This is a genomic window from Sphingomonas sp. Leaf32, assembly GCF_001421765.1.
GTDB lineage: Bacteria > Pseudomonadota > Alphaproteobacteria > Sphingomonadales > Sphingomonadaceae > Sphingomonas.
In genome coordinates, this window is sequence record NZ_LMLA01000009.1 from 230,687 (window position 1) to 286,732 (window position 56,046).

Annotated in this window: 52 protein-coding genes, 1 tRNA gene and 1 riboswitch (2 of these 54 only partly in view); of the genes, 30 read left to right on the forward strand and 23 right to left on the reverse strand. The window is 67.3% G+C overall.

The annotated features are described in order from the left end of the window. The 3 genes from ASE83_RS13180 to ASE83_RS13190 all read right to left on the reverse strand — a co-directional run. Positions 1–956 carry the 5' portion of a type I secretion system permease/ATPase gene (locus ASE83_RS13180; protein WP_055790805.1) on the reverse strand. Its footprint begins 799 nt before the window's first position, so 956 of the gene's 1,755 nt are visible here — the first part of the coding sequence; it begins with the start codon at positions 954–956; its stop codon lies off the left edge, out of view. Between the two features lie 693 nt (positions 957–1,649). Continuing rightward, complete coding sequence (locus ASE83_RS13185) at positions 1,650–2,561, reverse strand: endo alpha-1,4 polygalactosaminidase (protein WP_055790808.1); 912 nt, start codon at positions 2,559–2,561, stop codon at positions 1,650–1,652. 381 nt (positions 2,562–2,942) lie between these two features. Then, positions 2,943–3,017: transfer RNA gene (locus tag ASE83_RS13190), tRNA-Gln, on the reverse strand. A gap of 137 nt (positions 3,018–3,154) precedes the next feature. On the opposite strand from ASE83_RS13190, the gene ASE83_RS13195 reads away from it, so the two are divergent. Then, positions 3,155–3,634: a pyridoxamine 5'-phosphate oxidase family protein gene (locus ASE83_RS13195; protein ID WP_055790811.1), complete on the forward strand. Its 480-nt coding sequence runs from the start codon at positions 3,155–3,157 to the stop codon at positions 3,632–3,634. Between the two features lie 63 nt (positions 3,635–3,697). Here ASE83_RS13195 and ASE83_RS13200 read toward each other — a convergent pair whose 3' ends face one another. Then, positions 3,698–4,930, reverse strand: coding sequence for a polyhydroxyalkanoate depolymerase (locus ASE83_RS13200; RefSeq protein WP_055790815.1), 1,233 nt, complete (start codon positions 4,928–4,930; stop codon positions 3,698–3,700). A 245-nt stretch (positions 4,931–5,175) separates the two neighbouring features. Here ASE83_RS13200 and ASE83_RS13205 point away from each other — a divergent pair, with 245 nt between their 5' ends. After that, positions 5,176–6,954: an ABC transporter transmembrane domain-containing protein gene (locus ASE83_RS13205; RefSeq protein WP_055790819.1), complete on the forward strand. Its 1,779-nt coding sequence runs from the start codon at positions 5,176–5,178 to the stop codon at positions 6,952–6,954. A 241-nt stretch (positions 6,955–7,195) separates the two neighbouring features. Here the strand turns inward: ASE83_RS13205 and ASE83_RS13210 are convergent, their stop codons facing one another. The 3 genes from ASE83_RS13210 to ASE83_RS13220 all read right to left on the reverse strand — a co-directional run bounded on the left by ASE83_RS13210 (position 7,196) and on the right by ASE83_RS13220 (position 12,290). After that, positions 7,196–8,464: a methyl-accepting chemotaxis protein gene (locus ASE83_RS13210; RefSeq protein ID WP_156353109.1), complete on the reverse strand. Its 1,269-nt coding sequence runs from the start codon at positions 8,462–8,464 to the stop codon at positions 7,196–7,198. Positions 8,465–8,532: 68 nt separating this feature from the next. After that, a complete protein-coding gene (locus ASE83_RS13215) occupies positions 8,533–10,059 on the reverse strand; it encodes a DUF389 domain-containing protein (RefSeq protein WP_055790826.1) in 1,527 nt (508 codons plus the stop codon). Continuing rightward, the gene (locus ASE83_RS13220) at positions 10,056–12,290 is read right to left on the reverse strand and encodes a ribonuclease R family protein (protein ID WP_055790829.1); all 2,235 of its coding nucleotides are present in this window, start codon (positions 12,288–12,290) and stop codon (positions 10,056–10,058) included. Before ASE83_RS13220 ends, ASE83_RS13215 begins: the two co-directional genes overlap by 4 nt. Positions 12,291–12,399: 109 nt before the next feature. On the opposite strand from ASE83_RS13220, the gene ASE83_RS13225 reads away from it, so the two are divergent. Further along, positions 12,400–12,855, forward strand: a complete 456-nt coding sequence (locus ASE83_RS13225) for a DUF3597 domain-containing protein (RefSeq protein ID WP_055790831.1) — start codon at positions 12,400–12,402, stop codon at positions 12,853–12,855. Between the two features lie 206 nt (positions 12,856–13,061). On the opposite strand, the gene ASE83_RS13230 is transcribed toward ASE83_RS13225, so the two are convergent. Continuing rightward, entirely contained in the window at positions 13,062–14,594 is a 1,533-nt protein-coding gene (locus ASE83_RS13230) for an aminoacyl--tRNA ligase-related protein (protein WP_055790834.1), read from the reverse strand. A 474-nt stretch (positions 14,595–15,068) separates the two neighbouring features. Here ASE83_RS13230 and ASE83_RS13235 point away from each other — a divergent pair, with 474 nt between their 5' ends. Both ASE83_RS13235 and ASE83_RS13240 read left to right on the forward strand, forming a co-directional pair. Further along, positions 15,069–15,965, forward strand: coding sequence for a DMT family transporter (locus ASE83_RS13235; protein WP_055790837.1), 897 nt, complete (start codon positions 15,069–15,071; stop codon positions 15,963–15,965). A 25-nt stretch (positions 15,966–15,990) separates the two neighbouring features. Next, positions 15,991–17,022: an acyltransferase family protein gene (locus ASE83_RS13240; RefSeq protein WP_055790840.1), complete on the forward strand. Its 1,032-nt coding sequence runs from the start codon at positions 15,991–15,993 to the stop codon at positions 17,020–17,022. Between the two features lie 40 nt (positions 17,023–17,062). On the opposite strand, the gene ASE83_RS13245 is transcribed toward ASE83_RS13240, so the two are convergent. The 6 genes from ASE83_RS13245 to ASE83_RS13270 form a co-directional block, all read right to left on the reverse strand. Next, positions 17,063–17,575 carry a CcdC protein domain-containing protein gene (locus ASE83_RS13245; protein ID WP_055790843.1) on the reverse strand — a complete coding sequence of 171 codons (513 nt, stop codon included), beginning with the start codon at positions 17,573–17,575 and terminating at the stop codon, positions 17,063–17,065. A 45-nt stretch (positions 17,576–17,620) separates the two neighbouring features. Beyond that, positions 17,621–19,195: an aminomethyl-transferring glycine dehydrogenase subunit GcvPB gene (gene gcvPB, locus ASE83_RS13250; RefSeq protein WP_055790846.1), complete on the reverse strand. Its 1,575-nt coding sequence runs from the start codon at positions 19,193–19,195 to the stop codon at positions 17,621–17,623. After that, positions 19,192–20,550, reverse strand: coding sequence for an aminomethyl-transferring glycine dehydrogenase subunit GcvPA (gene gcvPA, locus ASE83_RS13255; protein ID WP_055790849.1), 1,359 nt, complete (start codon positions 20,548–20,550; stop codon positions 19,192–19,194). The genes gcvPB and gcvPA overlap by 4 nt, the downstream gene beginning before the upstream one ends. Positions 20,551–20,712: 162 nt before the next feature. After that, a complete protein-coding gene (gene gcvH / locus ASE83_RS13260; protein ID WP_055790851.1) occupies positions 20,713–21,084 on the reverse strand; it encodes a glycine cleavage system protein GcvH in 372 nt (123 codons plus the stop codon). A 15-nt stretch (positions 21,085–21,099) separates the two neighbouring features. Continuing rightward, the gene (gene gcvT / locus ASE83_RS13265; protein WP_082443340.1) at positions 21,100–22,302 is read right to left on the reverse strand and encodes a glycine cleavage system aminomethyltransferase GcvT; all 1,203 of its coding nucleotides are present in this window, start codon (positions 22,300–22,302) and stop codon (positions 21,100–21,102) included. Between the two features lie 168 nt (positions 22,303–22,470). Then, positions 22,471–22,559: riboswitch (glycine riboswitch) on the reverse strand. Between the two features lie 281 nt (positions 22,560–22,840). Beyond that, positions 22,841–23,491, reverse strand: coding sequence for a hypothetical protein (locus ASE83_RS13270; protein ID WP_055791239.1), 651 nt, complete (start codon positions 23,489–23,491; stop codon positions 22,841–22,843). A gap of 159 nt (positions 23,492–23,650) precedes the next feature. Between ASE83_RS13270 and ispH the strand changes: the two genes are divergently transcribed. From ispH to ASE83_RS13290, 4 genes are read left to right on the forward strand one after another with little or no spacing between them, the layout of a single operon-like run. After that, positions 23,651–24,604, forward strand: coding sequence for a 4-hydroxy-3-methylbut-2-enyl diphosphate reductase (ispH, locus tag ASE83_RS13275; RefSeq protein WP_055790855.1), 954 nt, complete (start codon positions 23,651–23,653; stop codon positions 24,602–24,604). After that, positions 24,604–25,557 carry a homoserine kinase gene (gene thrB / locus ASE83_RS13280; protein WP_055790859.1) on the forward strand — a complete coding sequence of 318 codons (954 nt, stop codon included), beginning with the start codon at positions 24,604–24,606 and terminating at the stop codon, positions 25,555–25,557. Before ispH ends, thrB begins: the two co-directional genes overlap by 1 nt. Continuing rightward, positions 25,554–26,006, forward strand: coding sequence for a ribonuclease HI (gene rnhA / locus ASE83_RS13285; RefSeq protein ID WP_055790862.1), 453 nt, complete (start codon positions 25,554–25,556; stop codon positions 26,004–26,006). Before thrB ends, rnhA begins: the two co-directional genes overlap by 4 nt. Beyond that, on the forward strand, positions 26,003–26,668 hold the full coding sequence (locus ASE83_RS13290; protein WP_055790867.1) for a hypothetical protein: 666 nt from the start codon (positions 26,003–26,005) through the stop codon (positions 26,666–26,668). The genes rnhA and ASE83_RS13290 overlap by 4 nt, the downstream gene beginning before the upstream one ends. A 753-nt stretch (positions 26,669–27,421) precedes the next feature. On the opposite strand, the gene ASE83_RS18830 is transcribed toward ASE83_RS13290, so the two are convergent. The 4 genes from ASE83_RS18830 to ASE83_RS13310 form a co-directional block, all read right to left on the reverse strand. After that, positions 27,422–27,565 (reverse strand): hypothetical protein, encoded by a 144-nt coding sequence (locus ASE83_RS18830; protein ID WP_162233638.1) that lies wholly within the window; start codon positions 27,563–27,565, stop codon positions 27,422–27,424. A gap of 149 nt (positions 27,566–27,714) precedes the next feature. Continuing rightward, entirely contained in the window at positions 27,715–29,292 is a 1,578-nt protein-coding gene (locus ASE83_RS13300; protein WP_055790871.1) for an aldehyde dehydrogenase (NADP(+)), read from the reverse strand. A 73-nt stretch (positions 29,293–29,365) separates the two neighbouring features. Beyond that, the gene (locus ASE83_RS13305; RefSeq protein WP_055790875.1) at positions 29,366–30,460 is read right to left on the reverse strand and encodes an NAD(P)/FAD-dependent oxidoreductase; all 1,095 of its coding nucleotides are present in this window, start codon (positions 30,458–30,460) and stop codon (positions 29,366–29,368) included. Further along, complete coding sequence (locus ASE83_RS13310; protein ID WP_055790878.1) at positions 30,457–31,416, reverse strand: alpha/beta fold hydrolase; 960 nt, start codon at positions 31,414–31,416, stop codon at positions 30,457–30,459. The genes ASE83_RS13305 and ASE83_RS13310 overlap by 4 nt, the downstream gene beginning before the upstream one ends. 47 nt (positions 31,417–31,463) lie before the next feature. On the opposite strand from ASE83_RS13310, the gene ASE83_RS13315 reads away from it, so the two are divergent. The 8 genes from ASE83_RS13315 (at position 31,464) to ASE83_RS13350 (ending at position 39,251) form a co-directional block, all read left to right on the forward strand. Next, positions 31,464–31,937: an A24 family peptidase gene (locus ASE83_RS13315; protein ID WP_055790881.1), complete on the forward strand. Its 474-nt coding sequence runs from the start codon at positions 31,464–31,466 to the stop codon at positions 31,935–31,937. A 43-nt stretch (positions 31,938–31,980) separates the two neighbouring features. Next, positions 31,981–33,021: a Flp pilus assembly protein CpaB gene (gene cpaB / locus ASE83_RS13320; protein ID WP_055790885.1), complete on the forward strand. Its 1,041-nt coding sequence runs from the start codon at positions 31,981–31,983 to the stop codon at positions 33,019–33,021. Then, positions 33,021–34,679, forward strand: coding sequence for a type II and III secretion system protein family protein (locus ASE83_RS13325; protein WP_055790888.1), 1,659 nt, complete (start codon positions 33,021–33,023; stop codon positions 34,677–34,679). Before cpaB ends, ASE83_RS13325 begins: the two co-directional genes overlap by 1 nt. A gap of 11 nt (positions 34,680–34,690) precedes the next feature. Next, positions 34,691–35,341, forward strand: a complete 651-nt coding sequence (locus ASE83_RS13330; protein WP_055790891.1) for a CpaD family pilus assembly protein — start codon at positions 34,691–34,693, stop codon at positions 35,339–35,341. Beyond that, entirely contained in the window at positions 35,341–36,633 is a 1,293-nt protein-coding gene (locus ASE83_RS13335) for an AAA family ATPase (protein ID WP_055790894.1), read from the forward strand. Before ASE83_RS13330 ends, ASE83_RS13335 begins: the two co-directional genes overlap by 1 nt. A gap of 17 nt (positions 36,634–36,650) precedes the next feature. Further along, the gene (locus ASE83_RS13340) at positions 36,651–37,628 is read left to right on the forward strand and encodes a type II secretion system F family protein (RefSeq protein WP_055790899.1); all 978 of its coding nucleotides are present in this window, start codon (positions 36,651–36,653) and stop codon (positions 37,626–37,628) included. A gap of 4 nt (positions 37,629–37,632) precedes the next feature. Continuing rightward, positions 37,633–38,625, forward strand: coding sequence for a type II secretion system F family protein (locus ASE83_RS13345; RefSeq protein ID WP_055790902.1), 993 nt, complete (start codon positions 37,633–37,635; stop codon positions 38,623–38,625). 86 nt (positions 38,626–38,711) lie between these two features. Further along, complete coding sequence (locus tag ASE83_RS13350; RefSeq protein WP_055790906.1) at positions 38,712–39,251, forward strand: hypothetical protein; 540 nt, start codon at positions 38,712–38,714, stop codon at positions 39,249–39,251. Between the two features lie 209 nt (positions 39,252–39,460). Here the strand turns inward: ASE83_RS13350 and ASE83_RS13355 are convergent, their stop codons facing one another. Next, positions 39,461–39,895: a winged helix-turn-helix transcriptional regulator gene (locus tag ASE83_RS13355; RefSeq protein WP_055791243.1), complete on the reverse strand. Its 435-nt coding sequence runs from the start codon at positions 39,893–39,895 to the stop codon at positions 39,461–39,463. A 53-nt stretch (positions 39,896–39,948) separates the two neighbouring features. On the opposite strand from ASE83_RS13355, the gene ASE83_RS13360 reads away from it, so the two are divergent. Beyond that, positions 39,949–40,557, forward strand: a complete 609-nt coding sequence (locus ASE83_RS13360) for an NAD(P)-dependent oxidoreductase (RefSeq protein WP_055790909.1) — start codon at positions 39,949–39,951, stop codon at positions 40,555–40,557. A gap of 188 nt (positions 40,558–40,745) precedes the next feature. Here ASE83_RS13360 and ASE83_RS13365 read toward each other — a convergent pair whose 3' ends face one another. The 4 genes from ASE83_RS13365 to ASE83_RS13380 all read right to left on the reverse strand — a co-directional run bounded on the left by ASE83_RS13365 (position 40,746) and on the right by ASE83_RS13380 (position 46,902). Further along, the gene (locus ASE83_RS13365) at positions 40,746–40,952 is read right to left on the reverse strand and encodes a hypothetical protein (protein ID WP_055790912.1); all 207 of its coding nucleotides are present in this window, start codon (positions 40,950–40,952) and stop codon (positions 40,746–40,748) included. Then, the gene (gene ppdK, locus ASE83_RS13370) at positions 40,949–43,609 is read right to left on the reverse strand and encodes a pyruvate, phosphate dikinase (RefSeq protein ID WP_055790915.1); all 2,661 of its coding nucleotides are present in this window, start codon (positions 43,607–43,609) and stop codon (positions 40,949–40,951) included. Before ppdK ends, ASE83_RS13365 begins: the two co-directional genes overlap by 4 nt. Before the next feature lie 105 nt (positions 43,610–43,714). Further along, on the reverse strand, positions 43,715–46,039 hold the full coding sequence (glyS, locus tag ASE83_RS13375) for a glycine--tRNA ligase subunit beta (RefSeq protein WP_055790917.1): 2,325 nt from the start codon (positions 46,037–46,039) through the stop codon (positions 43,715–43,717). Then, entirely contained in the window at positions 46,036–46,902 is an 867-nt protein-coding gene (locus ASE83_RS13380) for a glycine--tRNA ligase subunit alpha (protein ID WP_055791246.1), read from the reverse strand. Before ASE83_RS13380 ends, glyS begins: the two co-directional genes overlap by 4 nt. A gap of 214 nt (positions 46,903–47,116) precedes the next feature. On the opposite strand from ASE83_RS13380, the gene ASE83_RS13385 reads away from it, so the two are divergent. The 12 genes from ASE83_RS13385 to ychF form a co-directional block, all read left to right on the forward strand. Next, positions 47,117–47,299 (forward strand): hypothetical protein, encoded by a 183-nt coding sequence (locus ASE83_RS13385; protein ID WP_055790920.1) that lies wholly within the window; start codon positions 47,117–47,119, stop codon positions 47,297–47,299. Positions 47,300–47,313: 14 nt separating this feature from the next. After that, entirely contained in the window at positions 47,314–47,739 is a 426-nt protein-coding gene (locus tag ASE83_RS13390; protein ID WP_055790923.1) for a hypothetical protein, read from the forward strand. Continuing rightward, positions 47,736–47,936, forward strand: coding sequence for a helix-turn-helix transcriptional regulator (locus tag ASE83_RS13395; protein ID WP_055790927.1), 201 nt, complete (start codon positions 47,736–47,738; stop codon positions 47,934–47,936). The genes ASE83_RS13390 and ASE83_RS13395 overlap by 4 nt, the downstream gene beginning before the upstream one ends. Beyond that, positions 47,929–48,366, forward strand: coding sequence for a hypothetical protein (locus ASE83_RS13400; protein WP_235515990.1), 438 nt, complete (start codon positions 47,929–47,931; stop codon positions 48,364–48,366). The genes ASE83_RS13395 and ASE83_RS13400 overlap by 8 nt, the downstream gene beginning before the upstream one ends. Then, positions 48,363–49,220 carry a TraB/GumN family protein gene (locus tag ASE83_RS13405; RefSeq protein ID WP_055790933.1) on the forward strand — a complete coding sequence of 286 codons (858 nt, stop codon included), beginning with the start codon at positions 48,363–48,365 and terminating at the stop codon, positions 49,218–49,220. Before ASE83_RS13400 ends, ASE83_RS13405 begins: the two co-directional genes overlap by 4 nt. 272 nt (positions 49,221–49,492) lie before the next feature. Further along, positions 49,493–50,176: a 50S ribosomal protein L25/general stress protein Ctc gene (locus tag ASE83_RS13410; protein WP_055791250.1), complete on the forward strand. Its 684-nt coding sequence runs from the start codon at positions 49,493–49,495 to the stop codon at positions 50,174–50,176. Positions 50,177–50,521: 345 nt separating this feature from the next. Continuing rightward, positions 50,522–51,088 (forward strand): aminoacyl-tRNA hydrolase, encoded by a 567-nt coding sequence (pth, locus tag ASE83_RS13415; RefSeq protein ID WP_055790937.1) that lies wholly within the window; start codon positions 50,522–50,524, stop codon positions 51,086–51,088. Positions 51,089–51,328: 240 nt separating this feature from the next. Further along, positions 51,329–52,192, forward strand: coding sequence for an AraC family transcriptional regulator (locus tag ASE83_RS13420; protein WP_055790940.1), 864 nt, complete (start codon positions 51,329–51,331; stop codon positions 52,190–52,192). Positions 52,193–52,269: 77 nt separating this feature from the next. Continuing rightward, positions 52,270–54,081, forward strand: coding sequence for a sensor domain-containing diguanylate cyclase (locus ASE83_RS13425; protein WP_082443341.1), 1,812 nt, complete (start codon positions 52,270–52,272; stop codon positions 54,079–54,081). Between the two features lie 198 nt (positions 54,082–54,279). Beyond that, on the forward strand, positions 54,280–55,170 hold the full coding sequence (locus ASE83_RS13430) for an alpha/beta hydrolase family esterase (protein ID WP_055790945.1): 891 nt from the start codon (positions 54,280–54,282) through the stop codon (positions 55,168–55,170). A 38-nt stretch (positions 55,171–55,208) separates the two neighbouring features. Next, complete coding sequence (locus ASE83_RS13435) at positions 55,209–55,793, forward strand: TIGR02466 family protein (RefSeq protein WP_055790948.1); 585 nt, start codon at positions 55,209–55,211, stop codon at positions 55,791–55,793. A gap of 65 nt (positions 55,794–55,858) precedes the next feature. Beyond that, positions 55,859–56,046 carry the 5' end (the start) of a redox-regulated ATPase YchF gene (gene ychF, locus ASE83_RS13440; protein ID WP_055790952.1) on the forward strand. The gene runs 913 nt beyond the window's last position, so 188 of the gene's 1,101 nt are visible here — the first part of the coding sequence; it begins with the start codon at positions 55,859–55,861; the stop codon falls past the right edge of the window.

Here is a 56,046-nt window from a genome sequence, read left to right on the forward strand (position 1 = left end):
GGTTCGGGCAATGCGCAAAAGGCGGTGAGGTTGCCCCATGCCTGTCGCGCGCTCGCCAGCGGCTTCAGCGCACCCAGTATCTGTTCGACCGGTTGCAGCGCGCGGCCGAGCAGCAGCGAGGCGGCAAAGATCGCGCCGCCCGAAATCTCCTGCCGGATCGCGAGCAGCGCCCCCAGCGCCAGCGCCAGCGATTGCAGCAACAGGCGCAGGAACTTGGTGATGCCGAGGAAGCGCGATTGCGTCGCGGCGATCCCGGCCTGCCGCCGGACCAGATCGGCGCGTTCCAGCAGGTGACGCGTGACCAGCGCGTTACGCATTCCCAGGACGCGTGCGACCTCCGCCATCCGGATCGAAAAATCCTGTTCGCGGTTGGCAAGCGTCGCGCGGGCATTGGCATCGCGCATCGCCGTGGCGGTCGTCCGGTCCCCGGCCCAGGCGAGGGCGGCGAGCAGCAACGAACTGCATAGCGCGAGCACGCCGATCCAGGGATGCAGCAGGAACGAGATCAGGATGTAGATCGGGGCCCACGGCGCATCGAACAGCGCGATCATGATCGGCCCGGCCATCGTTCCGCGCAACGTATCGAAATCGCGCAGCGCCTGCAGTTGCGCGCCGGTGCTGCCGACGTCGCTGCCCATGATGCGCATCAGAATGCCGGGGGCCGCACACCGTTCCAGTCGCATCGACGCGCGCAGCAACAGCCGCATCCGCACCGCATCCAGCACCGCGAACACCACCAGCGATATGCCGAGAATCAGCGTCAGCAGCAGCAGCGTCGCCTCGCCCCGCGTTGGCACCACCCGGTCATAGACCTGCAGCATGAAGATCGACGGGACGAGGTAGAGGATATTCACCAGTCCGGAAAACAGCCCCGCCGCCCATAGATGGCGACGGCAACGCCGCAGCGTGTCGGACAGCAGATTGCCGGAGGCGGACGGCGAAACGGTAAGCGGCATGGGCGGCGTTATGGCGGTGAAAGGTTAAAAGCTGACTTGCGTGGCAAGCATCGGTGCCGGACGAACTGCTCGTCGCCGACGTCGAGGCTTCATTCTGTCCGTCCCGTCAAGGGCCGTCTTCTCGTTCCAGTACTTGAAGAGGCGGGGTCACGTCAGCGCCTTCCACCTGCTCGACAAGGGTGGAGAACCGCTTACAGACGCCGGGAAGGCGATCGAGGCAATTCTCGATCGGCACCGGTCCGGCGATTGGCGGTCAATGCTGCGGCGGGACAGCTTCAGTCTCACAGGATAGGCGGCAGTGGACAGGCAGGAGCTTTCGTTCCTGGTCCAGATCGGATCGACATTCGGCCGCTCCCGGTGTCGTTCCTGATCGCCGCCTCCGGCCCCTTCGTCACCCCGGACTTGTTCCGGGGTCCACGGCGCGGCGAGCGGTGCAGCCAGCGCTTCTCGGGACAGCGTGAGCGGCGAAGTGGACCCCAAAACAAGTCCGGGGTGACGAAGAGATTATACGTCGCTCAGCGATAACCCTTGGATTTGCTGAATGTCGACCGGTCCTAGGGAACCAAGACCCCAGCGCTCAGAAGATGAAGAGCAGGACATCTTGCACCGGGTCCTGCCGACGACGGGAGCGACAGTATGCAAACGCCGGCATCGATCCAATCCATCTGCATCGGAGCGGCAGAGTCCCCGTACCTATCCCTCGACATCGCACGCGAAGCGGAAACTATTGTCGAGCGCCTCGGCCAGCACCAGCGTGTGAAGCCCTGCCGCGCGTGAGGCGGCACACAGCCGGTCGCGCGCGCCGCCGCTGTTGTTGCGATAGTCGGCCTTGTATTCGGCGACGAATACCGACTTGGCAGCGGAAACGAACGGCTTGAGCTTTCCGCATTCGTCGAATTCATGACATTGTTCGTTGACCGCGAAGTCGAACACGCCCTCCAGCGCCGCGACCTGATCCAGATCGTTCTTCAACCCGATCGCAAGCCCGCGTGCATGGGCCTCACGCGCGAGGAAGCGGTTATAGTCGAGTTGTTGTGCAGCGGTGATGCCAAGGCCGTTGCGGTTCGCATAGCCATCGACATTATCGGGTTCGACGGCATCGCACCCCTTGGACCGGGCAAGGTCGAGCCGATCCTGCATCACGGCACGCACCGTAGCCGATGTGACGGATAGCCAGCGTTCGCCGACCCAACCGTCCAGCGCCGATCCCCGGTCGGACGCGACGAACTTGCCGTCGTCGCTGCGCCAGTTTTCGGACGACCCGGCCGAGAAATAACAGATCACCCGCCGCTTCGACAGGTGCAGCTGCGCGATGGTGGCGGCCGGCGTATCGAACAGGTCGATGTCATAGGCGTCGACAGCATAACGGGTATCGACGGTACCACTGAGCTGCCACTGCCACGTCGTCGTCGCGACGGGACGCCACCAGTTGCCGGTGGATGGCGTGGTTGGGGATGCGGTCGCAGTAGGCACCGGAACGGGCGAAGCCGTCGGGGGCGTCGTCACGATGCCGTCGCCGTCATCCCCCCCGCCGCCGCCACATCCCGACATAGCCAGCGCGACCACCATGCCCAGCACAGTCCGCCATCCGGTTCCCGATCGCATCGTTCATCCCCTGAAGTCGCGACGCCGCTACGGTACGGGTTGCAGTATCGCAATCGATTCGGGCGTCATCGCGCGCATGTTGCGCATGATTTCCCGGAGGATCAGCGGATCGAGCGCGATCGGTTCGAACTGGCGCGGTGGAAACCTCAGCTCAGCTTCCTCGAGCATTGCCTTGAGTTTACGCCAGGTAGTGCCACGATCTCCCAGGACACATGCTTTCAATAGGGTCGACCAATAGGGTCGACGCCCGACCATGGAACGCGGCCAACACCGCGCCCGGTTCCGCGCCTGTAGCCGGTCGAGAGTCCAGAGCGACAGGCGAACGCCGATAGGGCATTCGGACTGGAGTTAGCCAGTTCGACCGATCGCTTAGCTGTGACTTGGCTGGGGCGGCAGGATTCGAACCTACGAATGCCGGTACCAAAAACCGGTGCCTTACCGCTTGGCGACGCCCCAGCAGCCGCGACGTGCGCGGTGGAGGGACGCACTAGGGGGATATGCCGGGATTCGCAATGGGGTTTGCACGGGCGGCGCGTGGGAAACCTGACGCCCTTGGGTCGTTGGGGGGAGGCATTGTCCAGAAGGAAAAATCCATGTCGACCAAGAGCCCAGCCGAAATCCGCGACGCCATGTGGAAGGCGATGGCGGCCAGCCCCTATGTGATGCTGGGCCTGACCGGTAAGCAGCAGCATAGCGAACCGATGTACGCCGTGTTGGACGAGGACGCGCACAGCGAGTTCTGGTTCTACACGAAGCGCGACAACCGCGCCGCATCCGGTGGTGCGGCAATGGTGCAGTTCGTCGCCAAGGGGCACGACCTGTTCGCGTGCATCAGCGGCAACCTGACCGAGGAAACCGATCCGGCGGTCATCGACAAATATTGGTCGAAGCCGGTCGAGGCATGGTACGAACAGGGACGGCAGGACCCGTCGCTGCTGATGCTGCGCTTCGACCTCGACAGTGCCGAGGTGTGGGAAACCGACCAGTCGCTGCTCGGCAAGCTCAAGATGTTCACCGGCCAGACCATCAAGAGCAGCGACGAAGCCGGCAGCCACGCCGTCGTCGACGTCTGAATGCGAAAAGGGCGGGGGTTCGCGCCCCCGCCCTTTCCTCAATGCCCCGTGGCGATCGGGCGATCAGCCATTGTGGGTAGCGATCCACTGCTCCAGCACCGGCGCGATGCGGGTGCGCCATTTCGACCCGTTGAATATACCGTAATGGCCAACTTCTGGAGCCATGTGATATTGCTTCATGGCATCGGGCAACGCGGTTGCCAGCGTCAGCGCGGCGCGGGTCTGGCCCAGGCCCGAAATGTCGTCCCGCTCGCCTTCGATCGCCAGGACCGCCGTATCGGTGATCGCGCCCGGATCGACCGCACGCCCGCGATGCTTCATCGTGCCTTCGGGCAGGGCATGGGTCTGGAACACGATGTCGATCGTCTGGAGATAGAATTCGGCGGTCATGTCGCACACCGCGCGATATTCCTCGTAGAAGCGCTGGGTCGTGCCCGCCCCCTCGCCATCGCCCTGCACGAGATGCTTGAACATCTCATAGTGCGAGATCATGTGGCTGCCGAGATTCATGCTCATGAAGCCGGCAAGCTGCAGGAAGCCCGGATAGACGCGGCGGCCGGCACCCGGATAGGTCATCGGGACGGTCGCGATGACATTCTGTTCAAACCATGCGTGCGGGCGTTCAGTCGCCAGCGTGTTGACCGCCGTCGGCGCCTGACGCGTGTCGATCGGCCCGCCCATCATGGTCAGCGTGCGCGGACGATTGGGATGCTTGTCCGCCCCCATCAGCGCGGTCGCGGCATAGACCGGGACTGACGGCTGGCACACCGCCAGCACATGCGCCCGGGCATCGCCCGTCTCGCCGATCTTTTCGAGGAAGGCGACGACGTAATCGATATAATCGTCGAGGTCGAAACGGCCATCGGCCACCGGCACCAGCTTCGCATCGCGCCAGTCGGTGATGTAGACGTCGGCACCGGGCAGCATCCGTTCCACGGTACCGCGCAGCAGTGTCGCATAATGACCGCTCATCGGCGCGACGATCAGCAGCTTGGGGCCGCCCTCCACCCCTTCGCGGACGAAGCGCTTGAGCTGTCCGAACGGACGGCGCAGCACGACTTCCTCGCGCACCGCCACCGGCTTGCCGTCGATCATGGTGCTGGTGAGGCCGAAGGCCGGCTTGCCGCGCGGGGCGGCGGCATGGGCAAAGACCTGCAGCGCCGATCCCAGCACCGGGCCGCCACCGAAATAGGCGAACGGGTTGCTGGGGTTCTGCAACAGCCCCGCACCGAAATTGGCCATCGCGCTGGCCCCGGCCAGCAGCGAGCGTTGCCATTCATAAGCGTCGTACAACATGGGCATCCCCGAACCTTCTCTGACGGGAACTACCCGTACCAGTGAAAATATAGCGATTCGTTGCCATCGGCAACGCTTCGAACGTCGTACGCCGAACCTGTCCCTGCGCTGAAAGCACAGACCTGTCCCGCGCGCCGGCGGCACGGGGGCGGACACCATTCCAGCGTCCTTCGATACGTTCAAGCAACGAACAGGGTCGGAGGTTCCCTTTGCGATGGGCGGTCGCAGGCGCTAGGCAGCGCGTCATGGCCGACACGCCCCCTGCCCCCGATCGCGCAAAGATGCTGCCGGCGCTCCGGCTCGTCTGGCGTTTCACCTTCCGCTACAAGCTGCAATTGATCGGCGCGCTGGTGTCGCTCATCACCGCGGCGGTCGCGACGCTGTGGATTCCGCGCACCTTTCAGAAGGTCGTCGACAACGGCTTTGCCGAAGGGGCGAGCGTCGACGGGATCGCGGTCTATTTCGAAGGACTGCTGGGCGTCGTCGTCGTGCTGGCGATCGCGACGGCCGGGCGGTTCTATTTCGTGTCGTGGCTGGGCGAACGCACCGTCGCCGACCTGCGCATGGCGGTGCATCGCAACCTGCTGACGCTGTCGCCCGGCTGGTTCGAGGAGAACCGCCCGTCCGAAATCGCGTCGCGCCTGACCGCCGATACCGCGATCGTCGAGGGGATCGTCAGCACCACCGTATCGGTCGCGCTGCGCAACCTGCTGGTCGGGGTCGGCGGGGTAATCTACCTGTTCAGCCTGCAACCGAAGCTGACGCTCTATCTGATCGTCGGCATTCCGGTGATCGTGTTCCCGATCATGTGGCTGGGCGGACGGGTGCGCAAATTGTCGCGGTCGAGCCAGGACCGGATCGCCGACATCGGATCGGTCGCGTCGGAAACGTTGGGTGCGATGAAGATCGTGCAGGCATTCGGGCAGGAACGCCGCGAAGGCGACCGGTTCGAGGCCGCCGTCGATCGCGGCTTCGCCACCGCCAAGAAACGGTTCGCGACGCGGGCGATCATGACCGCGTTCGTCATCGGCATGTTGTTCGCCGCGATCACGCTCATCATGTGGGACGCGGTGAGCGACGTGGCGGCGGGGCGGACGACCGGCGGCGCGATCACCGCCTTCGTCCTGACCGCCGCGCTGGTCACCGGATCGTTCGGCGCGCTGACCGAAGTCTATGGCGACCTGCTGCGCGCATCGGGGGCCGCCGCCCGGCTGGCCGACCTGTTGGCGGAACGCCCGGTCATCGCCGCGCCTGCGAACCCGGTCGCGCTGCCCGAACCGGCGCGCGGTGCGGTGGCGTTCGACGGGGTGACCTTCCATTACCCCACCCGCCCCGAAATCGCCGCGCTGTCCGATTTCACGCTGGACGTGACGCCGGGCGAGACGGTGGCGGTGGTGGGGCCATCGGGTGCCGGCAAGTCGACGTTGTTCCAGCTGATCCAGCGCTTCTACGACCCCGCAGCCGGCCGTGTCGCGGTCGACGGGGTCGATATTCGCGACGCCGATCCGGGCGCGGTCCGCGCGCGCATCGCGATGGTGCCGCAGGAAACGGTGATCTTCGCTGCGTCGGCCCGCGACAATCTGCGCTATGGCCGCTGGGACGCGAGCGACGCGCAGCTATGGGCGGCGGCGGACGCCGCCAATGCCAGCAGCTTCCTGCGCGAATTGCCGCAGGGACTGGACACCTATCTAGGCGAAGGCGGCGCGCGGCTGTCCGGTGGACAGCGGCAGCGGGTGGCGATCGCGCGCGCGCTGCTGCGCGATGCGCCGATCCTGCTGCTGGACGAAGCGACCTCGGCGCTGGATGCGGAGAGCGAGCGGCTGGTGCAGGACGCACTCGACCGGCTGATGGCGAACCGCACGACCCTGGTCATCGCGCATCGGCTGGCCACGGTGCGCGCGGCGTCGCGGATCATCGTGATGGAGCAGGGGCGGATCGTCGAGAGCGGGCGCCATGCGGAATTGATCGCGCAGGGCGGGCTGTATGCGCGGCTGGCGAATTTGCAGTTTCACGAGGGCGGTTGAGGGCGACCAACCGAGTCCCGCCGATTATCGGGTGGCAACAGTCGAGAAGAAGCGGGACCCCGGATCAAGTCCGGGGTGACGGTGGATTTTAGGCGGCGCGCCGCCCTTGCCCGTTCGGTTCGAGCAGCTTCGAGCTTGTCGAGAAGGGTCTGTCGAGAACTTGGTCGTTTGGGGCAACCCTTCTCGACTTCGGTTCTCGACAGGCTCGAAGCAAACGGGGTGGACTGGAGGAGCCCCCCCCTCACGCCACCGCCGACACCAGTTCGCTCGCCCGCCCTTGCAATTGCCGGCTGAGCGTCGACAGCCCGTCGACCAGCCGCGCGAGCATTCCCGCCCGGTCGCCGATGCCGTCCGCCGCCGTGGCGATCGCCCCGACGCGGGCGTCGATGTCGGCACCGGCGCCGCGTGCTTCTTCGACCCGTTCGGCGATGGCCTGCGTCGTATCGCGTTCGGCGGCGACCGCCGTGCCGATGGTCGTCGTGATCTGCCCGATCGCGGCGATGGCGCTCTGCACCGCGCGCTGTCCCTGGCCGACATCGCCCAGCAGCGCGTGAACCGCGTCGACCCGGCGGGCGATGTCCCCCGCCGCCGTTTCGGTCTGGCGCGCCAGCGACTTCACCTCGCCGGCCACGACCGCGAAGCCGCTGCCCGCCGGTCCCGCCCGCGCCGCCTCGATCCCGGCGTTCAGCGCCAGCAGGTTGGTCTGCCTGGCAAGACCCCGGATCAGCGCCAGCATCGCCTCGATCGTCGTCGCGACTTCGGAAAGCGACTGGACCTGCGTACCGGTCCGCTCCACCGCCGCGCTCGCCTGTTCGCGCAGGCGCAGCGCTTCGCCCGCGTCACGGGTGATGCGTTCGATCGACAGCGCCAGCGCACGGCCGCGCTGCTCGAGGTCGACCATGCCGACCGCCGTCTGGTGCGCGGCGGCGGCGACCGATGCGGCGCTGCCATGGGTGGCGTTGGCCCGCTGGTCCAGTTCCGCCGCGACCCCGCCGATCGCTGCGCAGGCGGTGCCGATGTCGGCCGCCAGCGCCTTGATCCCCGCTTCGAATGCGTTGGCGGCGGTGTGGACGCGCTGCGACCGGGCCTGGGCCAGCGCCGACGCGTCGCCGTGCCACCGGCTGGCCATGCGCAACAGTTGCACCGGATCGAGCAGCGCGAAGAACACGCCGTGCTGCACCAGCACCACGCCATTGTCGCCATGCATCGCCAGCAGATCGGGCAACGGCGTTTCATGATCGGTGACGGTGGCCGGGCGGATGAGCTGCGCCATGCCGTCGCCGAAGCTGGGATTGCGCAACAGGGCGTGGCCGAAAGGGTTGAACAACAGGTCGCGTACATCGACCTCCCGCAGCACGCCGACCGGTTGTCGCCGGTCGTCCAGTACCGCCAGCAGACGCAGGTCATGATGCCGCCGGAACCGGTCGACGACCTGCGTCAGCGTCGCATCCTGCCGGATCGTCAGGTGATCGGCCATCACGGCGGGGTCGAGGCGAGGGTAGTGAGCCATCGGGCGCGAGAGTTAGGGCCGGAGGGTAAACCAGCGACTAACCGGGCGTGACAGGGCGATGACAGTGTTCATTTTGTTGGCGCAACGACCTTCGTCCCGTCGCTTTCCACCGGCTGCCACGCCAGCGCCAATGTCCCGGTCGTCGCTCCGGCGACTGCCCGGCCACCCCGCATGCCGATCCCGTCGATCAGCGCGCCGCGCTGCGCCGCCGTCCCGCCGCCGACCACGACTCCCCGGTCAAGCCGCGCCGACAACCATGCCACATCATCCAGCGCGCGGGCGTCGGCGACCCCGTCGCGATAGGCGATCTGCGGCGGTGCGTCGCCCGCGACGGGCGGCACGACATCGACCTGCCAGCCGGGTGCCGCCGCCCGCGCGCGCGCCTCGATCGTACGATAGCCGCGCGGGGGCAGGCCCGGCAGTTCCGCCGCAACCGCGCGCACGCTGCGGCTGGCATCGTCGACCTGCATCGTATCGACCGCCGCGCCGGTAACCAGCGTCACCTGTGCCATGATCCGTTCGCGCACCGGGCCGAAGGTCGCGCCGGGGCGTTCGTTGACCTTCGCGATCTGCTGCGCCTCGGTCGCCTGCTGGTCCATCGAACTGCGGATCTGGTCGACATGCAGGTCCAGCCGCCGCCCCAGCCTTTTCCCCAGCTGCGCGGCAAGGACGCTGTCCGCCTGACGGTCCAGCTTCGGTGTCAGCACCACCGCGCGGACCCGCACGGCGCTGCGATCATAAGTGATCTCGAGCTGGCTGAGCCGCGCCTCGTCGGGAAAGCGCGACAGGATCGCGCTGCGCACCTGTCGCTGCGCCACCGATTCGAACGCGATCTGGCGCAGCGCCGCGCCCAGCGGCACCGCCAGCGCCAGCATCGCGCCGACGAACAGCACGATCTGGAACGTCGTGTTGCGCGGGGTCAGGTGCCGGCCGAAGCCATAGATACGCGCCATCGCCGCCGCCGTCAGCGCGATGGTGATGAGATTGGTGAAGAACAGCAGCAGCGCTCCGCCGGCTACGGTCGCGTTATGCGTGGCGATACCGAAGCCGACCACGCACAAGGGCGGCATCAGCGCGATGGCGATGGCGACGCCGACGACGGTCGCCCCCCGCCCCCGGATCAGCGCATAGCCGCCGGCGATCGCCGACAGGAATGCGACCAGCAGGTCGAACAGGGTCGGGCGGGTCCGCCCGGCAATCTCGGTCGTGATCGTCTGGATCGGCGACAGCGCCACCAGCACTGCCGACAGCCCGACCGCCAGCCCCGCCCCGATCGCCAGCGCGATCAGCGACTTGCGAATATCGGCCACGTCGAGCACCGCGATACCGAAGCCGAGGCCAATGATCGGCATCATCAGCGGAGAGATCAGCATCGCGCCGATCAGCACGGCGACCGACGGCATCAGCAGCCCCAGCAGTGACAGCGCCATCGACAGCACGATCATCAGGCCATAGCGCGGCGACCAGCCGGACTCCTCGGCGACCTGACGCAACACCGCGTCGTGATCGACCGATCCGATGACGTTGATCCGCCACCAGCGACGGAACCGTCCGCGGCGGTGGCGTGGGCCTGCGTCCCGGAGCGCGACGTTCATCGCTTGCGACCGTTGTGGCGGATGTTCGCCGGACGACCGCGTCGTTTCAGCACCCGCTGCGGCGGCCCCTTGCGCCGGTCGCTGCCCGCCGATCCCTTGCCATCGGGCAGTTCGAACCGCAGCGCGCCCGATACCGGGTTCGCTTCTGCCAGCCGCAGTTGCAGGCGTTGCCCCGCCGCAAAAGTCTCCCCGCTCTGGTCACCGATCAGCGATTGCGAGCTTTCGTCGAAGCGGAAATATTCGGTGCCCAGGTCGCGCGCGGGGACGAGGCCGTCGCCGCCCACCCCGTCGACCGTCGCGAAGAAGCCGAAGCTGGCGACGCCGGTGATCCGTGCGTCCATCACCGTGCCGACATGCTCGGCCAGATAGGCGGCGACATAGCGGTCCACGGTTTCGCGCTCCGCCTCCATCGCGCGCCGTTCGAGGCCGCTGATCGCTTCCCCCACCCGCTCCATGTTCGCCGCATCGTCGGCGGGCAGCGCGCCTTCGCCCAGACCATAGCTGCCGACGAGTGAGCGGTGGACGATCAGGTCGGCATAGCGGCGGATCGGCGAGGTGAAGTGGGCGTAGCTGCCCAGCCCCAGCCCGAAATGGCCGTGATTCTGCGGACCGTAGAATGCCTGCGTCTGGGTACGGAGGATCTGCTCCATCACCTGCGGCCGGAAATCCGCCTCGCCGATGCGTTCCAGCACATGGTTGAAGGTCGCCGGGCGGATCACCTGCCCCAGCGCGAACGGCACGTCGAAGGTTTCGAGATAGTCTTTCAGCGCCACCAGCTTTTCGCGCGTCGGCGGTTCGTGGACGCGGTACATGACCGGGGCCTTCTTCGCCTCCAGCGCCTTGGCCGCCGCGACGTTGGCGGCGATCATGTAATCCTCGATCAGCCGCATCGAATCCAGCCGTTCTCGCGGGGCGACCGACAGGATGCGGCCCTTGTCGTCCAGCACGATCCGCCGTTCGGGCAGGTCGAGGTCGAGCGGCTCGCGCTTTGCCCGCGCCTTCGCCAGCGCCGCCCAGCACGACCAGAGCGGTTTCAGCGCCCCGTCGATCAGTTCGGCCGACACCGGCGCGTCCGCCACGCCATCGATCGCCGCCTGCGCATGTTCATAGGCGATGTTCGCCGCCACGCGGATCACGGCGCGGGTGAAGCGCCATTTCTTCAGCGTCCCGTCCCTGGCGATGGTCAGGTGACAGACCAGGGCGGCCCGGTCCTGCCCGGCTTTCAGCGAGCAGACGTCCGCCGACAGGATTTCGGGCAGCATCGGCACCACCCGATCGGGGAAATAGACGCTGTTGCCGCGCGAACGCGCCGATTTGTCGAGTTCGGAGCCGGGGCGGACATAGAAGGACACGTCGGCGATGGCGACGATCGCCTGCCAGCCGCCGGCGTTGTCCTCGCTGTCATCCGCTGTCGCCCAGACCGCATCGTCATGGTCGCGCGCGTCGATCGGGTCGATCGCGACGATCGGCAGGTGGCGCAGGTCCTCGCGACCCCCGACCGGATAGGCGGCGACCTTGCGCGCTTCGGCCAGCACTTCTTCCGAAAATACATCGGGAATGCCGTGCTTGTGGATCGCGATCAGCGAGAAGCTGCGCGCCTCGAACGGATCGCCCAGCCGTTCGACGACCCGCGCGGTGATGCGCGGCGGGCGGCCGGCCATCTCGGCCAGCACCAGATCGCCGGGCGCGGCGCCGCCGGCATCGGACACCGGCACCTCGCGGCGTTCCTTCTTGTCGACGCCCTGCAACCATAATTTGTCGCCCTCGGCGCGCAACACGCCCAGCACCGCTTCGGCGGCGCGGTCGAGCTTCTTCATCGGATAGGCGGCCCAGCCCGCTCCGGCCTCCTCGGTCCGCGCAAGGATGCGGTCGCCAATGCCCAGCGCGCTGCGCCGGCCACGTTCGCGCACCCGGACGCGCGGTGGCGGCGTATCCGCCTCCCAGCGTTCGGGCACCGCCCAGACATTGCCGCCATCATCGACATCGGCCACGCGCAGCACCGTCACCTTGGGCAGGCCGCCCATCTTGTGAAAGGCGCGGCCGGGGGCGCTGTCGATCAGCCCCTCATCGGCCATGTCCTTCAGCAGCGCCTTCAGCGAAATCTTCTGCTGGGCCGACAAGGCGAAGGCGCGGGCGATCTCGCGCTTGCCTGCCGGAGTCTCCGACGTCTGGATAAAATCGAGGATCTGCTCGCGGGTGGGCAGGCCGGGCGGCGTTTTGGTGCGTACCATCGGCCATGACATAGAGTGCCCCGCCCGTCAGACCAATGGCGTATCGTCGACGGACCCGATCGGCGGCCGGCCCGTTGGAACGATCGATCCCTTTCGAACGGAGACGACCATGGGCATTTTCGAACGCATCAAGACGCAGATCTTCGGCAAGGACGGCGGCCCGTTCGGCGACAATTATTTCGGGCAGAAGAAGGACGCCACCGCGCCACAACCGACGCCCGCACCGGCCCCGGCGCAGCAGGCTCCCGCGCCTGCGCCTGCCGCCCCTGCACCCGCTGCGCCTGCTGCGCCCGCCCAGCCGCAGCCGGTCGACCCGATGACCGCGATCGAGCGCATCGCTGAGCAAAAGGGCAATCCGCCGCTCAACTGGCGGACGTCGATCGTCGACCTGATGAAGCTGCTCGACCTCGATTCCAGCCTCGACAATCGCAGGGAACTGGCGACCGAGCTGGGCTATACCGGTGCGAACGACGGCAGCGCGGAGATGAACATCTGGCTCCACCGCGCGGTGTTGCAGGAACTGGGCAAGGCCGGCGGGCAGGTGCCGGGCAATTTGAAGGATTGAGGGGAAGCCCCGTTACGCCCCAACCACATCCCGGCGCACCCGTACCCCGGCCTTCGCCGGGGTACGGGTAACAAAGTAGATGACCGTGCCGATCGCTTAACCTTCGTCATCCCGGGTTCAACCAGGAGTCCTGCTATCTTTCCAGCGGTCGAGAAGAAGCGGGACCCCGGATCAAGTCCGGGGTGACGGCAGGGATGATGCGTGGGTTAGTAGGCCCGTCCGACCAGCACCCGCTCCACCGCCGGTTCCCCGGTAAACACGCACGGGCCGTCATCGCACCCGGCCTGCCCCAGCGGCGCGTTGCGGATCGTGAGCTTCAGTGCCTTCAACCGCTGCACCACGGCTTCCAGCGCCGCGCCGGTCGGTTTCGACCAGCGGACATCGACCCAGCCGGGGTTCTTCACGCCGGACGCGAAATGCGTCTCGACGCCGGCCCAGTCGTCGACCGGCACGATCTGCGCCCGCAGCCGCTCGGTCGACTGCGCGAGCAGCGTCGCCTGGACATCCGCCAGCACATCGCCGACCTGCCCCACGAAATCGTCCTTAGCGACCACCGCGCTGTCGAGCTTGCCATCGGCACGATACAGCCGGTCGCGCCGCACGACCGAAACGTTGCCGCCGGCCATGTCGCGCCCACCGACCTCGATGATGACCGGCGCGCCCTTCTTGACCCAGCCCCAGCGCTTGTTGGCCGCCTTGGCGGGCTTCAGGTCGAGCAGCGCGCGGACCGGTTCGCCCAGCGCGCTCTGCTTCGCCAGCGCCGCCTGCAACTCGCGGCAATAGGCGATCAGCGGTTCGTCCTCGGGCGCATCGCGCAGCATCGGCACGATCACCACCTGCCACGGCGCGATCGCGGGCGGCACGCGCAGCCCGTCATCGTCGCCATGGACCATGATGACGCCGCCGATCATCCGCGTCGACACGCCCCAGCTGGTCGTGTTGGCGTGTTCGAACTGCCCCTCGGCATTCTGGAACCGGATATTCTGCGCATGCGCGAAATTGGTGCCGAGGAAGTGCGAGGTGCCCGCCTGCAACGCCTTGCCGTCCTGCATCATCGCTTCGATGCTGTAGGTCGCGACCGCGCCGGGGAAGCGTTCATTCTCCGGCTTCTCGCCCGCGATCACGTGCAGGCCGAGACAGGTCTCGGCGAACTCGCGATAGACTTCGAGCATCTTGAGCGTCTCGTCCCGCGCCTCTTGCGCGGTGGCATGGGCGGTATGCCCTTCCTGCCACAGGAATTCGGCGGTGCGCAGGAACATGCGGGTGCGCATTTCCCAGCGGACGACATTCGCCCACTGGTTGATGAGCACCGGCAGGTCGCGCCACGACTGGACCCAGCGCGAAAAGGCGGTGCCGATCACCGTCTCGCTGGTCGGGCGCACGACCAGCGGCTCCTCCAGCTTCGCTTCGGGATCGGGGATCAGCCCGCCCTTGCCGTCCGCCACCAGCCGGTGGTGGGTGACGACCGCCATCTCCTTGGCGAAGCCGTCGACATGCTCGGCCTCCTTCTCGAAATAGGAGAGCGGGATGAAGAGCGGGAAATAGCAATTCTCATGCCCCGTCGCCTTGATCCGGTCGTCGAGCAGCCGCTGAATGCGTTCCCAGATGCCATAGCCCCATGGCCGGATGACCATGCACCCGCGCACCCCGGATTCCTCGGCCAGATCGGCTTCGGTGATGACGGCTTGATACCAGGCGGCGAAATCCTGTTCGCGCGTGACGTTGAGAGCGTGCTTCATGGCCAGCGCGATAGCGGGAAACGGGGCGGTTCGCCAAGCGGGGATCGGCAGGTCAGTCGCGGAGCAGCGTCACGGCAAAGAATATCATCCACGGGACGACGGCGAAGGCCATCCAGAACAGGATTGTCGCGCGGGGACGCAACCGCGGCGGACCCGCCCGACGCCTGATCCGATCGCGGGGAATGAGTTCTCCATCCGCCAGATGGTGAATGTTCTTGTGTTTCATGCGGCTTTCACGACCATTCAATCTATCCTGTTGAGATATCGATATTTTCCTTGCCGCTCTACCTACAGGCGCGTTCGACGAAATCCGCAACGGTCGCAACGTTCGATCGTGGACGGCGGGTGTCCGCCGCCCTGCAACACCAACATGGTTAGCGATGTCTGACAGTTCTTCCCCACCTGGGCCGCGCAATCTTTGCAGTGTCGCGCACGGGGTGGCGTCGGCGCGTCGCAGCCTGTAGGTGCCCCGTCATGCCCGGCGACCGTATTCTCACGGGGTTGGCGCTCCGCCTGCTCGCGATCTTCTTCCTGTCCACCATGTCGGCACTGGTGAAGCTGGCCGAGACCCGCGGGGCGTCGCTGCCCGAAACCATGTTCTATCGCCAACTCTGCGCGCTGCCGGTGGTGCTGGGCTTCGTCGCGGCCGGGCCGGGCCTGCGGTCGCTGCGTACGACGCGGATCAGGGGACATCTGACCCGGTCGATGATCGGGCTGGTCGGCATGGTCTTTACCTTCGGCGCGGTGCTGCTGCTGCCGCTGGCGGAGGCGACGACGTTCCAGTTCACCGTGCCGATCTTCGCCACGCTGCTCGGCGCGCTGGTGCTGCGCGAACGGACCGGGTGGCAACGGTGGAGCGCGGTGCTGGTCGGGTTCGTCGGCGTGCTGGTCGTGGCACAGCCGGGCAGTTCGCACGTGCCGCTGTTCGGCGCGTTCGTCGGGCTGATGGCAGCACTGTTCGTCGCGCTGGTCGCGATCGCGCTGCGCCAGTTGCGCGAAGAACCGGCGGGGACGACCGTGTTCTGGTTCTCGACGCTCACCCTGCCGTTCATCGTCACCGCCTATGCCTTCGACATCCGCGCGCACGACTGGCTGACCTGGCTGAACCTGATCGCAGTCGGCGTGGTCGGCGGCATGGGACAGATCGCGCTGACCGCCGCATCGCGCGCCGCGCCGGTCGCGGTGGTGGTGCCGATGGACTATTCGGGACTGATCTGGGCGACCGTCTATGGGTGGCTGCTGTTCGGGGTGTTGCCGACGTCGATGACCTGGGTCGGCGCGCCGATCATCATCGCCAGCGGGCTGTTCATCGTGTGGCGCGAACATCGCCTGGGCCGGCAGAAGGTGCGATCGATGGTCGAGGAAGATTGAGGCGTTAACGCCGCCTTGACTGCGCATGGGCGAAAGACGGCAGGTGGAACCCGACCGCATCGCCCCCGTCCACCCACGCCGCCTGCGCGAGCTGGACGCCTTGCGCGGATTGTCGGCGCTGGCGGTCGCGCTCTACCATTACAGCTATTTCATCGGCTTCGTCCTGCCCGGCACCGCCCTGCCCGACTGGCAGGTGCGGTGGGGCGATGCCGGGGTGAAGCTGTTCTTCGCGATTTCGGGCTTCGCCATGCTGGCGACGCTGGAGCGGACGAGCGGTCTGGCCGCGTTCGCCCGCGCGCGGGGACGGCGGTTGCTGCCCGAATATTGGACCGCGATGGTCCTGACCGGGGCGGTCGCATGGGCGCTGGGACCGGAGCGGCTGCGGGTCGGGCCGCTCGACTGGCTGGCGAACCTGCCGCTGTTGCAGGCATGGACCGGCGTACCGATGGTCGATGGCGTCTATTGGACGTTGAATGTCGAAATCCTGTTCTACGCGTGGATCGCGCTGCTGTGTCGGATCGGCGCGACCCGGCGGATCGACCGGCTGGTCCTTGGCTGGATGGCGCTGCGGCTGGGCTGCTGGTTGCTGCCGGTTCCCGCGTGGGTGCAGCAACTGTTGCTGATCGACCACGCTGCGTGGTTCGCGATCGGGCTGATCGCCTGGCCGATCTGGCGCGGCACGGCATCGACGCGGGAGCAGGTGCCGCTGTTCGGCGCCATCGTCGCCATCGCCGCGCTGACCGCCGACCATGCCGCCGCTGTGCTGGCCGGGGGGCTGGCGCTGCTGTTCCTCGCGGTGGCGAGCGGGCGGATGCGCTGGCTGGCACGACCGGCGCTGCTGTGGCTCGGTGGCGTTTCCTACCCCTTCTACCTGCTCCATGCCGTGATCGGCTATGCCATCATCGTTCGGCTACAGGCGACCGGAATTAGCGCGAACGTCGCGCCGTTCCTTGCGCTGGCGGCGACGCTGGCGCTGGCGGCGGTCACCGCCCGGCTGTGCGAGGCATGGCGCAATCGGCCGCGCGGATCGGTCCGCGTGGTCGCCGTCGCGACCTAGGGGCGATCGACACCGGAAGTAGCTGAATGTCGATCCGGCCCTAGACCGCCCGGGCGCTCGCCAGCAGCCGGCGGGCGCGGACGAACATTTCCACCCGCTGTGCGACGACGATGCCCCAGGCAAGCGCGACGAACGCGTCGGTCACGGTCGCTGCGTTGAGATTCAGCAAGGTCGCGCCGCCATACGCCATCGCCTGCTTCAGCGCCGTCCTGACCAGCAGCAGTGCGACGATGAACAGCAAGGCGGCGGGGGACGGGCGGTGGTTCAGCCGATGCGTCGCCGGATCGACCTCGATCCGCATCAACCGCCCGCGCTGCCAACCGAGCACCAGTCCCGCGCCGGCCGCGACGGCACACACCATCCAGCCCCAACCCGACGGCGGAAAACTGTAGAACAGGCCGCCGGCGACGATGGTGAGGATCGCGGGCATCACCCACAATGTCTCCAGCCGCAGCGGGCGCATCTTCTGCCCGCGCCACCAGCGGATCGCAACCACCAGCGCCACGATGGCGACCGGCATCAACGTCGGCAGCCAGCCCGTTTGTCCGTTCATCGAAAATCCCCCGCCCCGCCCGCCGATCGGACGGGGCGGGAGCCGTTATTCGGCGGCTTCCGCCACCGGCGCAACGCTTTCCTTCCACGCCAGCACCGGCTTGCGCGCCGCCAGCGTCTCGTCGAGGCGGCGGCGCGGCGCGAAGTGCGGCGCGGACTTCAGCGCCTGATCGCCGGCCTTGGCGCGTTCACCGACCGACTTCAGCGCGCCGATGAACTGGTCGAGCGCCGCCTTGCTCTCCGTCTCGGTCGGTTCGACCAGCATCGCACCGTGGACGACCAGCGGGAAATACACCGTCATCGGGTGATAGCCCTCGTCGATCAGGCCCTTCGCCACGTCGAGCGTCGAGAAGCCTTCCGCCAGGTTGGCATCGCTGAACAATGCCTCGTGCATACACGGCCCGCTCTTGCCGAACGGCGCGTCGAGCGTGTCGTCCAGGCTGCGCAAGACATAATTGGCGTTGAGCACCGCATCTTCCGCGACCTGCTTCAACCCGTCGGCGCCGTGGCTGAGGATGTAGCTCAGCGCGCGGGTGAACATGCCCATCTGGCCGTGGAACGCGACCATCCGGCCGAAGCTGTCGGCGTGATGCTCGCCCGCCGTTTCCTCTTCGACCAGCACGAACCGGCCGTCCTGCTTCTCAACGAACGGCAGCGGTGCGAAGGGGGTCAGCGCCTTGGAAAACACCACCGGACCCGACCCCGGACCGCCGCCGCCGTGGGGCGTCGAGAAGGTCTTGTGCAGGTTGATGTGCATCGCATCGACGCCCAGGTCACCCGGCCGCACCCGGCCGACGATCGCGTTGAAGTTCGCGCCGTCGCAATAGACGTAGCCACCCGCCGCGTGCACCGCGTCGGAGATTTCCTTCAGGTCGCGCTCGAACAGCCCGCAGGTGTTCGGGTTCGTAATCATCACGCCCGCGACGTCGGGACCCAGCCGGTCCTTCAGCGCCTGCGTATCGATCCGCCCCTCGGCGGTGGCGGGAATGGCCTTCACGGTGAAGCCCGCGAACGCCGCCGTCGCCGGGTTGGTGCCGTGCGCCGATTCCGGCACCAGGATCGTCTTGCGATGGCCCTCGCCGCGCTTCTCCAGCGCCGCCTTGATCGCGAGGATGCCGCACAGCTCGCCATGCGCGCCGGCCTTCGGCGACATCGCGACCGAATCCATGTTGGTCAGCGTGACCAGCCAGTGCGCAAGCTGATGGATCACCTCCAGCGCGCCCTGCACCGTGTCGATCGGCCCCAGCGGATGGAGGTCGGCAAAGCCGGGCAGTCGCGCCATCCGCTCGTTGAGGCGCGGATTATGCTTCATCGTGCACGATCCCAGCGGGAACAGGCCGAGGTCGATGGCATAATTCTGCCGCGACAGGCGGGTATAGTGGCGGACCGCCTCCGGCTCCGACAGGCCGGGCAGGCCGATCGCGCCCTTGCGGGCATGGCCGCCGAGGCGCGAGGCAATCTTCGGCGCTTCGTCGATGTCGACGCCGGTGGTCTCGTTCGATCCGATTTCGAAGATCAGCGCCTCTTCCAGCATCAGCGCGCGATTGCCGGTGAAGGTCGCCTGCTGCTGCGTCGAAGCCTCGCCCATTTCTGGACGCCAGCCGCTCTGGTTCACGCTCATGCCAGTATCTCCGTCAGCGCCGTCGCCAGCGCCTCGATATCTTCCTCGGTCACGGTTTCGGTGACCGCCACGACCAGCCCGTTGGCCAGCGCATCCTCGCCCGGATACAGCCGGCCGAGCGACACGCCCGCCAGCACGCCGCGATCGGCCAGTTCGCGCACGACCGGCCGCGCCTCGACCGGCAGCTTCAGGGTGAATTCATTGAAGAAGCTGTCGTTGACCAGCTCGACGCCCGGCACCTGCGCCAGCCGGTCGGCGGCGGCACATGCCTTGGCGTGATTGACCTCAGCCAGTTGCCTCAACCCCTTTTCGCCGAGCAGCGTCAGGTGGATCGAGAAGGCGAGCGCGCACAGCCCCGAATTGGTGCAAATGTTCGACGTCGCCTTTTCGCGGCGGATATGCTGTTCGCGGGTCGACAGCGTCAGCACGAAGCCGCGCTTGCCCTCGGCATCGACCGTCTCGCCGCACAGCCGGCCCGGCATCTGCCGCACCAGCTTTTCCGAACAGGCGAACAGCCCGACATAGGGACCGCCGAATTGCAGCCCGACGCCCAGCGACTGGCCTTCGCCGACCACGATGTCGGCGCCCAGATTGCCCGGCGCCTCGATCGCGCCCAGCGCGACCGGCTCGGTCACCACCGCGATCAGCAACGCCTTGGCGGCGTGCGCGGCATCGGCGATCCGCCGCAGGTCGGGAATGCGGCCGAGAATGTCGGGATACTGTACGACCACGCACGAGGTGTCGGCGTCGATTCCCGCGATCACCGCGTCGTCGTCGGTGGCGGCGTCCAGCACCGGCAGCGCCGTCGCCAGCACGTCGCCGGTATATTTCGCCATGGTCTTCGCGACCGAGACATAGTGCGGATGCACCCCGCCCGAAAACACCGCCTTGGCCTTGCGCGTGACACGACGCGCCATCGTCACCGCTTCCCAGCAGGCGGTCGAGCCGTCGTACATCGACGCATTCGCCACGTCGCAGCCCAGCAGCCGGGCGACCTGGCTCTGGAACTCGAACAGCATCTGCAACGTGCCCTGCGCGATTTCGGGCTGATAGGGCGTGTAGGCCGTCAGATACTCGCCGCGCTGGATCAGGTGATCGACGCTGGCGGGCACATGGTGACGATACGCGCCGCAGCCGAGGAAGAACGGCACCGACCCGGCCGCGACATTCTTCGCCGCCAGCGCCGACAAATGCCGTTCGACCGCCAGCTCGCTGGCATGGTTCGGCAGGCCGGGCACCGGCCCGTCGAGCCGGGCGGATTCGGGAACGTCGACGAACAGGTCATCGATGCTGTCAGCACCGATCACGGACAGCATGTCCGCGCGGTCGGTCGGGGTCAGGGGAAGATAGCGCATGATGGTCCTTGTTGGTCCGCCGGGGGAGCGGCCTCATTCGTCATTCCGGCGCCAAGCCGGAATCCACGGATACGGGCGTCATCGATTCAGAACGCGCCGGCCCGTGACCATGGATCCCGGCCTCCGCCGGGATGACGGGAGGCCGGGGGACAGACGGTTCGCTTACAGCCGCGCAACGTAGGCGGCGTATTTCTCTTCATCCATCAGCTCGCCCAGCTCACTGTCATCGCGCAGCGTCAGCTTGAAGAACCAGCCATCACCTTCCGGGTCCTCGTTCACCAGCGCCGGGTTGTCGGTCAACGCGGGATTGCCCTCGATCACGATGCCCGATGCCGGAGTGTAGACGTCGGACGCGGCCTTCACCGATTCGACCACGGCGGCATCGTCGCCCTTGGTCAGTTCGCGGCCGTCGGCGGGGACGTCGACGAACACGATGTCGCCCAGCTGCCCGGCGGCATATTCGGTGATGCCGACCGTCGCGACTTCACCGTCGACTTCGATCCACTCATGTTCCTGCGTGAAAAAACGGCTCATCGGGGCAACTCCCTCTTAACGGACGTAACGATGGGGGACGAACGGCATCGGGACGACCCGCGCCGTGTGCAGCTTGCCGCGCTGGCGCAGGGTGATCGCCCCGCTTTCCGCCAGCGCCGGCGGGCAATAGGCCATGGCGATCGGCGCCTGGACGCTGGGCGCGAACCCGCCCGAGGTGACGTGGCCGACGACGGTTCCGTCCGCATCGATCACCTCGGCACCCTCGCGCACCGGCTGGCGACCCTCGACGATCACGCCGATGCGCTTGAGCGCGGGACCGGCGGCGCGTTCGGCGAGGATGCGCTCGGCACCGGGGAAGCCGCCCTCTTCACGGCGACGCTTCGACAGCGCGAAGCCCAGATCGGCGGCGACCGGCGTCGTGTCGGGCGAAAGGTCATGGCCGTAGAGCGGCAACCCGGCTTCGAGGCGCAGCGAGTCGCGCGCGCCCAGACCGATCGGCTTTACCTCCGGTTCGGCGCAGATCGCGTCGGCAAAGGCAGTGGCGGCATCCTCGGGCAGCGAAATCTCATAGCCGTCCTCACCGGTATAGCCCGAACGGCTGACCCACAGGCCATGACCCTGCCAGTCGAACGGCCCAGCCGTCATGAACGTCAACGCGGCGACACCCGGCAGGATGCGGTCCAGCGCATCGACCGCCTTCGGCCCCTGCACCGCCAGCAGCGCGCGGTCGTCGAGGTGGTTCAGCGTGATCTCATCGGCGAGATGCTCGCGCAGGTGGCCGATATCGTCGTACTTGGTCGCACCGTTGACGACCGTGTAGAAGGCGTCGTCGCCCTCGGCAGCATCCATCGGGAACGGAATGCCCGGCTCCGCCGCATCCAGCCGCGTGACCATCAGGTCGTCGAGGATACCGCCATTGTCGTCCAGCAGCAGCGAATAGCGGATCTTGGCGGGCTTCAGGATGCGCAGGTCGCCCGGCAGCAACGCCTCCAGCGCGGCGGTGGCATCGGGTCCGTGGATCAGCAACTGGCCCATATGGCTGACGTCGAACAGCCCGGCGCTCTCACGCGTCCACAGATGCTCCGCCATGATGCCTTCATACTGGACCGGCATCGTATAGCCCGCGAACGGGACCATACGCCCGCCCCTCGCGCGGTGCCACGCGTCGAGCGGGAGGGCCTGCGGCGGCAGTTCCTCGACCGGATCGGTGCCGTCGGCGCGCAGTTCGTGGGCGGGTTCGGGGGCAATGTCGCTCATGGGCCACGTCCTTCGTGATAGGGGCAATCGACGGACGCACGGGCGCACCGCGCCTGACGACCATCGCCCCCTCTGTCACGGAACCTGAGAGCTTTCGCGAGGGGCTATGCCCTGCTTACCCCTTCGGTGGCCCGACCGTTTCGGCCGCGGCGCTTTCCAGAGTATCATATGCCCCGCGCGGTCCCTGTTGCCTGAGAGATTCCGGGGCGGTTGCTCCTTCGGCGGCGGATCACTCCGCACTCTCCCGCGCGTGGCGTCGGCTGCAAGCCTGTCGATCCGCGAAGCTCTGGCTCGGGCGTCGGGATTAGTCAATCGGGAAAGCGGGGTTGGTGGCGGACGGAGGGGCAACGCGACGACGTTCGTCATCCCGGCGCAGGCCGGGATAGCGGGTGCCAGAAACCATTCTCCTCGTCATTCCCGCGAAGGCGGGAATCCATACACGCTGACCTTCGAGCAGGACTCGCTGCCGCTGCGTCTATAGATTCCCGCCTTCGCGGGAATGACGATGTGTATGAACCGCCGCGCGCCCGGCCCGGCCTTACCGCGTAACGTTGTACCGCAGCTGCGCGTCGGTCAGCTGGAACCCGACCAGCGCCTCGAACGTGGCGGCCAACACGGCCTGACGCACCGCCGGATCGGACAGCGGATCGATCGCGGCGTCCTGATCCCCGGCCTTGCGGCGGCGGTTGATCTGGTTGCGGGTTTCCTGCGGCAGCGTCGCGGCGGCGCGGTCGACGACCGCCGTCCCCCGCGCCTGTGCGGAGGCGCGTGCCTCGCCCGCCGCGAAGTTCAGCGTGACCTGCCCCACCCGCTTCGACACGACCTGCGTGCCGCCGCGTACCACCGACACGAAATAGGGCAGCGTCACTGTCCGCGCGGCATCGGTGCGGTTGCGCCGGGCCTGCACGTCGAAGCTGATCGTGCTGTTGATCGTGTCGGTGCCCTCGACGCAGTTCGCGCGGACGTTGGTCAGCGTCGCCACGACGTCGATCGCCGTCGCATCGGTGCTGGCGGGCGGATCGAACAGCGTGATGTCGCCGGTCCCGGCGGGCACGCCCGCCACCGGGCAAGCGGACCGCACCGCCGAAATGCCGACGCCCTGCGTCACGTCCAGCTCGCCGGTGCGCTTGCACCCCGACAAGGCGACAACAGCGAGCGTGGCGACGGCAACGGTTTTGCGGAGGGTCACGGAAATCTGTACCTTATGCACGGGTGCGGCGATGCCGCGCCTCCTGATAGCCACGCTTCATAGGAACCGGCTTTCGCGCGTGCAAGCAATCGCGTGTTTGGGGCGATACCGTCCGGCTTGACTTGGCGTGCCACCAAACAAGCTGTAAGCGCTGGGGCCATGACCGAACCCCAGCGCCCCGCCATCGAACTGCTGATCGCCGCCCCGCGCGGTTTCTGCGCCGGGGTCGACCGCGCCATCCAGATCGTCGAGCTGGCGATCCAGAAGCACGGCGCGCCGGTCTATGTCCGGCACGAGATTGTCCATAACAAGTTCGTGGTCGACTCGCTGCGCGCGAAGGGCGCGATCTTTGTCGAGGAACTGGACCAGGTGCCCGACGGCGTGCCGGTCGTGTTCTCGGCGCATGGCGTGCCGAAATCGGTGCCGGCGGCGGCGAGCGAGCGGGGCCTCGAATATCTCGACGCCACCTGCCCGCTCGTGTCGAAGGTCCACCGCCAGGCCGAACGGCTGGTAGCATCCGGCCGCCACATCCTGTTCGTCGGCCATGCCGGCCATCCGGAGGTCATCGGCACTTTCGGGCAGGTGCCTCAGGGGCAAATGACGCTGATCGAAACGGTCGAGGACGTCGCGAACCTGACCCCCGCCGACCCCGACAACCTCGCCTTCCTGACGCAGACGACGCTGTCGGTCGACGACACGCGCGCCATCGTCGAGGCGACGATCGCCCGCTTCCCGACCATCGTCGCACCCAAGGCCGACGACATCTGCTATGCCACGTCCAACCGGCAGAATGCGGTGAAGGCGATCGCGCAAAGCTGCGACATGATGCTGGTGATCGGCGCGCCCAATTCGTCCAACTCGGTCCGGCTGGTAGAAGTGGCGGAGCGTGAAGGCATCTCGGCCAGACTGATCCAGCGCGCCGCCGAACTCGACTTCGCGTGGCTGGAGGGGGTCGGCACGCTCGGCATCACCGCCGGCGCCTCGGCGCCCGAAGTGCTGGTGCGCGAACTGGTCGACCGCATCGCCACCCGCTTCACGGTGACCGAGCGCGAGGTCGAGATGACGCGCGAGACGATCGCGTTCAAGCTGCCGCGCGGCCTCGAAGCCGCCTGATGGCCGTCTATACGCAGGTGTCGGCGGAGGCGCTCGCCCGCTTCCTGTCGGGCTATGACCATGGCGACCTCGTGTCGGCCAAGGGGATCGCCGAGGGGGTGGAGAACAGCAACTATCTGGTCGACACCACGACCGGGCGGTTCATCCTGACGCTGTATGAAAAGCGCGTCGATCTGGCCGACCTGCCCTTTTTCTTCGCGATGACCGATGCGTTGGCCGATGCCGGCAACCCGGTGCCGCGCGCGCTGCCCGACCGGGCGGGACAGGTGATCCAGACGCTGGAGGGTCGCCCCGCCTGCCTGATCGAGTTCCTGTCGGGCGTGTCGGTCAGCCACCCCACGATCGAACAGGCCCATGCGGCGGGCGCGGCGCTGGGCGCGCTGCATCGTACCTTGAGCGATTTCGTGCCGACCCGCGCCAATTCGATGGGCATGGCGGCATGGCCCAAACTCCATGCCGACTGCGCCGACCAGCTCGATTCGATCCGGCCGGGCCTGCGCGCGCGGGTGGGCGGGGCGCTGGACGCCGTGCTGGCGGACTGGCCCGCCGACCTGCCGACCGGAGCGATCCATGCCGATCTCTTTCCCGACAACGTCCTGATGCTGGGCGACCGGGTGACCGGGCTGATCGACTTCTATTTCGCCTGCACCGACATCATCGCCTATGACGTCGCGATCACCCACTCGGCATGGAGCTTCGACGCGAAGGGTTTGCCCCTCGACCCGGCGATCGGGCAGGCGCTGCTCGCCGGCTATCGCACGGAAGCGTCGCTGTCGGATGCCGAAGTCGCCGCACTCCCGCTGCTGGCGAAGGGCGCGTGCATCCGCTTCCTGCTCACCCGCGCCTGGGACTGGATCAACACGCCGCCCGATGCGCTGGTGACGCGCAAGGACCCGCTCGCCTATCTGCGCCGGCTCGACTGGTACGACACGAACCCGACCGCCTTCGCATGACCGACGCCCCCGAACTCCCCCGCGTGGAAATCGCGACCGATGGCGCGTGCAAGGGCAATCCGGGGCGCGGCGGCTGGGGCGCGGTGCTGCGCGCCGCCGATGGCCGCGAACGCGAATTGTCGGGCGGCGAGCGTGAGACGACCAACAACCGCATGGAACTGATGGCCGCGATCGAGGGGCTGCGGGCGCTCAAGCGCCCGTGCCGCGTGATCCTGTCTACCGACAGCCGCTATGTGATGGATGGCCTGACCAAGTGGATCAAGGGCTGGCAGAAGAACGGGTGGAAGACCGCCGCGCGCCAGCCGGTCAAGAATGCCGAGCTATGGCAGGACCTGCTCGCCGCCGCCAAGCCGCACCGTATCGAATGGCAATGGGTCAAGGGCCATGCCGGTCATCCCGATAACGAGCGCGCCGACAAGCTCGCCAGCGATGCGGCGATCCGCCAGTGATCCCCCGTATCCTGATCGATACAGCCCAGGTGCCCGGCGACAGCGTCGAGCTGCGCCTCGTCCAGCGCGGCGACGATTTCATGATCGTCCTCGACCGCAACGAACTGATGAGCAGCCGCATGTCGGCGTCGGAAGAGGCGCTGGCCGATCTCGGCTGTGCGCATCTGACGGGACGCAAGGGCGTGCGGGTCCTGATCGGCGGCCTCGGCATGGGCTTCACCCTGCGCCGTGCGCTGAAGATCCTGCCCGCAGATGCCGAGGTGGTGGTTGCCGAACTGGTGCCCAAGATCGTCGAATGGGCGCGCGGACCGTTGGCGCATATCTTCGATGGCTGTCTCGACGACCCACGCGTGCGGATCGCGGTGGGCGACGTGGCGTGGGCGATCGAGGAGGGCGGCTGGGACGCGGTACTGCTCGATGTCGACAATGGCCCGGATGGCCTCACCCATGCCGGCAACGACAAGCTGTATTCGCCGCGCGGTCTGCAAGTGACGCAGCGCGCGTTGCGGTCGGGCGGGGTGCTGGCGATCTGGTCGGCCTATGCCGATGCGGCGTTCACCAGGCGGCTGAAGGATTGCGGCTATCTGGTCGACGAACAGGTGGTGCGGGCGCGCGGGACCAAGGGCGCGCGGCATGTGATCTGGTTGGCTGGGCGGCGGTAGGGGCACTTCACCCCTGCCTCCTCCGTCGTTCCATCTGGTTCGAACCGCGCCCCTCCCGTTTAGTTCGAGCTTGTCGAGAACGGGGTTCCGCAAGGATGCCGCTGAAGGCGGACAAACCGCCCCTACCTTCGTTCAGTTCGAGCTTGTCGAGAACCCGCCAGCCCTAGGCAACCCGTTCTTGACGGACGCTTCTCGACAAGCTCGAAGCTGCTCGAACCAAACGGATTGGGTGGAGAACCATTTCTCACCACCGTTCATGCTGAGTAGGGACTGAGCGAAGTCGAAGGCCCGTATCGAAGCACCTGCCGCAGTACTTCTATACACTCTCTCAACACCGCCGAGGCCCCGAAGCCAACGACCGATCAACGCGAACAGGTGGTCAGATCGGTCCGGCATCGGCTGCACCGCTTTGCAGGCCACGGCACGCTGATAAGGCCGCGCATAAACACGGACTTGCCGCAGCGGGGGCAGCGAATCAGGAGGGAGCGTATGCCGCCGATCAGTACCCAAGCGATTCCGAGCGGAATTAAAACCACCGCCGTCCAATCCGCACGCAAACCAACCGTCATAAGAACAAACGGAATCCCCCAAACGATCGTGAACATCGCCACCATCGTCCAAAGCATGTGCCGGACTCCGACATCATAAACGCTGTTAGATGGCTTGTCGCTCATACCGATCGTATAGCGTACACCGAGCGCAGCTCACAGTCGATTTGCTACCGGGTCAGGATCACGCGCCTAAGGCCGGCAATCACTCATCCGTCCGCATCTTCACCTTGTTCGGCAGATCCTTGCCCTTCGTCCGCCGCGACGGCAGCTGCACCGGGTTCTTCTTCTTCCAATCCCCCCACCGCTTGGGTCCTTCGGGGGTGTCGATGATCGTATCGTCGTCCATGTCCTGTATCCAAACGTAAAAGGGCGGCGGATCAACGACCCGCCGCCCCCTTGTCTCCGTCACGCGCTGTTCGGCATGGCCGAACCGGCGTGGTGCCGACCCGCTCCCTCAGGTCGGCACCGCCTGCGCGTGCGCGGATCACAAGCCGATCAGCCGAGCGTCCACGCCCCGTCGATGCGCGCCAGCGCACCCTGCTGGTTCCCTTCGCGCAGCGCGTCGGGCAACAACGCTTCCGGGAAATCCTGATACGATACCGGCCGCAGGAAGCGGTCGATGGCGAGCGTCCCGACCGAAGTCGTGCGCCCGTCCGAGGTGGCGGGGAACGGGCCGCCATGGACCATGGCATGGCCAACTTCCACACCGGTCGGCCAGCCGTTGCACAGGATGCGGCCGACGGTGCGTTCCAGCACCGGGACCAGCTTGCGCGCATCCTCATAATCGCCTTCGTCGATCTGGAGCGTCGCGGTCAGCTGACCTTCGAGCTTGCTCAGCACCTCGACCAGTTCGTCGGCATCGGCGCACTTCACCACGACCGACGTCATGCCGAACACTTCGTGCGCATGGGCCGGATCGGCAAGGAAGTCCGTGCCCGACACCGCGAAGATCGCCGCGCGGCCACGGGTCGGGCCTTCGGGCACCTGGCCTTCGCCGACCAGTGTCACCGCCGGGCTGGAGGCCAGCTTGGCGCGGCCTTCCTCGAACGCCTTGTGGATGCCGTCGGTCAGCATGACCTGCGCCGGCGTGCCGAGCAACGCGTCGCCCGCCGTGTCGAGGAACGCGTCGAGTTCCGGCCCGGCAATGCCGAGGACGAGGCCTGGATTGGTGCAGAACTGCCCCGCCCCCATGCTCAGCGACCCGACATAGGCCTTGGCCAGCGCCTCGCCCCGGTTCTTCAGCGCCTCGGGCATCAGTACGACCGGATTGATCGACGACATTTCGGCATAGACCGGGATCGGCTGCGCCCGGTCCTGCGCCACCTTCATCAGCGCGGTGCCACCGGCTCGCGACCCGGTGAAGCCGACCGCCTGGATGCGCGGATCGGCGACCAGCGCGGTGCCGATCGTCTGGCCGGCACCCGACACCATCGAGAACACGCCGTCCGGCATCCCGGTCCTTTCCGCCGCCTTGATGATCGCCGATGCGACCAGTTCGGCGGTGCCCGGATGCGCCTGATGCGCCTTCACGATCACGGTGCAGCCTGCCGCCAGCGCCGACGCGGTGTCGCCACCGGCGGTCGAGAAGGCGAGCGGGAAGTTCGATGCGCCGAACACGACGACCGGGCCGACCGGAATGGTCCGCAGCCGCAGGTCAGGCTTGGGCACCGGCGCGCGGGCGGGATCGGCATGATCGATGCGCAGCTGCTGCCACGCGCCGTCACGCACTTCCTTGGCGAACAGGCGCAGCTGGCCACAGGTGCGGCCGCGTTCACCGGTCAGGCGCGCGGTCGGCAGGCCGGTTTCGCGGCTGCCGCGTTCGATCAGTTCGTCGCCCAGCGCCTCGATCTCGTCGGCGATCGCGTCGAGGAAGCCGGCCCGCCGTTCGAGCGGCAGCGCGGCATAGATCGGGAAAGCGGCGGCGGCGCGGTCGCACGCTTCGGTCGCGTCTTCCTTCGTACCCTTCGAAAAACCTTCGCCGAACAGCGCGCCGGTTGCGGGGTCATAGGCTTGGAACTGGTCGTCGCGGGCGACGCGCTTCGAACCCAGGAACAGTTCGCCGGTGATCGTCATGTGCATCCTCTTTGCGCAAAGTGTTGGCGCTCAGATAGGAACTGATAGCGCTAACGTAAATGGGTGACGCGAATTACTCCGACAATCTATGCGGCGAATAGACGCGCGCGTCGACCCCCGACGGCACGTCCCCCGCCCCCAGCAGCGCGGCGCACAGCCGCGCGGCGGCCGGCGCGGTCTGGATACCGAAGCCACCCTGCCCCGCGCACCAGAAGAAACCGGGCACGGTCGGGTCGAAGCCATAGACCGGCAACCGGTCGGGCGCGAAGCTGCGCAGGCCGGCCCAGCGCCGCTCGACCGCCTCGACCCGCCAGTCGACCGCCGCCTCGAACCGATCGATCGCCAGCGCGACGTCGATCTCCTCCGCCGCGACGTCGTGCGGCCGGTCGGGCGTCTCGTCATGCGGAGTCAGCCAGAGCCGCCCGCCCGGCTCCGGCTTGAAATAGAAACCGCCCGCCGCGTCCATCACCAGCGGGAGGTCGGGCGATGCCGGTGGATCGACCCGCACCTGCACGACCGTCCGCCGATAGGGCCGGATGCCCTGCGGCGCGGCCCCCAGCATCGCGGCCACCGCATCGGCCCACGCCCCGGCGGCGTTCACGACGACATCGGCGACGATCGTGTCGCCCGCTACGGTGGTCAGCGCCCACCGGCCGGCATCGTGCCGCCCGCCGGTCAGCCGTGCATCGCAGTGCAACGCCACACCGCCCCGCCGCGCCTTGGCAAGATAGGCGGCGTGGAGCGCCCCCACATCGATGTCGGCGCAGCCCGGCGACCACAGCGCGTGCCACTGCCCCCGCAGGCCGTCGACCATGCCATGCGGATCGCGCCACGCGATCGGCACCCCGGTGGCGGCAAAATCGGTCGCCATCGCCTCCAGCACCGTACGATCACGGGCCAGCAGCAACTCGCCGCGCGTGCGCAGGAACCCCCGCGCCGCGAAATCGGGCGGCGGTGCCTGGAGGAACGGTCCCGAGGCGGTCGTCAGCGGCTGGACCAGCGGCCCGCCATAGGTTTCCGACCAGAAGGCCGCCGACCGCCCGGTGGCGTGGAAGCCCGGCTGTGCCTCCGCTTCGAGCAGGATGACGTCGTCGGTCGCGGCCAGTTCGGCGGCAAGGCTCGCCCCTGCCATCCCCGCGCCGACAATCGCCACCCGCCTGCGCGTCATGCGTGGGTCCGGTGCGGCGCGGGGGCGCGGGCGTCGAGAAACGCGTCGATCGCCGCGATCGCGCGCGCGCGCACCGGATCGGCCTCCCGCAAGATCTCATGCGCCGATTCCGCGCCGAAGCGCAGCAGCTCGACATCGCGCAACCGCCCTGCAACCTCGACAGCGGCGCGCGGATCGACCAGCGCATCGGCATCGGCCACCAGCATCTGGATCGGCACCGACACCTGATCCAGCGCCGGATCGGCCCGCAGTTCGCGGGTCGAACGAAAGGCGTCGATCACCCAGCGCCAGCTCGGCGGCCCGGTGCGCAGCGCCGCGTCGGTCCCCTGCCACCACAGTTCATCGGAATAGCGCGCGGGGTCGTGGGTCAGCAGCGCCTCTCGCGGACGGACGGTGTGCGGGCGCTCGTTCCCCTTCCATGCGGCACGCAGCGGGCTGCCCATCGCGCTCAGCACCCGCGCCATGCGTTCGCCGAACCGCGGGCCGATCGGCGACCGCAGCCCCAGCATCGGCGCGACCAGCACGCACGCCGCCGGATCGACCCGCCGCTCGACGACACCCCGCAGCGCCAGATGCCCGCCCATCGAATGGCCGATCAGGACGCGCGGTCCTACGCCGGTCCACTGGCTCCAGAAGGCGGCAAGATCGTCGAGATAGGTTTCGAACCGGTCGATGTCGCCGCAATCCCCCGCTGGCGTGCAGCGCCCGGACCCGCCCTGCCCGCGCCAGTCGAACGCGGTGATGTTCCAGCCGCGCACATGCCAATGGGCGAACGCTTCCAGATATTTCTCGAACATGTCGCCGCGCCCGGTCTGGAACAACAGGCTGCCGCGCGGGCGGACATTGGCGGGGGCGGCCCAGTCGAACCGGCGATGCGACCAGTTATCGGGCGCGTGCCACCGGGTGATGGTGGCGGCGGCGGGAATCGCGCGGCGGTATAGGGCGTGGGCGGCCATGGGTCCGGTTACGGTTTCGAAACCCCTTACGTCTAGGGATTAACGACATGGGGGGTATCGTCGTTCCTTGGCTGGCGCTTGCGCTGCTGCTGCTGCTGGCCATCGCGGGAATCGAGGACGCACGGACCCGCGAAATCGCCAACTGGAAAAATGCCGCCATCGCGCTGCTGGCGCTGCCGTGGTGGTGGGCCAACGGCCTGTCGGGGGTCGACATGGCGTGGCAGCTGGGCGTGGCGGGAATCGTCTTCGCGCTGTTCTTCGCCGCGTTCGTCGCCGGGCAGATGGGTGGCGGCGACGTCAAGATGATCGCCGCGCTCGCGCTGTGGCTGCCGCCGGGCGCGGTCCTGTCGATGCTGATGGTGATGTCGGTGCTGGGCGGCGTGCTGACGCTGCTGTTCCTCGCCGATCGCTGGCGGCGGCGGGCAAGCCAAGTCGCGGAGATTCCCTATGGGATCGCCATCGCCATCGCCGGGATGCTCGCCATCGCGAACCCGTTCTTAACCCATTTCGGTGATGCTTAACGGCGAATCAACCGGCCAGACGAATTGAAAGGCCATCGACGTCATGGAATCTCGCAAACTGTTCCTGCTGCTTGGGGCGCTGATGGTGGCGGGCCTGACCGCGTTCATGGCGCGCAATCTAATGGCCGGGGCATCGGCACCGATGGCGACCGCCGCGCCGATGGCCGCCCCGATCGACGGCCCGCGCGTGCTGGTCGCGACGAAGGCGCTGCCGGTCGGCACCATCATCGACGCCACCACGCTGCGGTTCCAGCCATGGCCGAAGGAGCTGGTCGAGAACGCCTATTTCCTCGAATCCATGCCGGAATCGCGTAATCTGGTCGGCACCGTCGTTCGCTTCGCCATTCCGGCGGGCCAGCCGATCACGCAGGGCGCATTGGTGAAGCCGGGCGACCGGGGCTTCCTTGCCGCCGCCCTCGGGCCGGGGATGCGGGCGGTCACCGTGCCGGTATCGGCGCAGAGCGCGGTCGCGGGCTTCGTCTTTCCGGGCGACCGCGTCGACCTGGTGCTGACGCAGAACGTGCCGGGCGGCGGCGATGGCGCCCCGCTCAAGGCGGCGGAAACCTTCCTGCGCAACCTGCGCGTGCTGGCGACCGACCAGCGGACCGACAAGAATACCGATGACCAGGGCAAGACGCTGGTGTCGACCTATTCGACCGTGACGGTCGAGGCGACGCCGCGCATCGCCGAAAAGATCGCGGTCGCACAGACCGTCGGCACGCTGTCGCTGTCGCTGCGCTCGATCGCGGACAATGGCACCGAACTGGAGGAGGCGATCGCCAGCGGCGATGTCCAGCTGCCCGCCAATGGCGACCCGAAGGCGGAAAAGGCGGCGCTGGCCCGCGTCGCCGCCCGTCCGCTCGACAGCGGATCGACCTTCTCGACCGGCGCCGACGTGTCGCGGTTCCAGCGCAGCTCGGTACCCGGCAAGGCCAGCATGATGGCCGGATCGACGAACGCCGGGCCGCCGCCCGGGACGATGACGCCCGCCGGGCCGACGACGCCCGCCGCACCGGCCGGACCGGTCGTGCGGATCACCCGCGGCAATGACGTGACCGCCGTGCCGGTCGGAGGAACCAACTAATGTCTGGCATGAACCTGATCCATCGGTCGCTGGCCGCGACCCTGTCGGTCGCGCTGGTCGCCGCCCCGGTGGTGCCGACCGCCGCTGTCGCTGCGCCCGGCACCACCACCGTCCGCGCCGCACGCGTCGGCACGCCGCCCGCCGGCACGATGCGCCCGACGACCGACGTCATGCTGTCGATCGGCCAGGGTGAGCTGGTGACGCTGCCATCCAACGTCGCCGATGTCTGGGTATCGAACCCGGGGGTCGCCGATGTCTATGTCGGCAATCCGCGTCAGATCCATCTGTTCGGCAAGACCGACGGCGAAGCCACCATCTTCGCTACCAGCGCCAGCGGCGCGGTCGTCTATTCGGCGAATGTCCGAGTGGGGCAGAACCTCACCTCGCTCGACCGGATGCTGAAGGCGGCGATGCCCGAAGCGGACATCCGCGTGACGACGGTCGGCCAGATCGCGGTCATCAACGGCACCATCGCCTCCCCCGCCGACAGCGCGCAGGCCGAACGGCTGGTCGCGTCGCTGCTCAATCCCGGTGTCGCGGTGGGCGATCCCAATGTCGCGCTGAAGGTCGGCGTGGTGAACCGGCTTAAGCTGGCCACCCCGCTCCAGGTCAACCTCCAGGTCCGCATCGCCGAGGTCAGCCGCAACTTCGTCAAGAATATCGGCGTCAACCTGACGTCGCGCGACGTGTCGAGCGGCGTTCTGTTCGGCGTCGCGCAGGGGCGGCAGGGTACGATCACCACCATCCCCGGCTCGCCGACCGACACGAACTTCCTCGTCAATGGCGGCCGCCCCGGCGGCACGCTGTTCGGTTTCCCGACCAAGGGGACCAACGGCACGACGCTGAACCTCGCGGGCAAGCTGCTCGGCCTCGAACTGCTCGGCGCGCTCGACCTGGGTGAGCGGATCGGACAGGTGACGACGCTCGCCAATCCGAACCTGACCGCGCTGTCGGGCGAGACGGGATCGTTCCTGGCCGGCGGCGAAATCCCGATCCCCGTCAGCCAGGGGTTCGGCGCGGTATCGGTGCAGTACAAGCAATATGGCGTCAGCCTCGCCTATACCCCGACCGTGCTGGCCGATGGCCGCATCTCGCTGCGTGTCCGCCCGGAAGTGTCGCAGCTGTCGGCGGCGGGCGCGGTGCAGATCGACGGCACCACCATTCCCGCGCTCACCACCCGCCGCGCCGAAACCACGGTCGAACTGGGGTCGGGGCAGAGCATGATGATCGGCGGGCTGTTGTCGAACAGCCATGACAATTCGATCGACAAGGCACCGGGCCTGGGCGACCTGCCGGTGCTGGGTTCGCTGTTCCGCTCGAACGCGTTCACCCGCAACGAAACCGAACTGGTGATCGTCATCACCCCGTATCTGGTGAAGCCGGTCGACAGCCAGTCGCGCATCGCCCTGCCGACCGACGCCTATTCCACCCCGGGCGACGTCGAACGCGTGCTGATGGGGCAGTTGTCGGGCCAGCGCAAACCCGATCCCCGTCCGGTGCCGACCATGGCGCCGCAGTTGCCCGCGCGGCCGACCATCGGGCTGACCGCACCGGCCCCGGTCGAACCGCAGGCCGCCGATCCCGCCCCGGCCGCAGCGCCCCCGCGCAAGGGCGGTCGCGGCACCGCGCCCGTCGCCCCCGGTTTCAGCATTCAGTGAGGCAAGCCCCGATGACCCTTTTCCGTATCCTCGCGCTCGGCACGACGATCGCGGTCGCCGGTTGCACCGGCACCCCCAATCGCGGCGTCGAATCGGTGCACCAGCCGGTCGTCAGCCGCTCCGCCTATTCCTTCGACCTGTCGACCGGTTCCGCCGGGCTGGCGCCGGGCGAACGCGCGCGGCTGGCCGGCTGGCTGGAGGCGATGCACCTGCGCTATGGCGACGAGATCGGCGTCGACGATGCCGGCACCGGTGACGAAGCCGTACGGGGCGACATCGCCGCCGAAGCCGCGCGGGTCGGCCTGCTGCTGGCCGATGCCGTGCCGCCGACGCCCGGCACCCTCGCCCCCGGCACGGTCCGCGTCGTCGTGTCGCGCATGGTGGCCAGCGTACCGGGATGCCCCGATAACTCGCGCACCTATCAGCCCAATTTCGGGGCGCACACCTCGTCCGACTTCGGCTGCGCGATCAATTCGAACCTGGCGGCGATGGTCGCCCGCCCCGGTGACATGGTGCTGGGCCGCGGCAACGCCGACACGACCGACACCATGGTCAATAGCAAGGCGGTCGGCGCGCTGCGCCGCGCCGCGCCCAGCGGCAATGGCGGACAGGTCACCAATTCCACCGGCGGCGCCGGCGGCAGCGGGGGGAGCAGCAAGTAATGAACGCCCCCTTCAACCTCGCCAAATCCGCGCAGCGCGACGCGTTCATCGCGTTCGTCTGCGACGAGAATTCGGCCGAGACGCTGCGCGGCGTCGCCAGCGATCATGGCTGGCCGGTCGAAAAGATCATGAAGGGCGGCCTGCGCAACGCGGTGCAGACGCTGTCCGTATCGGCCAGCCCGCACGTGCTGTTCGTTGACCTGTCGGAATCGGGCGATCCGCTGAACGACATCAACGGCCTTGCCGAAGTGTGCGAGCCGGGCACGGTCGTGATCGCCATGGGCCAGGTCAACGACGTGCGCCTGTACCGCGACCTGCTGTCCAGCGGAATCCACGACTATCTGCTCAAGCCGCTCAACCCCGATATGGTGCGCGAATCGATCGCGCAGGCCCATGCCCTGCTCCACGCGCCCAAGGCGGCGGAAGCGAGCGAGGAACGGCCGCATTGCGCGGTCGCGATCATCGGCACGCGCGGCGGCGCCGGGGCATCGACCATCGCCACCTCACTGGCGTGGCTGAGCGGCGAACAGGAAAAGCGCAGCACCGCGCTGCTCGACCTCGACGTGCATTTCGGCACCGGCGCCCTCGGCCTCGACCTCGAACCCGGTCGCGGGCTGACCGACGCGATCGAAAACCCCAGCCGCATCGACGGGCTGTTCATCGAACGCGCCATGGTCCGCGCCGGCGAACGGCTGTCGGTCCTGTCGGCCGAAGCGCCGATCAACGCGCCGATCCAGACCGACGGCGCCGCCTTCTACCAGTTGCAGGAGGAGATGCGCGCCGCGTTCGAATGCACCATCGTCGACCTGCCGCGCAACATGCTCGTCAACTATCCGCATCTGGTCGAGGAAGTGCAGACGGCGGTGATCGTCACCGAACTGACGCTGGCCGCCGCGCGCGACACGATCCGGTTGCTGTCGTGGTTCCGCTCCAATGCCTCGCACGTCACCGTCGTGCTGGTCGGCAACAAGGTGCAGCCGGCCGCCAACCAGGAAATCAGCCGCAAGGATTTCGAAGGATCGATCGAACGCAAGCTCGACTTCATGATCCCGTGGGACGGCAAGCTGGCGGCACAGGCGGCCAAGCTGGGCAAGCCGCTGGCGGAAGCGGGCAAGGGCAACCGCGCGCTCAGCCCCCTGATCGACCTGTCGCGGCATCTGTGCCGGCTGCACGATGCCGGCGACGATGACGCCGCGCCGGCAGCGGGCAAGGGCAAAGGCAAGGGCGGAACGTCGCTTATGGGCAAGCTCGCCGGTCTGCGCGCACGCCTGCCCGCCCGGGCCAAGAAGTAAGCGCGGACGGCACGGCGATGGACCTGCTCCCCATCCTTATGCTGGCGGCCGGCGCGGCGATGACGCTGGTGCTGCTGGTCCTTGCCCTGTCGCCCCCATCGGGCGAGCGCGCGCGCGGCCGTCGCCTGCTCGCGGTACGCGAACGCCATGCCTCCGCCGCCAGCACGACGGCGATGGAAGCGCAGATGCGCCGCATCGGCAACCGCAACACGACCAAGGCGGATCGTGCCGCCGCGCGGTTCCTGCCCAATGTCGAACAGCTCAAGCTGCGCCTGCAGAAGACCGGCCGCAGCTGGACCCTCGCCCAATATGGCAAGGTGTCGCTGGGGCTTCTCGTCGGCGTCACCGCCCTGCTGATGCTGCGCGGGTTCCCGATGATCCTCGCGCTGTTGCTGGGGCTGGTCGCGGGCATGGGCCTGCCCCATTTCGCGGTCGGCTATGTCATCAAGCGGCGCATCGCCCGCTTCACCGCCAAATTTCCCGACGCGATCGAACTGCTGGTGCGCGGCCTGCGGTCGGGTCTGCCGATCACCGAGACGATGAACGTCGTCGGACAGGAAGTCGACGGGCCGGTCGGCGAGGAATTCCGCCTGGTCAGCGACCGGATGAAGATCGGCCGCTCGCTCGACGCCGCGTTGCAGGAAACCGGCGACCGGCTCGGCACGCCCGAATTCCAGTTCTTCATCATCACCATCGCCATCCAGCGCGAAACCGGCGGCAACCTAGCCGAAACGCTCGCCAATCTGGCCGATGTGCTGCGCAAGCGGTCGCAGATGAAGCTGAAGATCAAGGCGATGTCGTCGGAATCCAAGGCTTCGGCCTATATTGTCGGATCGCTGCCCTTCATCGTGTTCGGCATGATCTGGGCGATCAACGACACCTATATGCAGAATTTCTTCGTCGACCCGCGGCTGATGATCGCGGGCCTCGGCGGCGCGCTGTGGATGGGCATCGGCGCCTTCATCATGGCCAAGATGGTCAATTTCGAGATCTGATGCGATGGTAACCGCCCCCCACCCCACGCTGCTCGGGTTCGACGTCGTCAATGTCGCGACGATCCTGTCGGGCATCGCCGTCCTGTCGGTCATGCTGGCGATCTATGTCGCCACGTCCACGCGCGACCCGATGACCCGGCGCGTGAAGGCGCTGAACGACCGCCGCGAACAGTTGAAGGCCGGCATCACCGCCTCGACCAGCAAACGCCGTGCGAAGCTGGTGCAGAAGAACGACGCGACCGATCGCATCCGCGACCTGCTGTCCTCGCTGAAGGTGTTGCAGGATTCGCAGCTCAAGGTCGCGCAGCTCAAGCTGATGCAGGCGGGCATCCGGTCGAAGGACTGGGCGGTCGCGGTCATCTTCGGGCGGCTGGTGCTGCCGATCGTGCTCGGCCTGCCGATGCTCTACATCGTCTACGGCACCGACACCTTTGCCGACTGGTCGCCACTGAAGGCGTACGGCCTGGTCGCGGGCACCTTCATCCTCAGCTATAAAGCGCCCGACATCTATCTGAAGAACAAGATCACCAAACGGTCGGACGCGATCCGCAAGGGCCTGCCCGATGCGCTCGACCTGCTGGTGATCTGCGCCGAGGCCGGCCTGACCGTCGACGCCGCCTTCACCCGCGTCGCGCGCGAACTGGGCCGGGCCTATCCCGAACTGGGCGAGGAATTCTCACTGACCGCGATCGAGCTGGGCTTCCTGACCGAACGGCGTCAGGCGTTCGAAAACCTCGCCATGCGCATCAATCTCGACGCAGTGAAGGGCGTGGTGACGACCATGATCCAGACCGAGAAATACGGCACGCCGCTCGCGTCCGCCCTGCGCGTGCTGTCCGCCGAATTCCGCAATGAACGTATGATGCGCGCGGAGGAAAAGGCCGCGCGCCTGCCGGCGATCATGACGGTGCCGTTGATCCTCTTCATCCTGCCGACCCTGTTCGTCGTCATCCTGGGTCCGGCCGCCTGCAGCATCAGCGACGCGTTCGGCAAATAGCTGGAACGCCCGACCGGGGCGGGTGCGGAACGCCGCCCTGCCCCGACCGTTATAGCCCCGTAATCAACTGCCAGGGGGTTAGCCCGATGCTGTTCCAGACGCCGACCCAGTTCGCGGTCCTCGCCCTCGTCCTGTTTGCCGGTTGGCTGTTCGGGCTGGCATCGTCGTCGGGCGGCAAGAAGTGGAAGCAGCGCTATCGTGACGAGGAAGCGGCGCATAAGGCGTATCGCGCCGAAGTCGCCGCCGACCTGAAGACCCGCGACGAACGCCTGCGCGAGGTCGAGGCCGAGCGCGACCGGTCCGCCACCGAACGCGGTACGGCGACGACCACCGCCGCTGCCACCGCGACCGGCGCGGCGGCGAGCAACAGTGGCGGCGGCTTCTTTGGCTGGGGCGGCGACAACCTGTCGCGTATCCGTGGCATCGACGCCGACCTCGAACATGCGCTCGGCCAGCGCGGGATCAAGACCTATCGCGCGATCGAGGGGTTGAGCGAAGCCGACGAACGCGCGCTGGAGGACGATCTGCGCCTGCGTCCCGGCACGATCGACGAGGAACGCTGGCGCGAACAGGCAGCGATGCTCCGCGCCGGCCACGACGACGACCATCGCAGCCGCTGGGGCTAAGTTTTCCGGGCGCTAGAGCCGATCGAGATGCAGCTACGCCCGGTATCGTTCCTGATCGACGCCGCCAGCCTCCCCGTAACCCCGGACTTGTTCCGGGGTCCACGGCGCGGCAATCGGCACGGTGTTGGTCTCTATCAACCGCGATGGCGGCTCGGTAGGTTCCGGAACAAGTCCGGGGTGACGCAATAAAATGTGAATGTCGATACGACCTAGGGACGGCGCACCGCGCCCGGTTCGTCACATCGGGCATCGAACCGGGCCTGGGCCTGCGCCACCGCCGGCATCCGCTGCTCAGCCCAGCGCATCATCATCGTCAACGCATCGATCAGTTCGCTACCCATCGAAGTGATGCTATAGGTCACCTCGACCGGCATCGTCGGGGTGACCACCCGATCGACCAGTCCGTCGCGCTCCAGCGACCGCAGCGTCTGGCTGAGCATTTTCTGCGATACCCCAGCGATACGCCGCCGCATTGCGTTGAACCGCATCGACTCCTCGCCCAGCAGCAGCAGAATTAACACGCTCCATTTGTCGCCGACCCGATCGAGCAGTTGCCGCGTCGGACAATCGGCGGCGTAGACATCGCCCTGTCGGCAGGCGGTTTCGTAGACGAAACCGGGTATCGGAAAAGTGCCGTCTTGCATCATGGGTATCGCCATAGCACCTGGTATCCGTCGGAAACCAGCGGAGACGTTGCATGATCGTTGCGGTACTTGGCGCCAGTGGCAATGCCGGTTCGGAAATCACCCAGGAGCTTGCCCGCCGGGGCCATGCCGTTCGCGCGATCGCTCGGCATCCCGACAAGATTCCGACCGGTGAAGGCATCACCCCGGTTGCGGGCGATGCCCATGATCCGGCGGCGCTGGCCGACCGGCTGAGCGGTGGCGATGCGGTCATCAGCGCGCTGCATTTCGACGTCACCGCCGATATGCTGTTGACGGCACTGCGCACGGCTGGCGTCGGGCGGTTGCTGGTGACCGGCGGCGCGGCCAGCCTGGAGGTGGCACCGGGGCAGCGGCTGATCGATTCGCCCGACTTTCCGGCGGAATGGCGTGAGTTCGCGATGGGCGGCATCGCATTTCTCGATGCGCTGCGCGGGGTCGACGACATCGACTGGACGTTCTTTTCCCCCGCCGCAATGATCGAGCCCGGCTCGCGCACCGGCCAGTACCGCCTCGGCACGGACACCCTCGTCACCGATGATGCCGGCGTCAGCCGGATCAGTTTTGCCGACTATGCCATCGCGATGGTCGACGAACTGGAAGCCCACCGCCACTCCCGCGCACGCTTCACCGCTGCCTATTGACCAGGCGCCGCCTGCATTGATGCGGGCGGCCCCTGTATTACCGGTTCAGGACGGGTCGACATTCAGCGATAGGCATAGGAGCCGACGGAACCGATACCCTATCCCGTCACCCCGGACTTGATCCGGGGTGACGACCATAAGGCGGCTCTTCCGATACCGAACCGGGAATAGATGAATGTCGATCCGGCCTAGAACGTCACCCATTCGGTTCCGCCGGGGAACACCACGTCCTCGACCTTGTCACCGATCTTGGTCACCGCCAGCAGCAGCGCGACGATCACGATCAGGTCGATCACGATCACCGCGCCCCACACGAATGCCGGGTGGAACGGCCCGATCCGATCATACCCATCGCGGGTCACGCGCGGGCGGTCGCTGAACGGCGCGGCGTTCATTTGGCGAGCGCCGCCTGCGCCGCCGCCAGCCGCGCGATCGGCACGCGGTACGGGCTGGCCGAGACGTAATCCAGCCCGACCTTCTCGCAGAAGGCGATCGACGCCGGGTCACCGCCATGTTCGCCGCAGATGCCCAGCTTGATGTCGGGACGCGTCTTGCGCCCGCGCTCGGCGGCCAGTTCGATCAGTTCACCCACGCCTTCGACATCGATCGAGACGAACGGGTCGCGGGCATAGATGCCCTTTTCGACATAGACGCCCAAGAAGCGGCTGGCATCGTCGCGGCTGACGCCCAGCGTCGTCTGCGTCAGGTCATTGGTCCCGAACGAGAAGAACTGCCCGGCCTCGGCAATCTCGCCGGCCTTGAGCGCGGCGCGCGGCAGTTCGATCATCGTGCCGACCAGATATTCGATCCGGCGGCCCTTGTCGGCGAACACGGCTTCCGCCGCCTTGTCGACCACCGTCTTCATCAATTCCAGCTCGCGCTTGGTGCCGACCAGCGGGATCATGACCTCCGGAATCGGCGCCTCGCCCGACTTCTCGGCGACGATCACCGCCGCCTCGAAGATCGCGCGCGCCTGCATCTCGTAGATTTCGGGATAGGTCACGCCGAGGCGACAGCCGCGATGGCCCAGCATCGGATTGAACTCGTGCAGTTCCGCCGCGCGGCGCTTGAGCTGGTCGACGGCGATGCCGGCCGCCTGCGCCACTTCGGCGAACTCGGCTTCCTGATGCGGCAGGAATTCGTGCAGCGGCGGGTCAAGCAGACGGATGGTGCAGGGTAGCCCGACCATCACCTCGAAAATCTCGACGAAATCACTGCGCTGTTCGGGCAGCAACCGCTCCAGCGCCGCGCGCCGCCCGGCCTCGTCCTCCGCCAGGATCATCTGGCGCACGGCGGTGATGCGCGACTGTTCGAAGAACATATGCTCGGTGCGACACAGCCCGATGCCCTCCGCGCCGAAATCGCGCGCGGTGCGGCAATCGAGCGGGGTTTCGGCGTTGGTCCGCACCTTCAGGCGGCGGACGCCATCGGCCCATTCCATCAGCGTGCCGAAATCACCGGCGAGTTCGGGCTGCACGGTCGCGACCGCGCCCGCCATCACCTCACCGGTCGCGCCGTCGATCGTCACGATGTCGCCCTCGCGAATCTCGCGGCCGGCGACCTTCATCACGCCCGCCTTCGCATCGATCGCGATGCTGCCGGCCCCCGACACGCACGGCCGACCCATGCCGCGCGCCACGACCGCTGCGTGGCTGGTCATGCCGCCGCGTGCGGTCAGGATGCCGCGCGCCGCGTGCATCCCGTGAATATCCTCCGGCGAGGTTTCGGTGCGGATCAGGATCACCGCGTCGCCGGCATTGGCGCGACGCTCGGCGGTGTCGCTGTCGAATACCGCGATACCGCTGGCGGCACCGGGCGACGCCGGCAGCCCCTTGGTCAGCACGTCGCGCTTCGCCTGCGGGTCCAGCGTCGGGTGGAGCAGCTGGTCCAGCGCCTGCGGATCGACGCGCAGGATCGCTTCCTCGCGGGTGATGAGGCCCTCTTCGGCCATGTCGACCGCGATCTTCAGCGCGGCCTTGGCGGTGCGCTTGCCCGAGCGGGTCTGCAGCATCCACAGCTTGCCCTGCTGCACCGTGAATTCGATGTCCTGCATGTCGCGGTAATGCCGCTCCAGCCGGTCGAACACGGCGGCCAGTTCGCCATAGGCGTCGGGCATCGCCTCCTCCATCGACAGCGGCTTGGCGTTCGCCGCCGCGCGCGCCGCGGTCGTCAGATATTGCGGCGTGCGGATGCCCGCAACCACGTCCTCGCCCTGCGCGTTGATGAGGAATTCGCCATAATAGGCGTTCGCGCCGGTCGACGGATCGCGGGTGAAGGCGACGCCGGTCGCCGACGTGTCGCCCATATTGCCGAACACCATCGCCTGCACGTTGACCGCCGTGCCCCAGTCGCCCGGAATGTCGTTCAACCGGCGATAGACCTTGGCCCGGTCCGCCTGCCACGACCCGAACACCGCGCCGATCGCGCCCCAGAGCTGGTCGTGCACGTCCTGCGGGAACGGCTTGCCCCACAGTTCGACGACGATGTCCTTGTACTGGGCGACCAGCGCGCGCCAGTCGTCGGCGGTCAGGTCGGTGTCGAGATAATAGCCGCGATCTTCCTTCGCGATCTCCAGCGCTTCCTCGAACCGGCCATGGTCGAGTTCGAGCACGACGTCCGAATACATCTGGATGAAGCGGCGATAGCTGTCCCACGCGAACCGCGCGTCGTCCGACACGCTCGCCAGCCCCTCGACCGTCCGGTCGTTGAGGCCGAGGTTCAGCACCGTGTCCATCATCCCCGGCATCGACACCCGCGCGCCCGAGCGAACCGACACCAGCAGCGGGTCGGCGTCATCGCCGAAGCGCTTGCCGGTGATCCCCTCGATATGCGCGATCCCGGTCGCCACTTCATCGCGCAGGCTGTCGGGAAAGCGCTCGCCCTCCTCGTAATAGCGCGTGCACATCGTCGTCGCGATGGTGAAGCCCGGCGGCACCGGCAGGCCGATCGACGCCATTTCCGCCAGGTTCGCGCCCTTGCCGCCCAGCAGCGTCTTGTCGCCCGACCCTCCGTCCGAAACCCCGCCGCCGAACCGATAGACATACTGCGTCATAGTCGTTCCCTTGTTTCCGGGGCCATCGGGGCCACGGGGTTGGTATCGGCGGGCGACGAATCACCTTGCCGTCGCCGCCCCCGTTAAACGGGTTAAACCGACAGGTCAGCCCTCGATTTTAGAAAAATCGGCTACCCGGTGTACCGCATCGCGGACCCGTGCCAGCAATGCCAGCCGCGCGGTGCGCTTGTGCGGGTCGGCATCGTTGACCGTGACGTCGGTGAAAAAGGCGTCGATCGGCGCGCGCAAGGTGGCGAGCGCGGCCATCGCCCCGGCGAAATCCTCCGCCGCGATGGCCTGTTCCGCCTGCGGCTCGGCCGCGTCGAGCGCCGCGATCAACGCCGCCTCGGCCGGCTCGCGATCATAGTCGTTCGCTTCCCGCTCGGCCCGCGCCAGTTCGGCGACGACGGGCGCGAAGTCGGGGTCCTCGACCATCGACAGCGGGTCTTCCTCGCCGGTTTCGGCGATGTGCCTGCTGGTGCCCGGCGCTTCCTTCTTCAGGATATTCGCCGCGCGCTTGTACCCCGCGAGCAGGTTCGCGCCGTCCTCGGTCGTGACGAAGGCTTGGAGCGCATGGACGCGGGCGAGCAGGCGGACGAGATCGTCCTCGCCGCCCAGTGCGAACACCGCGTCGATCAGGTCGTGGCGGACGCCGGCTTCGCGTTGCTGGACTTTGAGGCGGTCGGCGAAGAAGTCGGGAAGCGTATTCTTCGTCCGTTCAGTAGCTTCTATTAGGTTTTCGATACCAAGCTCGAACAACTTTTGTCGCACTAAAGCGTTGTGACGCTTTTCAAAGAACGCATCTATGGCAAAACGAACCTTTTGCCGCCTGACAAGTGAAGGGTTGTCTGATCTAAAGACTGCTTGGGCGTTAAGCGTCATCGAAATGACAAACACTTCCGCCAAGGTCAAACGTAAATGGTTCGACGTGATTAGCCGAAGAACACCAAGCGCCGCGCGACGTAACGCAAATGGATCGCGCGATCCGGAAGGCATTTCGTTCGCTAGAAAAAATCCGACAAGCGTATCCAGTTTGTCCGCCAACGCCACGGCCACCGTCACCGGCGCATTGGGAACATCATCCCCCTGCCCGACCGGCTTGTAATGATCGCGCACCGCCTCGGCGACTTCCACCGGCTCGCCCTGCGAAGCGGCATAATAGCCGCCCATCAGCCCTTGCAATTCGGGGAACTCGCCGACCATGCCGGTGACCAGATCGGCCTTGGCCAGCCGCGCAGCGCGTTCGGCGTGGGCCGGATCGGCGTTCTTGACGACACCACTCTCCACCAGCCACCGCGCGAGCTTCGCCACCCGATCGACCTTATCGGCGACGGTGCCCAGCTTCTCGTGGAACACGATCTTTTCGAGCTTCGGCAGTTGGTCATCCAAACGCTTACGGGTAGTACGTCGGCGTTCAGTCCCAAGTCCCTCGTGGTTCCACTGATCCTCTTCCCAGAAGTGCTGGGCATCCGACAGCCGCGCCGCCAGCACCTTGGCATTGCCCGCGACGATCCGCTCGCCGCCGTCCGCCGCGTCGATATTGGCGGTGCAGACGAACGCATTGGCCAACTGCCCCGCGCCGTCGCGGCACACGAAGTACTTCTGGTTCACCCGCGCGGTGAGCTGAATCACCTCGGGCGGCACGGCGAGGAACGCTTCGTCGAACCGGCCGAGCAGCGGCACCGGCCATTCGGTCAGGCCGGCATTCTCCGCCAGCAGCCCCTCATCCTCGACCAGCACCAGCCCCGCGCCCTGCGCCGCCATCTTCGCGCCCACCGCGATGATCGCCGCGCGCTCATTCTGGTCGACGATGACATGGGCGTCGCGCAGCGTCTCGACATAGCTGTCCGCCGACGTGATCGTCACCGGGCCGTCGTGATGGAACCGATGCCCCATCGTCTCCGCGCCGCTGGTCACGCCAGCCACTTCGCACGGCACCACAGCGTCCCCGAACAACGCGACGATCCCCTGCAACGGCCGCACCCAGCGCGGGGACTCCGGGCTGAGCGACGCCGCGCCCCAGCGCATCGACTTGGGCCACGGGAAGGCGCGCACGATGGCGGGGATCGCGGTGGCGAGAACCGTCGCCGTCTCGCGTCCCGGCACCTCGGTCACCGCGAACAACACGCCATCGCGCTCGGTCAGCGCCTCGCGGGTCAGGCCGGTCTTGCGCAGGAACCCCTCCAGCGCCTGTGGCGGGGCGGAGGCACGCGGCCCCTTCACCTCTTCGCGCACCGGCTTGGTCGCTTCCGGCAGATCATGCGCGATCAGCGTCAGGCGGCGCGGCGTCGCATAGGTGGCGATGCGCGGCGCGGCGATGCCGGCCTTGCCCAGTTCGGCGACGAACAGCTTTTGCAGGTCCTCTCTAGCCTTGGCCTGCATTCGCGCGGGAATTTCCTCGCTGCGCAGTTCGAGCAGAAAATCGGTCATGCCACCCACCCCGGAAACTTCGCCTGCCATCTGGGCGTCTGCGTCTCGATAAACTTCGCGCAACTGGCCTTCGCCAGATCGCGCACGCGGCCTATATAGGCCTGCCGCTCCGCGACGGAGATCACGCCGCGCGCGTTGAGCAGGTTGAACACATGGCTCGCCTCGATCGCCTGTTCGTACGCCGCGATCGGCACGTCATGGGCCAACGCATTCTCGCACTCCGCCGCCGCCTTTTTGAACAGATCGAACAGGCCGTCGGTATCGGCGACCTCGAAATTCCATTTCGACATCTGCCGCTCGTTTTCGAGGAACACGTCGCCATAGGTCACGCCGGCATCGTTGAACGCCAGGTCGTACACGCTGTCCTTGTCCTGGATATACATCGCCAGGCGTTCGAGGCCGTAGGTCAGCTCGCCCGCGACCGGCTTGCAGTCGAACCCGCCCATCTGCTGGAAATAGGTGAACTGGGTGACTTCCATCCCGTCGCACCACACTTCCCAGCCCAGGCCCCATGCGCCCAGCGTCGGCGATTCCCAGTCGTCCTCGACGAAGCGGATGTCGTGCTGGGTAAAGTCGATGCCGATCGCCGCCAGCGACCCCAGATACAGTTCCTGCAAATTCGGCGGGCTGGGTTTCAGGATCACCTGATACTGGTAATAATGCTGCAGGCGGTTGGGGTTCTCGCCATAACGCCCGTCGGTCGGCCGACGCGACGGCTGGACGAACGCGGCGTTCCACGGCTCCGGCCCCAGCGCCTTCAGCGTCGTCGCCGGGTGGAACGTCCCCGCCCCCATGCGCATGTCATAGGGTTGCAGGATGACGCAGCCCTTGTCGCTCCAATAGTCGTGGAGCGTCAGGATCATTTTCTGGAAGCTGAGCGGGGCGGACATGGTTTCGCCTTTGAATGCGGAGATGCCCCGCGCCTAGCCGCATCGTCGAGCGCCGGTCAAGCGAACCGCATGTCAGGTCTAAGCGACATCATGTCAGGTAGTATTGACACAAAGCGCAAATCAGCGGATACATAGTCAGGTAAACACGACACATTGTCGTCCATAATTGACATGGAAGGCCCAAGCGATGCTCTGTCCCGACACCCGTCGCCACGCGCTGTTCGTCGTCGCGCTGTGCGCCGCCGTCGCCGCCATGGCGGCCGACCGCCCCGAACGGGCCGCGCCGGTCGCCGCACCGATCGCCACGACCGGCGGTGTCGCCTTTGCCGCGCAGCTAGGCGATGCGGCGGTCTCGCTGTCGTGGCGTTGAGGGCGGAGGGAAACATGCCGCAGGACCGTTGGGGCGAAAACCGTGCGGCCACCCGCGCGCGCCGTCGGATGATGTGGATCGCGGGGACGGGAGCATTGCTGGCCGCCCTGCCCTTCGCGCTGCATTTCGGTGCGCGGCATTACGCCGCTGCGGGTGGCGCGATGCCGGAAGGGCGCTTCCCGATCTGGATACCTGTCGCCTTCTGGATCACGGCGATTGCCGTCGCGATCGTCGGCGCACTCCGCCTGTACCGGTTGAGCGACGAGTTCGAACGGCAACGAATGGTCGAGAGCATCGCGGGTGCCGGCGCGGTGCTGCTCCTGCTGGTTCCCCCGACCATTTTCCTCGACCTGCTGAAGGGCGGCGCGGCGCTCCTGGTCTGGCTGCTGGCGGTCGCCACCGGTTTGACGATGTTCGCCCGGCGACGTCTGGACGCATGAAGAACCGGCTGAAGATCCTGCGCGCGGAACGCGACTGGAGCCAGGCCGAACTGGCCGGGCGGCTCGATGTGTCGCGACAGGCGGTGAACGCGATCGAAACCGGCAAGCACGACCCGTCGCTACCGCTCGCCTTCCGCATGAGCCGGTTGTTCGACCTGCCGATCGAGCAGATTTTCGAGGATGACGTCGATGGTTGAGGATTGGGGCACCGCACGCGAACGGCAACGCCGGTGGCGGCGATGGAAATGGGTCGCGGCGGCTATCGCAGTGGTCGCGCTTGCGCCGCTGGTCACGACGTTCGTACTGGGCATCGTCGAGGGGTATAGCGAGGTCGCCGATCCCGCGCGGACGGTCCACACCCGCGATCATGCCGGCTATATCGCCATCGCCATCGCGATGCTGGGCGCACTGGTGTTCAACCTGCGCATCTGGCGCAACGCCGATGAGGTCGAACGGCAACAGATGACCGACGCGGCGGCGATCACCGGGGTCGTCGCGCTGATCGCACTGCCGGTGCTGTCACTGGCGGCAAAGCCGCTGGCATTGTCCAATCCGGCGATGATCGGCTGGAGCCTCGCCATCGCCGCGCTGGTCGTCACCCGCATCGTCCAGCGCCTGCGCAGATGATCGTCCGGGTCGCCGCCGCGCTGTTCGGTTGGCTGTCGCTCGCCAGCCCGGTCGCGGCGCCGGCGGCGCTGGCCCCGGCGCTGTGGGTCGCGCGCGACGCCGACACGACGGTCTGGCTGTTCGGCACGGTGCATCAGTTGCGTCCCGGTACGCCGTGGCTGACCGGAGCGGTCGCGCGGGCCTTTGCCGACAGCGACACGCTGACGCTCGAAATCGCCCCGACCACGCCCGACGCGATGACCAGTGCGCTGGTCAAGGCCACGCCTGCCAAGCCGGCCCCGCTGCCCCCCGACCTCGACCGACGCCTGCGTAAGCGTGCGCATGAACTGGGCTTTCCGGCCAATGCCTTCGACGCGACCGACCCGTGGTTCGCGGCGACGACGCTCGCCGCGCAACCGCTCGCCCGTGCCGGCTACAGCCCCGCCCCCGCGCCCGAAACGCTGCTCGCGACGCTGGCCGGGCGCAGCGACACCGCGATCGAACCGCTGGAGACGCTCGACAGGCAACTCGATATCTTCGCCGCCCTGCCGCAACCGGCGCAGCGCACGATGCTCACCCGCGTCCTGGCCGATCCCGATCCCGTGCCGGCGATGGACCGGATCGTCGCGACATGGGGCCGGGGCGACGTCGCGACGCTCGACCGGCTGCTGGCGAACGACATGGACGCGGCCGGCCCGGCGGTGCGGACCGCACTGCTCGACCGGCGCAACGCAGCGTGGGCGGGTAGAATCGCGCAGTGGATGCGCCAACCGGGGACACGGTTCGTCGCGGTCGGTGCGGGGCATCTGGCGGGGCCGGGCAGCGTGCAGGCGCGGTTGCAGGCGCTGGGGGTGGAGGTGACGCGGGTGCGATAGTCCCCGCCGTGTTTACCGCTCCCGCCCCACCGTTCGTCCTGAGTAGCCACTGAGCTTGTCGAAGGGGCGTATCGAAGGACTGCCACAGGTGCTTCGATACGGGTCTTCGACAAGCTCAGCCCCTACTCAGCACGAACGGGGTGGCTTGATCGCTCCCCAAACCTTGCCTTTCCCCCCGAACTCCCCTATGCGCCCGCGCTTGTTCGTGCCGGGGTCATCCCTGGAGGCCCGGCCGCGCAAGACACAGAAACCAAGCATTCAAGGAAGACATGATGAGCGACACGCTGCACCTGTCGGCCGAGACGCGCGATCGGGTAGGCAAGGGAGCCTCCCGTGCCCTGCGTCGCGATGGCCGCGTCCCCGCCGTGATCTATGGCAACAAGCAGGACCCGCAGGGCATTCACCTGAACGCCCGCGAACTGATGAAGCAGCTGATGACCGGCCACTTCATGAACTCGGTCATCATGGTCGATGTCGGCGGCACGAAGGTCCGCACGCTGGCCAAGGACGTCGCCTTCGACGTCGTCACCGACCAGCCGATCCATGTCGATTTCCTGCGCATCTCGAAGAACGCGACCGTCACCGTCGCGGTCCCGGTGGTGTTCACCAACGAAGACGACGCGCCCGGCATCAAGCGTGCCGGCGGCGTGCTGAACGTCGTTCGTCACGAAATCGAACTGGTGGTCGAAGCGTCGAACATCCCGACCGAGATCGTCGTCGACCTGACCGGCCGCGAAGTCGGCGACTCGATCCACATCTCGGAAGTGTCGCTGCCGAACGGTGCCGAACCGGCCGTCGAGGACCGCGATTTCACCGTCGCCACCATCGTGCCGCCGACGGTCCCGACCGCCGAGGACGAAGCGCTCGACGCCGAAGTCGCCGAAGCGCAGTCGGCCGAAGCCGCTGCCGAGGCCGAAGAGGCCGACGCCGAAGGCGAGGACAAGGCCGAGGGCTGATCCGCCCTGCCTTCGTGCCGCTTCGGGGAGCGGGATGGCCATGCCGTCCCGCTCCCTTTTGCGTTGAGGAGGCGCGTCATCCCGGCGAAGGCCGGGATCCATGGACACGGCCACGTCGCGGATCGATCGATGCCACCCGACACAATGGATTCCGGCCTACGCCGGAATGACGATGGTCACGAACTGCGCGCGCCGCCCCGTCGTCCCCGCGCAGGCGGGGACCCATACACGCAACGCCAGCGTCTTGATCCATAGCCGTTGCGGCAATGGATTCCCGCCTTCGCCGGAATGACGGTTAGGGCTACAGGCGTCCGCACCGATCTCGCCACCCCGAAGGACCCGCCAATGCAGCTCTGGACCGGCCTGGGAAATCCCGGCCCGCAATATGCGATGCATCGCCACAATATCGGCTTCATGGCCGTCGATGCGATCGCCGAAGTCCATGGCTTCGCCGCGCCGAAACGCGCCTTCCAGGGCTGGGTACAGGAAGGGCGCATCGGCACGCAGAAGATACTTCTGCTGAAACCCGGCACCTGGATGAACGAAAGCGGGCGATCGGTCGGCGAGGCGATGCGCTTCTACAAGCTGACGCCCGCCGACGTCACCGTGTTCCATGACGAACTGGACCTTGCGCCGTTCAAGCTGAAGGTGAAGGTCGGCGGCGGCCATGCCGGGCATAACGGCCTGCGTTCGACCGATGCGCATATCGGGCCGGACTTTCGCCGCATCCGCCTGGGCATCGGTCATCCGGGACACAAGGACCGGGTGACGCCCTACGTGCTGGGCAATTTCGCCAAGGCCGAGCTGGATGACCTCACCGACCTGCTGGGCGCGGTCGCGGCGGAGGCGCCATGGCTGGCGGCGAACGACGATGTGCGCTTCATGAACGAGGTGGCGCGGCGGATGGGGTGACGGGTCGACACCTGCTGCCCTCGTTCCCTGCGCCACGCTCCTGCTGCCCCAGGCGTCACCCCAGCGCAGGCTGGGGTCTGGTCATGATCGGACGCCGTGGTCACCAACTGCTAGACCCCGGCCTGCGCTGGGGTGACGTATGCGGGGGGGATCGGTCCAGTATCCCCCAAACTCCGCAAGATCGGTCGAGCGCCCCCGCCCTTCCCGCGCGCATATGTCCATGCCACACAAGGAACGGACATGACGGCGAACGCCTCCCCCTATCACGACCGGATGCAGCGCGCGCTCGACCATATCGACCGGCATCTGGACGACGAACTCGACCTCGCTTCGATCAGCGCGGTCGCGGCCTTTTCCAAATATCATTTCCATCGCCAGTTCGTCGCGACCTTTGGCCTCACCGTACATCGCTATGTCCAGCTTGCCCGGTTGCAGCGCGCGTCGCACCGCCTCGCCTTTCATGGCGAGCGCGTCACCGACGTCGCGCTGGATGCCGGTTACGATGCGCCCGATGCCTTTGCCCGCGCCTTTCGCCGGCATTTCGGGCAGTCGCCGTCATCGTTCCGTTCCGTGCCCGACTGGGCACCGTGGCGCGCGGCGCTCCTGCCGCTGGATCATGCAAGGAACCGATCCATGCCCAGCTATGACGTCACCATCCGCGATTTCCCCGACACCCGCATCGCGTTCCTGTCGCATGTCGGCGACATGACGGGCATCGGCGACACCATCCGCCGGTTCATCGCCTGGCGGCGCGCGAACCGCCTGCCTCCATCGGAGGGCGCGACCTTCAACATCTTTCACAGCGATCCGCAGGCCATGGCCGCGGGGCCGGTCCGCATCGACCTGTGCGTCGCCACCGACCGCGACGTTTCGGTCGAAGAGGGGGTGACCATCGGCCTGATCCCCGGCGGCCGTTGCGCGGTGGTGCGTATCACCGGTCGCGCCGACGACCTCGAAGCACCCGCACTCCACCTCTATCGCGACTGGCTGCCCGAGAGTGGCGAGGAACTGCGCGACTTCCCGCTCTTCTGCCAACGGGTCCGTTTCTTTCCGGACGTGGCGGAACACGACGCGGTTACCGACCTGTTCCTGCCGCTGCGATAGCGGCCGCACGGCGAACGGTACAGATCGGGCCGAGCAACCACCAAGAAGCTTTAACCAATGCGGATCAGTGTCTTCGCATGGTTCGACGCGTTGTTTCTGTTGTGCGTGCGGTACGTTCCGCGATCCTTCCGGTCGCATCGGGAAGTGTCTATTTCCTGGCTGCCGTCGCGTCGTTGAAACTCACGCTGGGCAATGACGGTATCGCGACCTTGTGGCCGCCCAGCGGGATCTTGCTCGCGGTCCTGCTGCTCGCGCCGCGTCACCGGATCGCGTGGCACGTCGCGGCGGCAGCCATGGGGGCGGTCGTGGCCAATCTGGTTGCGGGCAACCCGCCGCTGACCGCGCTTACCTTTGCCGTCGCCAATATCGGCGAATCCACGCTCGCGGCATGGCTGCTGCGGCGTGGCGGCAGGGGCGGCACGTCCTTCTTCGACCGGCAGGGCCTGCTGCGGTTTGGCGGTGCCACCATCGCCGGTGCGATGCTGAGCGCGATGATCGCCTCGACGACAGTGATCGCCGCATCGGACCGGCTGTTTCTGTTCTGGCTGTCATGGCTGTCGACCGATCTGCTCGGCATCTTCGTCGTGACCCCGGTGATCCTCATCTTCGGACGGGCGCTGCACCGCCCCCGCACCTGGGCCGTGCCGAAATCGCTCGCGACGACGATGGCGGTCTTCACGCTGATCGCGGTCGTCTCGGCGGTGACCTTTGCCCAATCGACCTATCCGCCGCTGTTCGTGCCGATGCTGGCGGTGCTGCTCGCGGTGTTCTGGGTCGGTCCGCTCGGCGCGGCGGGGGGCGTGCTGATCGTCGCCATCGTGTCGACCTCCGCCATGACGCTGGGCATCGGACCGATCGCGCAGGACGATATCGGACCGCTGCAACGCAGCCTGTTGCTGCAATGCTATCTGTTGACGACCTTTGCCGCATCGCTGCCGATCGCCACGCTGCTGGCGGCGCGCGACCGGCTGCTCGCGCGGCTTGCCGAAAAGATGCGGCTGCTCGAACTCGCCGAAAGCGCGGCGGAAGTCGGCCATTGGCGGCTGGACACGGGCCGGCAACGGGTCACCTGGTCGCAAGGGGTGTTCCGCATTCACGGCATTCCCGACACCATGCCGCCGACGTTCGTCTCCGCGCTGGCGGCCTATCATCCCGACGACCGGGCGATGGTGACCCGCCATATCGATCATGCGATCGCGAACCATGCGGGCTTCGAATTTCGCGCGCGCATCGTCCGCCCCGATGGGGAGGTGCGCCAGGTCTTTTCCCGTGGCGAGATCGACCGGATCAACGACGATGGCTCGTTCTGCCTGTTCGGCATCACCCGGGACGTCACCGTTCAGGTCGCGCACGAAACGCTGCTCAACGACGCACGGGTCCGGGCAGAGGAAGCCGCACGCCTGGCGACGATCATGGCCGAAACCGACCAGTTGACCGGGATCGCCAATCGCCGCCGGACCATGACCGCCTTGGAACTGGCGGTGTCGACCGCGGACGTCGATGGCGGTCCTGTATCGATCGCGATCTTCGACATCGATCATTTCAAACAGGTCAACGACCGCCATGGCCATGCGACCGGCGATCAGGTGCTGCGGCGCGTCGCCCGGATGGCCGCCGACGAACTGCGCAAGGCGGACGTCATCGGCCGGTTCGGGGGCGAGGAGTTCGTCCTGATCCTGCCCGACACCACCGCCACCGTCGCACTGCGGATCGCCGAGCGGGTTCGCGCCGCGATCGAGAAGGGCAACCATCATCCGCCGGTGACGATCAGCGTGGGCGTCGCCGAACGGCTGGCGGGCGAGACGGGCGAGGCGTTGCTGCGCCGGGCCGATCAGGCGCTCTACGCCGCCAAGCACGAGGGCCGTAACACGCTGCGCCTCGCCGCCTGACGGAAACCGCTCCCCACGGACCGGTGGCAACGGGGCTTTCCTACACGACCCGCCTTCGTCATGCTCCCCTGTCCCGCCCCCATCCCGTGCGCCGCAGCGTGCCGGACCGGGTGCGCCACGAACATGGTGCGAGTGTGAACTTTGTGAACTTTGACGCCGCCTTGCCCCCTTGGCGGTCGGTCCGATAGAAGGAGGTCCATGGCCAAACCATTGCAAATTCTCGTCTTCCTGTTGCTCCTGCTTACCGGCACCGTTGCACAGGCCGCACCCCGCTGCCCCCTGACCGGCGATGCGCGGATGGCAGTCGGCAACCGGTCGGTGCTGGTCCACCTTCCGCGCGGGCAGATGCCCGACACCCCCGCCCCGCTGGTCATCCTGCTCCATGGCAGCGGTGGGACCGGTGCGGCGATGCTGCGCGATTCGAACCTGGCCGATGCCGCCGATCGTCACGGCTTCATCGTCGTCGCCCCCGACGCCGGCATCGTCCATGACAAGGGCTTCGTCTGGAACATTCCCGGCGTCCCCACCGTCGCGGGCAATATTCCCGGTCCCGACGCACCCGACGATGTGGCTTTTATCGGCGCGACGATCGATCAGCTTGCCACGCAGGGCTGCGTCGATCCGGCGCGGGTCTATGCCACCGGCCTGTCGGGCGGTGGGCGCATGACCTCGTGGCTCGGCTGCGTCGCCGCCGAGCGCTTCGCCGCGATCGCCCCCGTCGTAGGTCTGCGCGCCGGCAATCCGCTGGCCAGCGACCCCGCCCGCCCCGATCCCGCGACCTGCCGCCCGTCGCGGCCGATGCCCGTCATCACCTTTGCCGGCGACGCCGACACCACCAACCCGATCCAGGGCGGCGGTACGAAATACTGGTCCTACACCATGCACGCCGCCGAACAGCGCTGGGCGGCCCTCAACGGCTGCACCGCCGCCCCCACCACCCGCTGGGTCGCGCCGAAGGTCTATGAGGAGCGCTATACCGCCTGCCGGGGCGGCGCGGACGTAGCCGGACGGATCACCGTCGGCGGCGGCCATAGCTGGGTCGTAGACAACGACGCGCTGTGGGCCTTCCTGTCGCAGCACCGCCGCTGACCCTTTCCAAAGCGTTCCCGATCGGCCAAGCCGCGACCATGACCGTCCGCACCCTTTTCCCCACCCATCTCCATGAAGCCAGCCTGCCCGACGCCGCGCTGGTCGCCGATCTCGACGCCTCGGTCCGCGCGCTGGCCGAGGACGACATGGCCGGCCGCCGCTGGTCGAAGGAGCATGGCTATCGCGGCTATACCTCCTACGCGTCGCTCAACGACCTGCCGATGCGCGATCCGGTCTTCGCCGACCTGAAACGCGTGCTCGACCGCCATGTCGCGATGTTCGCCGCCGCGTGCGGCATGGACCTCGCCGGCCGCAAGCTGAAGCTCGACAGCCTGTGGGTGAACCTGCTGAAGCCCGGCGGCGGCCATTCGGGGCACCTCCACCCGCACAGCGTCGTCTCCGGCACCGTCTATGTCGCGGTGCCCGAGGGCGCGGGCGGCATCCGGTTCGAGGACCCCCGGCTGCCGATGCTGATGGCCGCCCCCACCCGGCCGGGCACGTTCGAGACGGTCGCGCCGCAACCCGGCACGCTGCTGCTGTGGGAAAGCTGGCTCCGCCACGAAGTCATGCCCCATGCCGGCAAGGGCGAGCGGATCAGCGTCAGCTTCAACTATCGGTGGTAGCTTTTGCAAAGCCCGTCGCCAGCGGCTAAGGCGCAGGCTTTCCATCGTCTCCGGGATAGCATCACGTGGGTTTTCGCTGCGGTATCGTCGGGCTGCCGAATGTCGGCAAGTCCACCCTGTTCAACGCGCTGACGCAGACTCAGGCGGCACAGGCGGCCAACTATCCCTTCTGCACGATCGAACCGAATGTCGGTAACGTCGCCGTGCCCGACCCGCGGCTCGACGCACTGTCCGACATCGCCGGTTCGGCCAA

What these genes read in the sequence shown, in the direction of transcription:
- ASE83_RS13185 (WP_055790808.1), bottom strand. Translation starts at nt 2,561, where the DNA reads ATGCGATCGGGAACCGGATGGCGGACTGTGCTGGGCATGGTGGTCGCG.
- ASE83_RS13195 (WP_055790811.1), top strand. Translation starts at nt 3,155, where the DNA reads ATGTCGACCAAGAGCCCAGCCGAAATCCGCGACGCCATGTGGAAGGCG.
- ASE83_RS13200 (WP_055790815.1), bottom strand. Translation starts at nt 4,930, where the DNA reads ATGTTGTACGACGCTTATGAATGGCAACGCTCGCTGCTGGCCGGGGCC.
- ASE83_RS13205 (WP_055790819.1), top strand. Translation starts at nt 5,176, where the DNA reads ATGGCCGACACGCCCCCTGCCCCCGATCGCGCAAAGATGCTGCCGGCG.
- ASE83_RS13210 (WP_156353109.1), bottom strand. Translation starts at nt 8,464, where the DNA reads ATGGCTCACTACCCTCGCCTCGACCCCGCCGTGATGGCCGATCACCTG.
- ASE83_RS13215 (WP_055790826.1), bottom strand. Translation starts at nt 10,059, where the DNA reads ATGAACGTCGCGCTCCGGGACGCAGGCCCACGCCACCGCCGCGGACGG.
- ASE83_RS13220 (WP_055790829.1), bottom strand. Translation starts at nt 12,290, where the DNA reads ATGGTACGCACCAAAACGCCGCCCGGCCTGCCCACCCGCGAGCAGATC.
- ASE83_RS13225 (WP_055790831.1), top strand. Translation starts at nt 12,400, where the DNA reads ATGGGCATTTTCGAACGCATCAAGACGCAGATCTTCGGCAAGGACGGC.
- ASE83_RS13230 (WP_055790834.1), bottom strand. Translation starts at nt 14,594, where the DNA reads ATGAAGCACGCTCTCAACGTCACGCGCGAACAGGATTTCGCCGCCTGG.
- ASE83_RS13235 (WP_055790837.1), top strand. Translation starts at nt 15,069, where the DNA reads ATGCCCGGCGACCGTATTCTCACGGGGTTGGCGCTCCGCCTGCTCGCG.
- ASE83_RS13240 (WP_055790840.1), top strand. Translation starts at nt 15,991, where the DNA reads ATGGGCGAAAGACGGCAGGTGGAACCCGACCGCATCGCCCCCGTCCAC.
- ASE83_RS13245 (WP_055790843.1), bottom strand. Translation starts at nt 17,575, where the DNA reads ATGAACGGACAAACGGGCTGGCTGCCGACGTTGATGCCGGTCGCCATC.
- gcvPB (WP_055790846.1), bottom strand. Translation starts at nt 19,195, where the DNA reads ATGAGCGTGAACCAGAGCGGCTGGCGTCCAGAAATGGGCGAGGCTTCG.
- gcvPA (WP_055790849.1), bottom strand. Translation starts at nt 20,550, where the DNA reads ATGCGCTATCTTCCCCTGACCCCGACCGACCGCGCGGACATGCTGTCC.
- gcvH (WP_055790851.1), bottom strand. Translation starts at nt 21,084, where the DNA reads ATGAGCCGTTTTTTCACGCAGGAACATGAGTGGATCGAAGTCGACGGT.
- gcvT (WP_082443340.1), bottom strand. Translation starts at nt 22,302, where the DNA reads ATGAGCGACATTGCCCCCGAACCCGCCCACGAACTGCGCGCCGACGGC.
- ispH (WP_055790855.1), top strand. Translation starts at nt 23,651, where the DNA reads ATGACCGAACCCCAGCGCCCCGCCATCGAACTGCTGATCGCCGCCCCG.
- thrB (WP_055790859.1), top strand. Translation starts at nt 24,604, where the DNA reads ATGGCCGTCTATACGCAGGTGTCGGCGGAGGCGCTCGCCCGCTTCCTG.
- rnhA (WP_055790862.1), top strand. Translation starts at nt 25,554, where the DNA reads ATGACCGACGCCCCCGAACTCCCCCGCGTGGAAATCGCGACCGATGGC.
- ASE83_RS18830 (WP_162233638.1), bottom strand. Translation starts at nt 27,565, where the DNA reads ATGGACGACGATACGATCATCGACACCCCCGAAGGACCCAAGCGGTGG.
- ASE83_RS13300 (WP_055790871.1), bottom strand. Translation starts at nt 29,292, where the DNA reads ATGACGATCACCGGCGAACTGTTCCTGGGTTCGAAGCGCGTCGCCCGC.
- ASE83_RS13305 (WP_055790875.1), bottom strand. Translation starts at nt 30,460, where the DNA reads ATGACGCGCAGGCGGGTGGCGATTGTCGGCGCGGGGATGGCAGGGGCG.
- ASE83_RS13310 (WP_055790878.1), bottom strand. Translation starts at nt 31,416, where the DNA reads ATGGCCGCCCACGCCCTATACCGCCGCGCGATTCCCGCCGCCGCCACC.
- ASE83_RS13315 (WP_055790881.1), top strand. Translation starts at nt 31,464, where the DNA reads ATGGGGGGTATCGTCGTTCCTTGGCTGGCGCTTGCGCTGCTGCTGCTG.
- cpaB (WP_055790885.1), top strand. Translation starts at nt 31,981, where the DNA reads ATGGAATCTCGCAAACTGTTCCTGCTGCTTGGGGCGCTGATGGTGGCG.
- ASE83_RS13325 (WP_055790888.1), top strand. Translation starts at nt 33,021, where the DNA reads ATGTCTGGCATGAACCTGATCCATCGGTCGCTGGCCGCGACCCTGTCG.
- ASE83_RS13330 (WP_055790891.1), top strand. Translation starts at nt 34,691, where the DNA reads ATGACCCTTTTCCGTATCCTCGCGCTCGGCACGACGATCGCGGTCGCC.
- ASE83_RS13335 (WP_055790894.1), top strand. Translation starts at nt 35,341, where the DNA reads ATGAACGCCCCCTTCAACCTCGCCAAATCCGCGCAGCGCGACGCGTTC.
- ASE83_RS13340 (WP_055790899.1), top strand. Translation starts at nt 36,651, where the DNA reads ATGGACCTGCTCCCCATCCTTATGCTGGCGGCCGGCGCGGCGATGACG.
- ASE83_RS13345 (WP_055790902.1), top strand. Translation starts at nt 37,633, where the DNA reads ATGGTAACCGCCCCCCACCCCACGCTGCTCGGGTTCGACGTCGTCAAT.
- ASE83_RS13350 (WP_055790906.1), top strand. Translation starts at nt 38,712, where the DNA reads ATGCTGTTCCAGACGCCGACCCAGTTCGCGGTCCTCGCCCTCGTCCTG.
- ASE83_RS13355 (WP_055791243.1), bottom strand. Translation starts at nt 39,895, where the DNA reads ATGCAAGACGGCACTTTTCCGATACCCGGTTTCGTCTACGAAACCGCC.
- ASE83_RS13360 (WP_055790909.1), top strand. Translation starts at nt 39,949, where the DNA reads ATGATCGTTGCGGTACTTGGCGCCAGTGGCAATGCCGGTTCGGAAATC.
- ASE83_RS13365 (WP_055790912.1), bottom strand. Translation starts at nt 40,952, where the DNA reads ATGAACGCCGCGCCGTTCAGCGACCGCCCGCGCGTGACCCGCGATGGG.
- ppdK (WP_055790915.1), bottom strand. Translation starts at nt 43,609, where the DNA reads ATGACGCAGTATGTCTATCGGTTCGGCGGCGGGGTTTCGGACGGAGGG.
- glyS (WP_055790917.1), bottom strand. Translation starts at nt 46,039, where the DNA reads ATGACCGATTTTCTGCTCGAACTGCGCAGCGAGGAAATTCCCGCGCGA.
- ASE83_RS13380 (WP_055791246.1), bottom strand. Translation starts at nt 46,902, where the DNA reads ATGATCCTGACGCTCCACGACTATTGGAGCGACAAGGGCTGCGTCATC.
- ASE83_RS13385 (WP_055790920.1), top strand. Translation starts at nt 47,117, where the DNA reads ATGCTCTGTCCCGACACCCGTCGCCACGCGCTGTTCGTCGTCGCGCTG.
- ASE83_RS13390 (WP_055790923.1), top strand. Translation starts at nt 47,314, where the DNA reads ATGCCGCAGGACCGTTGGGGCGAAAACCGTGCGGCCACCCGCGCGCGC.
- ASE83_RS13395 (WP_055790927.1), top strand. Translation starts at nt 47,736, where the DNA reads ATGAAGAACCGGCTGAAGATCCTGCGCGCGGAACGCGACTGGAGCCAG.
- ASE83_RS13400 (WP_235515990.1), top strand. Translation starts at nt 47,929, where the DNA reads ATGGTTGAGGATTGGGGCACCGCACGCGAACGGCAACGCCGGTGGCGG.
- ASE83_RS13405 (WP_055790933.1), top strand. Translation starts at nt 48,363, where the DNA reads ATGATCGTCCGGGTCGCCGCCGCGCTGTTCGGTTGGCTGTCGCTCGCC.
- ASE83_RS13410 (WP_055791250.1), top strand. Translation starts at nt 49,493, where the DNA reads ATGAGCGACACGCTGCACCTGTCGGCCGAGACGCGCGATCGGGTAGGC.
- pth (WP_055790937.1), top strand. Translation starts at nt 50,522, where the DNA reads ATGCAGCTCTGGACCGGCCTGGGAAATCCCGGCCCGCAATATGCGATG.
- ASE83_RS13420 (WP_055790940.1), top strand. Translation starts at nt 51,329, where the DNA reads ATGACGGCGAACGCCTCCCCCTATCACGACCGGATGCAGCGCGCGCTC.
- ASE83_RS13425 (WP_082443341.1), top strand. Translation starts at nt 52,270, where the DNA reads ATGGTTCGACGCGTTGTTTCTGTTGTGCGTGCGGTACGTTCCGCGATC.
- ASE83_RS13430 (WP_055790945.1), top strand. Translation starts at nt 54,280, where the DNA reads ATGGCCAAACCATTGCAAATTCTCGTCTTCCTGTTGCTCCTGCTTACC.
- ASE83_RS13435 (WP_055790948.1), top strand. Translation starts at nt 55,209, where the DNA reads ATGACCGTCCGCACCCTTTTCCCCACCCATCTCCATGAAGCCAGCCTG.